The sequence below is a fragment of the Mesorhizobium sp. WSM3866 genome, assembly GCF_002294795.1.
Classification (GTDB): domain Bacteria; phylum Pseudomonadota; class Alphaproteobacteria; order Rhizobiales; family Rhizobiaceae; genus Mesorhizobium.
On record NZ_NSGC01000021.1, the window covers coordinates 1 to 56788 of the forward strand.

53 protein-coding genes, 1 other RNA gene and 1 pseudogene (1 of these 55 cut by a window edge) are annotated in these 56788 nt (G+C 63.7%); 17 read left to right on the forward strand and 38 right to left on the reverse strand.

All coding sequences use genetic code 11. The annotated features are described in order from the left end of the window. Positions 1-1526 (reverse strand): potassium transporter Kup (locus CK222_RS28750; RefSeq protein ID WP_095802657.1); only part of this gene is annotated, 1526 nt, incomplete at its 3' end. Between the two features lie 83 nt (positions 1527-1609). Next, entirely contained in the window at positions 1610-2350 is a 741-nt protein-coding gene (locus tag CK222_RS28755; RefSeq protein WP_095802658.1) for a pyridoxine 5'-phosphate synthase, read from the reverse strand. On the opposite strand from CK222_RS28755, the gene CK222_RS28760 reads away from it, so the two are divergent. Then, on the forward strand, positions 2328-2861 hold the full coding sequence (locus CK222_RS28760) for an STAS/SEC14 domain-containing protein (RefSeq protein WP_348628819.1): 534 nt from the start codon (positions 2328-2330) through the stop codon (positions 2859-2861). The two genes, CK222_RS28755 and CK222_RS28760, sit on opposite strands and share 23 nt — an antisense overlap. A 103-nt stretch (positions 2862-2964) precedes the next feature. Here CK222_RS28760 and CK222_RS28765 read toward each other — a convergent pair whose 3' ends face one another. The 11 genes from CK222_RS28765 to CK222_RS28815 form a co-directional block, all read right to left on the reverse strand. Next, entirely contained in the window at positions 2965-4092 is a 1128-nt protein-coding gene (locus CK222_RS28765) for an ATP-dependent RecD-like DNA helicase (RefSeq protein WP_095802690.1), read from the reverse strand. Positions 4093-4234: 142 nt separating this feature from the next. Then, complete coding sequence (locus tag CK222_RS28770) at positions 4235-4585, reverse strand: nitrile hydratase accessory protein (RefSeq protein ID WP_176477764.1); 351 nt, start codon at positions 4583-4585, stop codon at positions 4235-4237. Then, the gene (gene nthB, locus CK222_RS28775) at positions 4572-5231 is read right to left on the reverse strand and encodes a nitrile hydratase subunit beta (RefSeq protein ID WP_095802659.1); all 660 of its coding nucleotides are present in this window, start codon (positions 5229-5231) and stop codon (positions 4572-4574) included. The genes CK222_RS28770 and nthB overlap by 14 nt, the downstream gene beginning before the upstream one ends. Beyond that, the gene (gene nthA / locus CK222_RS28780; RefSeq protein ID WP_095802660.1) at positions 5228-5833 is read right to left on the reverse strand and encodes a nitrile hydratase subunit alpha; all 606 of its coding nucleotides are present in this window, start codon (positions 5831-5833) and stop codon (positions 5228-5230) included. Before nthA ends, nthB begins: the two co-directional genes overlap by 4 nt. Before the next feature lie 65 nt (positions 5834-5898). Then, positions 5899-9057: an efflux RND transporter permease subunit gene (locus tag CK222_RS28785; RefSeq protein ID WP_095802661.1), complete on the reverse strand. Its 3159-nt coding sequence runs from the start codon at positions 9055-9057 to the stop codon at positions 5899-5901. Then, positions 9054-10325, reverse strand: a complete 1272-nt coding sequence (locus CK222_RS28790) for an efflux RND transporter periplasmic adaptor subunit (protein WP_095802662.1) — start codon at positions 10323-10325, stop codon at positions 9054-9056. The genes CK222_RS28785 and CK222_RS28790 overlap by 4 nt, the downstream gene beginning before the upstream one ends. Before the next feature lie 192 nt (positions 10326-10517). Then, positions 10518-11114: a LysE family translocator gene (locus tag CK222_RS28795; protein WP_095802692.1), complete on the reverse strand. Its 597-nt coding sequence runs from the start codon at positions 11112-11114 to the stop codon at positions 10518-10520. 122 nt (positions 11115-11236) lie between these two features. Continuing rightward, entirely contained in the window at positions 11237-11809 is a 573-nt protein-coding gene (ilvN, locus tag CK222_RS28800; protein ID WP_040969991.1) for an acetolactate synthase small subunit, read from the reverse strand. A 76-nt stretch (positions 11810-11885) separates the two neighbouring features. Continuing rightward, positions 11886-13667: an acetolactate synthase 3 large subunit gene (locus CK222_RS28805; RefSeq protein WP_082953814.1), complete on the reverse strand. Its 1782-nt coding sequence runs from the start codon at positions 13665-13667 to the stop codon at positions 11886-11888. 383 nt (positions 13668-14050) lie between these two features. After that, on the reverse strand, positions 14051-14641 hold the full coding sequence (locus CK222_RS28810; RefSeq protein ID WP_095802663.1) for an HD domain-containing protein: 591 nt from the start codon (positions 14639-14641) through the stop codon (positions 14051-14053). Continuing rightward, positions 14638-15789 carry a gamma-butyrobetaine dioxygenase gene (locus CK222_RS28815; RefSeq protein WP_095802693.1) on the reverse strand — a complete coding sequence of 384 codons (1152 nt, stop codon included), beginning with the start codon at positions 15787-15789 and terminating at the stop codon, positions 14638-14640. Before CK222_RS28815 ends, CK222_RS28810 begins: the two co-directional genes overlap by 4 nt. A 134-nt stretch (positions 15790-15923) precedes the next feature. Between CK222_RS28815 and CK222_RS28820 the strand changes: the two genes are divergently transcribed. Beyond that, positions 15924-16784, forward strand: coding sequence for a LysR family transcriptional regulator (locus CK222_RS28820; RefSeq protein WP_176477765.1), 861 nt, complete (start codon positions 15924-15926; stop codon positions 16782-16784). Here CK222_RS28820 and CK222_RS28825 read toward each other — a convergent pair. Genes CK222_RS28825 through CK222_RS28835 form a run of 3 tightly spaced genes read right to left on the reverse strand, consistent with a single transcriptional unit; the run spans position 16776 to position 18232 of the window. Continuing rightward, a complete protein-coding gene (locus CK222_RS28825) occupies positions 16776-17315 on the reverse strand; it encodes a GNAT family N-acetyltransferase (RefSeq protein ID WP_095802665.1) in 540 nt (179 codons plus the stop codon). The two genes, CK222_RS28820 and CK222_RS28825, sit on opposite strands and share 9 nt — an antisense overlap. Positions 17316-17352: 37 nt before the next feature. Beyond that, positions 17353-17661, reverse strand: a complete 309-nt coding sequence (locus tag CK222_RS28830; protein ID WP_095802666.1) for a hypothetical protein — start codon at positions 17659-17661, stop codon at positions 17353-17355. Positions 17662-17665: 4 nt separating this feature from the next. Further along, positions 17666-18232, reverse strand: a complete 567-nt coding sequence (locus tag CK222_RS28835) for an XRE family transcriptional regulator (protein ID WP_095802667.1) — start codon at positions 18230-18232, stop codon at positions 17666-17668. A 152-nt stretch (positions 18233-18384) separates the two neighbouring features. On the opposite strand from CK222_RS28835, the gene CK222_RS28840 reads away from it, so the two are divergent. Beyond that, positions 18385-20214, forward strand: a complete 1830-nt coding sequence (locus CK222_RS28840; RefSeq protein ID WP_095802668.1) for an ATP-binding protein — start codon at positions 18385-18387, stop codon at positions 20212-20214. Positions 20215-20422: 208 nt separating this feature from the next. On the opposite strand, the gene CK222_RS28845 is transcribed toward CK222_RS28840, so the two are convergent. Both CK222_RS28845 and miaA read right to left on the reverse strand, forming a co-directional pair. Beyond that, on the reverse strand, positions 20423-21214 hold the full coding sequence (locus CK222_RS28845; protein ID WP_066990920.1) for a GGDEF domain-containing protein: 792 nt from the start codon (positions 21212-21214) through the stop codon (positions 20423-20425). A gap of 122 nt (positions 21215-21336) precedes the next feature. After that, positions 21337-22281, reverse strand: coding sequence for a tRNA (adenosine(37)-N6)-dimethylallyltransferase MiaA (miaA, locus tag CK222_RS28850; RefSeq protein ID WP_067323353.1), 945 nt, complete (start codon positions 22279-22281; stop codon positions 21337-21339). Between miaA and serB the strand changes: the two genes are divergently transcribed. Beyond that, entirely contained in the window at positions 22271-23158 is an 888-nt protein-coding gene (gene serB / locus CK222_RS28855; protein WP_095802669.1) for a phosphoserine phosphatase SerB, read from the forward strand. The genes miaA and serB overlap by 11 nt on opposite strands. Continuing rightward, a complete protein-coding gene (locus tag CK222_RS28860; RefSeq protein WP_095802670.1) occupies positions 23155-23727 on the forward strand; it encodes a GNAT family N-acetyltransferase in 573 nt (190 codons plus the stop codon). The genes serB and CK222_RS28860 overlap by 4 nt, the downstream gene beginning before the upstream one ends. Before the next feature lie 41 nt (positions 23728-23768). Here the strand turns inward: CK222_RS28860 and CK222_RS28865 are convergent, their stop codons facing one another. From CK222_RS28865 to CK222_RS28890, 6 genes are all read right to left on the reverse strand, one after another. Further along, positions 23769-25280: a DegQ family serine endoprotease gene (locus CK222_RS28865; RefSeq protein ID WP_067323217.1), complete on the reverse strand. Its 1512-nt coding sequence runs from the start codon at positions 25278-25280 to the stop codon at positions 23769-23771. A 143-nt stretch (positions 25281-25423) separates the two neighbouring features. Beyond that, positions 25424-25609 carry a DUF2065 family protein gene (locus CK222_RS28870; RefSeq protein ID WP_095802671.1) on the reverse strand — a complete coding sequence of 62 codons (186 nt, stop codon included), beginning with the start codon at positions 25607-25609 and terminating at the stop codon, positions 25424-25426. A 6-nt stretch (positions 25610-25615) separates the two neighbouring features. Continuing rightward, a complete protein-coding gene (locus CK222_RS28875) occupies positions 25616-26578 on the reverse strand; it encodes a protease modulator HflC (RefSeq protein ID WP_095779003.1) in 963 nt (320 codons plus the stop codon). Further along, positions 26578-27675 carry an FtsH protease activity modulator HflK gene (hflK, locus tag CK222_RS28880; protein WP_066990906.1) on the reverse strand — a complete coding sequence of 366 codons (1098 nt, stop codon included), beginning with the start codon at positions 27673-27675 and terminating at the stop codon, positions 26578-26580. The genes CK222_RS28875 and hflK overlap by 1 nt, the downstream gene beginning before the upstream one ends. A 246-nt stretch (positions 27676-27921) precedes the next feature. Then, positions 27922-28440 (reverse strand): dihydrofolate reductase, encoded by a 519-nt coding sequence (locus CK222_RS28885; RefSeq protein WP_095802672.1) that lies wholly within the window; start codon positions 28438-28440, stop codon positions 27922-27924. Further along, positions 28440-29453, reverse strand: coding sequence for a DUF4424 domain-containing protein (locus tag CK222_RS28890; RefSeq protein WP_095802673.1), 1014 nt, complete (start codon positions 29451-29453; stop codon positions 28440-28442). Before CK222_RS28890 ends, CK222_RS28885 begins: the two co-directional genes overlap by 1 nt. Positions 29454-29625: 172 nt before the next feature. Between CK222_RS28890 and cobF the strand changes: the two genes are divergently transcribed. Continuing rightward, complete coding sequence (gene cobF, locus CK222_RS28895; protein WP_095802674.1) at positions 29626-30399, forward strand: precorrin-6A synthase (deacetylating); 774 nt, start codon at positions 29626-29628, stop codon at positions 30397-30399. A 17-nt stretch (positions 30400-30416) separates the two neighbouring features. On the opposite strand, the gene CK222_RS28900 is transcribed toward cobF, so the two are convergent. From CK222_RS28900 to modA, 4 genes are all read right to left on the reverse strand, one after another. Further along, complete coding sequence (locus CK222_RS28900) at positions 30417-30758, reverse strand: winged helix-turn-helix domain-containing protein (RefSeq protein WP_066990897.1); 342 nt, start codon at positions 30756-30758, stop codon at positions 30417-30419. Positions 30759-30842: 84 nt separating this feature from the next. Then, complete coding sequence (gene modC / locus CK222_RS28905; protein ID WP_067323206.1) at positions 30843-31955, reverse strand: molybdenum ABC transporter ATP-binding protein; 1113 nt, start codon at positions 31953-31955, stop codon at positions 30843-30845. Beyond that, positions 31952-32656 carry a molybdate ABC transporter permease subunit gene (gene modB / locus CK222_RS28910; RefSeq protein WP_067323203.1) on the reverse strand — a complete coding sequence of 235 codons (705 nt, stop codon included), beginning with the start codon at positions 32654-32656 and terminating at the stop codon, positions 31952-31954. Before modB ends, modC begins: the two co-directional genes overlap by 4 nt. A gap of 19 nt (positions 32657-32675) precedes the next feature. Further along, entirely contained in the window at positions 32676-33470 is a 795-nt protein-coding gene (gene modA, locus CK222_RS28915) for a molybdate ABC transporter substrate-binding protein (protein WP_095802675.1), read from the reverse strand. A gap of 165 nt (positions 33471-33635) precedes the next feature. Between modA and CK222_RS28920 the strand changes: the two are divergent. Then, positions 33636-33834: pseudogene (locus CK222_RS28920) on the forward strand (TOBE domain-containing protein). Positions 33835-33867: 33 nt separating this feature from the next. On the opposite strand, the gene CK222_RS28925 reads toward CK222_RS28920, so the two are convergent. Both CK222_RS28925 and CK222_RS28930 read right to left on the reverse strand, forming a co-directional pair. After that, positions 33868-34662, reverse strand: a complete 795-nt coding sequence (locus tag CK222_RS28925; RefSeq protein ID WP_067323197.1) for a thymidylate synthase — start codon at positions 34660-34662, stop codon at positions 33868-33870. Positions 34663-34801: 139 nt separating this feature from the next. Further along, entirely contained in the window at positions 34802-35113 is a 312-nt protein-coding gene (locus tag CK222_RS28930) for a DUF2853 family protein (protein WP_066990883.1), read from the reverse strand. A 170-nt stretch (positions 35114-35283) separates the two neighbouring features. Here CK222_RS28930 and ssrA point away from each other — a divergent pair. Then, positions 35284-35644, forward strand: a transfer-messenger RNA (tmRNA) gene (ssrA, locus tag CK222_RS28935). A gap of 124 nt (positions 35645-35768) precedes the next feature. Here the strand turns inward: ssrA and CK222_RS28940 are convergent. Further along, positions 35769-36974 carry a multidrug effflux MFS transporter gene (locus tag CK222_RS28940; protein ID WP_095802676.1) on the reverse strand — a complete coding sequence of 402 codons (1206 nt, stop codon included), beginning with the start codon at positions 36972-36974 and terminating at the stop codon, positions 35769-35771. Between the two features lie 208 nt (positions 36975-37182). On the opposite strand from CK222_RS28940, the gene CK222_RS28945 reads away from it, so the two are divergent. The 4 genes from CK222_RS28945 to CK222_RS28960 all read left to right on the forward strand — a co-directional run bounded on the left by CK222_RS28945 (position 37183) and on the right by CK222_RS28960 (position 38962). Further along, entirely contained in the window at positions 37183-37866 is a 684-nt protein-coding gene (locus CK222_RS28945; RefSeq protein ID WP_095783789.1) for a TetR/AcrR family transcriptional regulator, read from the forward strand. 116 nt (positions 37867-37982) lie between these two features. After that, positions 37983-38519: an SspB family protein gene (locus CK222_RS28950; protein WP_066990875.1), complete on the forward strand. Its 537-nt coding sequence runs from the start codon at positions 37983-37985 to the stop codon at positions 38517-38519. Positions 38520-38528: 9 nt separating this feature from the next. Next, a complete protein-coding gene (locus CK222_RS28955; protein ID WP_095802677.1) occupies positions 38529-38726 on the forward strand; it encodes a DUF4169 family protein in 198 nt (65 codons plus the stop codon). A gap of 8 nt (positions 38727-38734) precedes the next feature. Further along, the gene (locus CK222_RS28960; RefSeq protein ID WP_095779013.1) at positions 38735-38962 is read left to right on the forward strand and encodes a ribbon-helix-helix domain-containing protein; all 228 of its coding nucleotides are present in this window, start codon (positions 38735-38737) and stop codon (positions 38960-38962) included. A gap of 6 nt (positions 38963-38968) precedes the next feature. On the opposite strand, the gene CK222_RS28965 is transcribed toward CK222_RS28960, so the two are convergent. After that, positions 38969-40771, reverse strand: coding sequence for a chloride channel protein (locus tag CK222_RS28965; protein ID WP_095802678.1), 1803 nt, complete (start codon positions 40769-40771; stop codon positions 38969-38971). A gap of 178 nt (positions 40772-40949) precedes the next feature. On the opposite strand from CK222_RS28965, the gene CK222_RS28970 reads away from it, so the two are divergent. Continuing rightward, complete coding sequence (locus CK222_RS28970; protein WP_066990862.1) at positions 40950-41381, forward strand: helix-turn-helix domain-containing protein; 432 nt, start codon at positions 40950-40952, stop codon at positions 41379-41381. 98 nt (positions 41382-41479) lie between these two features. Here the strand turns inward: CK222_RS28970 and CK222_RS28975 are convergent, their stop codons facing one another. Beyond that, positions 41480-45451, reverse strand: coding sequence for an AsmA-like C-terminal region-containing protein (locus CK222_RS28975; protein ID WP_095802679.1), 3972 nt, complete (start codon positions 45449-45451; stop codon positions 41480-41482). A gap of 88 nt (positions 45452-45539) precedes the next feature. Continuing rightward, entirely contained in the window at positions 45540-46952 is a 1413-nt protein-coding gene (locus CK222_RS28980) for an FAD-linked oxidase C-terminal domain-containing protein (protein WP_095802694.1), read from the reverse strand. A 156-nt stretch (positions 46953-47108) separates the two neighbouring features. Here CK222_RS28980 and CK222_RS28985 point away from each other — a divergent pair, with 156 nt between their 5' ends. Both CK222_RS28985 and CK222_RS28990 read left to right on the forward strand, forming a co-directional pair. Continuing rightward, a complete protein-coding gene (locus CK222_RS28985) occupies positions 47109-47594 on the forward strand; it encodes a thioesterase family protein (RefSeq protein WP_095779017.1) in 486 nt (161 codons plus the stop codon). Positions 47595-47739: 145 nt separating this feature from the next. After that, positions 47740-47955 (forward strand): hypothetical protein, encoded by a 216-nt coding sequence (locus CK222_RS28990; RefSeq protein ID WP_067323171.1) that lies wholly within the window; start codon positions 47740-47742, stop codon positions 47953-47955. Here the strand turns inward: CK222_RS28990 and CK222_RS28995 are convergent. Further along, positions 47941-48417 (reverse strand): Lrp/AsnC family transcriptional regulator, encoded by a 477-nt coding sequence (locus tag CK222_RS28995; RefSeq protein ID WP_067323168.1) that lies wholly within the window; start codon positions 48415-48417, stop codon positions 47941-47943. The genes CK222_RS28990 and CK222_RS28995 overlap by 15 nt on opposite strands. Positions 48418-48504: 87 nt before the next feature. Here CK222_RS28995 and CK222_RS29000 point away from each other — a divergent pair, with 87 nt between their 5' ends. Continuing rightward, positions 48505-49419, forward strand: coding sequence for a DMT family transporter (locus CK222_RS29000; RefSeq protein ID WP_095802680.1), 915 nt, complete (start codon positions 48505-48507; stop codon positions 49417-49419). A gap of 155 nt (positions 49420-49574) precedes the next feature. Here the strand turns inward: CK222_RS29000 and CK222_RS29005 are convergent, their stop codons facing one another. Continuing rightward, on the reverse strand, positions 49575-50477 hold the full coding sequence (locus CK222_RS29005; RefSeq protein ID WP_095802681.1) for a dienelactone hydrolase family protein: 903 nt from the start codon (positions 50475-50477) through the stop codon (positions 49575-49577). 343 nt (positions 50478-50820) lie between these two features. After that, positions 50821-53133 (reverse strand): glucose/quinate/shikimate family membrane-bound PQQ-dependent dehydrogenase, encoded by a 2313-nt coding sequence (locus CK222_RS29010; protein ID WP_095802682.1) that lies wholly within the window; start codon positions 53131-53133, stop codon positions 50821-50823. Positions 53134-53315: 182 nt separating this feature from the next. Between CK222_RS29010 and CK222_RS29015 the strand changes: the two genes are divergently transcribed. Next, positions 53316-56012, forward strand: a complete 2697-nt coding sequence (locus CK222_RS29015) for a UvrD-helicase domain-containing protein (protein ID WP_095802683.1) — start codon at positions 53316-53318, stop codon at positions 56010-56012. 42 nt (positions 56013-56054) lie between these two features. Here the strand turns inward: CK222_RS29015 and CK222_RS29020 are convergent, their stop codons facing one another. Then, positions 56055-56788 carry the 3' portion of an ABC transporter permease gene (locus CK222_RS29020; RefSeq protein ID WP_095802684.1) on the reverse strand. 319 nt of this gene lie beyond the right edge of the window, so only the last 734 of its 1053 coding nucleotides appear in the window; the start codon falls outside the window, past its right edge; its stop codon occupies positions 56055-56057.

The following is a 56788-nucleotide window of genomic DNA, read 5'->3' on the forward strand; positions in this document are numbered from 1 at the left end:
CTGTGCATGAGCGCGGTCGGCGCGCTCAGCGGATCGCTGGTCAGGAACACGGCGGTGCCGGACACCAGCTGCGGCTTCTTCTTGAGGAGGTTCATCGCCAGGAAGTCGAGCGGAATTTCGTTGCGGCGCGTCTTGTCGAATAGGTAGCGGGTGCCGCGAATCCAAGTCCACATGATCAGCCCCATGATCAAAGCGACAGTGATCGACACCCAACCGCCTTCGACCATCTTGACGACATTGGCCGAGAAGAAGCCGAGGTCGATGACGCCGAAGAGCAGCGCCAGCGCCAATGCGAGCGCCAGCTGCCATTTCCAGAGCCAGCGCATGACGACAAACAAGAGGATCGTCGTCATCAGCATCTCACCGGTCACCGAAATGCCATAGGCGGAGGCGAGCGCGCTCGAGCTGCCAAAGCCGACGACCAGAAGCATCACGCCGAGCGCGACCAGCAGATTGACCCTCGGCATATAGATCTGGCCGCTTTGCATCTCGGATGTGTGCTGCACCTCGATGCGCGGCAGAAGATTGAGCTGCACCGCCTGTCTGGTGAGCGAGAAGGCGCCGGAGATCACCGCCTGGCTGGCGATGACCGTCGCCGCCGTTGCCAGGGCGACCATCGGCATTAGCGCCCATTCGGGAAGCATCTGGAAGAACGGGTTGGTCGGCTTGCCGCCGTGCGAGAGCACGAAGGCGCCCTGCCCGAAATAGTTGAGGAGCAGGCAAGGGAAAACGATGGAAAACCAGGCCAGCACGATTGGCTTGCGGCCGAAATGGCCAAGGTCGACATAGAGCGCCTCGGCGCCGGTGACCGCGAGGAAAACCGCGCCGACGGTGACGAAGGCGCCCGTCGGCGTGGTGGCCAGGTAATAGACCGCATAGTAGGGGTTTATAGCCAACAGGACGGACCAATCGTCGACGATGTGATAGAGGCCGGCAACGCCGATCGCCACGAACCATGTCGCCGTGATGGGTCCAAACACTGCCGCCACCTTGCCCGTGCCGAAACGCTGCACGGCGAAAAGCACCGCCAGAATCACCAGCGTGATCGGAACGACATAGGCATCGAGCGCCGGCGTGATGACTTCCAGGCCTTCAACCGCCGAAAGCACGGAGATCGCCGGCGTGATGATCGAATCGCCGAAGAAGAGGGCCGCGCCGCAGAGGCCGATCACGAGGATCAGGCTGGAGCCCTGCGGATAGGCGCTCCGTGCCAGCGCCATCAGCGACAGCGTGCCGCCCTCGCCCTTATTGTCGGCCCTCAGCACGAAGGCGACATATTTGATCGTGACGATGATGGTGAGCGCCCAGACGATCAGCGACAGCACGCCGAGCACATCGTTGCGGGCAACCACTCCCCCTGAAGCATGGAGAGCCTCTCGAAAGGCGTAGATCGGGCTCGTGCCGATATCGCCGTAGACGACGCCGAGAGCGCCGAGCATGAGAACCTTGGTGCTGTGCTGCCGCTCGGTTTCGGCATGGCCCGAAGGTTCGAGGGATTCTGTTTCGCTGGCGTTGGCTAGCACCATGAACCCCACTTCATCAGATTCGCCACGCTCCGAGGCTGCCGCAAAGCGCGGAACACGCCGGAGCTACGCAAGGCATCCTCGCCCTACCATCCGCAGGCCTTCAAGAACCGCCCAACCGTGCCGGCCATGCCATACTCCAGCGCATCCGCTGTCAACCCATGTCCGATCGATACTTCGGCCAATGCGGGGATGCGTTTGATCAATGCCGGCAGATTGTTCACGGTCAAATCGTGGCCGGCATTGACCTGGAGCCCCGCCGCGAGTGCCGCGTCCGCGGTTTTTCCCAGTCTTTCCAATTCCCTGGCCGCCTTGGCGGAATCGGAATGGTAACCGCCATAGGGCCCGGTATAGAGTTCGATCCGGTCGGCGCCGGTATCGCGCGCGGCATTCACGCCGGCCGCATCGGCGTCGGAAAACAGCGACACGCGAAATCCGCCCTTCTTCAGCCGCTTGACGATCGGTGTCAGGAACGCGGCCTGCGCGACGAAGTTCCAGCCGTGGTCCGATGTCGCCTGCGCCGGATCGTCGGGCACCAGCGTCACCTGCTCCGGCTGGTTCTTCTCGACAAGCACCAGGAAATCCTCTGTCGGGTAGCCCTCGATGTTGAATTCCGTCTTGGGGAACTCATCGTCGATCAGCGCCCTGATCTCCGGCAAGTCGGAATGTCTCGTATGCCGCTCATCGGGGCGTGGATGAACAGTCAACCCATGCGCGCCGGCGGCAAGAGCGATGCGCCCCAGCCCTATGACGCTCGGCCACGGCAGGTCGCGGCGGTTGCGCAGCATGGCGACAGCGTTGAGGTTGACCGAAAGCTTTGCAGGCATGAATTCGCATCCAGCTTGGTTTTGGCGGGCATCTATAGCGCCTTTGCAGGGAACAGATAGTGGGTTTCCGGTGTTCCAGAGACTAGCTGATGGCCAACACAAGGATTTGCCAGTGAATTTCCTCGAGGCGGTGCCGGCGATACGCCGCATTGAAACCAACCGTGACGCACTTTTTGCCATCGACGTCGTCGGCGATGTTTCGCCGGCGGATGCGGAGAACCTTTTCGGGCTGCTGGAAGCTGCTTATGCTCTGCACCCGAGGATCGACGTGCTGGTGCGGCTGACTGACGAGGAGAGCGTCGACTGGGCCAACATCTCGCAAGAGACGCTGCAGCAAGGTGTGGCCGACGCGCTGGAGCATGTCGTCCGTTGCGCAGCTATCGGCGAACCGCGCTGGGCATCGCTTGTCGGCGACTTCTTTCCGAAGGTTCTGCCGTTCGAATTCCGGCATTTCACCAGTCAGGACGAAGCCGCGGCCTGGCAATGGCTCGATGCGAGGCCGGCAGAATAAGCGGACTGGAGCAATTCCATGAAAGGTGTGACGGCTTTCCGCTCGGATTGCGCCAAAACAACGAGCTAGAGGGGTTTACCGTTTCCTGACCCGGTGAACCGCTCTATCGCACGATCGTCAGCCGCTCGGCCGCACGCGTGATGGCCGTGTAGAGCCAGCGTTGCCGGGTCTCCTTGAAGGCCCAGCTCTCGTCGAACAGCACGACGTCATTCCACTGCGAGCCCTGCGCCTTGTGCGCGGTCAGCGCATAGCCGTAGTCGAAATCGTCGAATCGCTTCTTCTGCTGCCATGGAATCTCGGCATCCGGATCCTCGAACGCCGCCTTCAGCAGCTTGATCTTGGCAACGCCGCGATCGGGATCGTCCTCCTCCGGCGAGACGAGCAGGTTGATGCCAGGCTTCACCGTCTCGCGCGACGAGGTCATCACTTTCCAGAGCGATCCGTTGAGCAGCCCCTTGGCCGGATCGTTGCGCAGGCAGACCAGCTTGTCGCCGGCCTGCGGATAATCGGCGGAAAAGCCCTTCAGCTCGCGCAGGCGCTGGTTGTAGCGCCGCCGCGTGCGGTTGGTGCCGACCAGTACCTGATCGGCTTTCATCACCAGATCCTGCGTGACCCCTTCCCTGCCGATCACCTGCGCCGTGCCGTAGTCGCCATGCATGAACTCGCGGCCTTCGCGCACGTCGAGCGCCAGCCGGATGATCGGGTTGTCGCGCGCCTGGCGATGGATCTCGGTGAGCAGCACATCCGGCTCATGCTCGGTGAAGAAGCCGCCGCCGGAGATCGGCGGCAGCTGGGCCGGATCGCCGAGCACCAGGATCGGCGTGCCGAAGCTCATCAGGTCGCGGCCGAGTTGCTCGTCGACCATGGAGCACTCGTCGATGACGACCAGCTTGGCGCGCACGATCGGACTTTGCCGGTTGAGTGAAAAGGTCGGCGACATCGAGGTCTTGCCGGTCACCTGGTCCTCGACCGATTCCTCGCCCTTCGGACGATAGATCAGCGAATGGATGGTGCGGGCGTTGGTCGCTCCTTTGGAGCGCAGCACCTGGGCAGCCTTGCCGGTGAAGGCCGCGAACTGCACCTGCCCGTCGACATGCTCGGCGAAATAGCGCGCAAGCGTCGTCTTGCCGGTGCCGGCATAGCCGAACAGGCGGAAGATCTGCGGCCGCCCATCCTTCAGCCAGCGGCCGACCGCCTTCAAAGCCTCGTCCTGTTGGGGAGAGAATTCCATCAGTTCGACAGACCGGATTCGCGAGCGAAACACAAGGTTGCGTGCCATCACCGGCGTCGTCGGCGACGGTCTCATTCATTATCAGCTCGGCACGCTATCAGGCGCAAACAAGAACGTAAAGGGAACGCAGCTTGAGTCCGGGCTACCGGCGGGCTCCGGGATCATTCTCCAGCAGGATCGGCTTGCCGTGCGGCGTGGCGTGCGCGGCACGCTCCCAGGCGGCCGCGAGCGCATCGATCTCGTGCTTGCCGGCGACGCCCTTGGTCGCCAGCAATTTTTCCAGCGCCGACAGCCAGTGCTCGTAATAGTCGTGGCCGTCCCTCGCGGCGTCCGGCTTCTTCACTTCGGCGGACAGGACGTCCGCCCATTCGCTCCACGAAAACAGGCCGCTGTCGTGCAGCGCCACCGTCATGGCGAAAGCCTCCGCCTGCCACGGTTCGGCGAACACCGGATCGTCGAAACCCGTCGGCAGCGCGCCTTTATGCGGGCTCAAGGTAACTCTCCCAGGCGTCGATGGAGACGGTCAATGTCGGATCGGCGCCCTCGCCCCAGATCTCGGCGCCGTCGAAAACCACGGTATAGACCCATTGCGGGTTCTCGCCCTTGCCATGCGCGTTGCTGTCCGGGAACACGAAGCCGTCGCGAACGGCCTCGATCCTTCCGTTCTTGCCGCGCGCGTAGCGCGGCAGGCGCGTATGGCCGGTGGGACTGAAATTCTTCGTCCGCACGCGGTCGCCCGCTTGGAAGCGTGCCGGCGCAGCCACGGGACGGTCGCAAGGCCCACCTTTGGCGAGCACGGCAGGCACATCGGCAGCCTTCAGCACGCGTTTGGGTGTCGCCGCCGGATCGACAGCCTTGCCGGCGGCAAGGTCGCGTTCCGTCACGAAGCCATGGCGCTTCAGGAGTACCTCAAGCGCCTGGATCCAGATCTGGTAATAGCTCGACGAATAATAATCGGCGGGATGCAGCGATTCTCGCGCATGCCGGCTCTCGTCGATGTTCCAGGCACCCATGGCGCCGGCAGTGAGCGTGACGCCTAGTGCCCGCCGCTCCCAGGCAGCATGGAAGTAAGGCTCGTCCGTCTCGGGCGCGACCGGGCCGAAGCCCATCTGTCCGCCGAGATCCTGTGGCCCGTTCATGCCGGCTCCTTCGCCAGCGCCGTGCCGATCATCGAATCGCGGCTGACCAGGCCGGCGAGTTGCTCCTCGCTCCAGCCCTCGGTGCCTTTCGGCCGCATCGGCACCACCAGATAGCGAAGCTCGGCCGTCGAATCCCAGACGCGGATTTTCCTACCCGCGGGCAAGGTTAGCCCGAATTCTTCCAGCACGCCGCGCGGATCGATAACAGCCCGCGAACGATAGGGCGGCGCCTTGTACCAGACCGGCGGCAGGCCGAGCACGGACCACGGATAGCAGGAGCAGAGCGTGCAGACGACGAGGTTGTGCGTCTCCTGCGTGTTGAACACCGCCTGCATGTGCTCGCCCTGACGCCCGGTATAGCCGAGCGAGGCAATTGCCGCCGTCGCGTCGCGCTTCAGCCATTCGGCATAGGCCGGATCGTTCCAGGCCTTCGCCACCACCCTGGCGCCGTTGCGTGGGCCGATTTTCGTCTCGTAGGTATCGACGATGACGTCGATGGCCGCCGGATCGATCAGGCCCTTCTCGGTAAGGATCGTTTCCAATGCGCGCACGCGCGCCGCAAACGGATCGAGCTCGTTGTCGTGGTCGTGATCATGGGACATGGCGCAAGGTTACGATCGTGCGCACGCCCCCGCAAGCTCGGCAACTTGGGCCAGAGCCGGGCCGCCTATTCGGCGGCCAACTTTCTCGGTTCGGCATTTTCTCCGGGGTCAAAGAGCGAGGGCTGCTCGACCGGCTCGACCGCATGCAACGCCGGCCGGCTCTTCTTCGAGGAGAAGCTGAGTAGCCAGCCGGAGAAATGCTCGAAATAGACATAGATGACCGGCGTGACGAACAGGGTCAGCGCCTGGGATGCGAGCAGGCCGCCGACCACGGCAACGCCGAGCGGCTGGCGCAGCTCGGCGCTGGCGCCGGTGCCGAGCGCGATCGGGAACGTGCCCATCAAGGCCGCCAGCGTCGTCATCATGATCGGCCGGAAACGCATCAGGCAGGCCTTGTGGATGGAGTCCAGCGCAGACATGCCCTCGCGCCTCAACTCCAGCGCCACGTCGATCATCATGATGCCGTTTTTCTTGACGATGCCGATCAGCATCAGGATGCCGATCACGGCTATGACCGACAGGTCCATGCCGAAGAGCCGCAATGCAACCACCGCGCCCAGTACCGCCGATGGCAGGCCCGTCAGAATGGTCAGCGGATGAATGAAGCTCTCGTAGAGCATGCCGAGCACGATGTAGATCGTGAGGATCGCGCCCCCGATCAGCAGCCCTTGATTGGCAAGCGAATCCTGGAACGTCTTGGCCGTGCCGGCGAAGGTGGTGCCGATTGCCTGCGGCATGCCGATCTGGTCCTTGAGCTGGTTGATGCGGGTCACCGTGTCGCCGAGCGAGACACCCTGCGGCAGGTTGTAGGAGATCGTCACCGCCGGCAACTGGCCAAGCTGGTTGACCGTCAAGGCGCCGGCTGTGCGATCGACCCGGGCGAAGGCACCGAGAGGAACGAGGCTGCCGCTTCCCGTTCTCACCTGAATGGCCAGCATGCGCTCCGGCGACCACTCGATCTTCGGATCGAGCTCGGTGATGACTTCGTAACTGTCGGCCGAGCCGAAAATGGTTGAGACCTGATCGGTGCCGAAGCCGCCATAGAGGGCGGAGCGCAGCGTGTCCGTGTCGATGCCGAGCTGAGCGGCCTTGTCGCGATCGACGACCAGCGACGCCTGCAGCGCGTTGTTCTGCAAATCACTTGTGACGTCGGTGAAGAATTTATGATCGGCGGCCATGGCGTCGTTCAATTTCTGCGCCCAGGCGTCCGTCGCGCCGTTATCGAGGCCTTGGACGACCAACTGATAGGCGCTGGCCGAGGACCGCGAGCCGAGCCTGAGGTTCTGCACCGGTTGCATATAGGTTTCGATGCCGGCGACGCCGGACAGCTGCCGCCTCAAATCGGAAAGCACCTTCTCTATGTCGGGACGCTTGTCCTTGTCCTTCAGTTGCACGAACAACTGTCCCTGATTGAGCGCATTATTGCCGCTGCCCACCGACCAGGCGACGTGATCGACGTAAGGCGAATGCGAGAAGACGTCGGCGACCTGGCTCTGCAGCTTCGTCATCGCGTCGAAGGAGATGTCCTGGCGGGCGATGGTGGTTACCGAGATCTGGCCTATGTCTTCTTGCGGGAAGAAGCCCTTCGGCGAAACCTGGATCAGCCAGACGGAGGCCGCCGCGGTGCCGACGAAGACCAGGAACACCAGGAAGGTGTGGCGCAGGCAGAAGCTCAGGATCCAGTCATAGCCACGCGTGATGAGATCATGTCTGTGACCGTCGGCATGCGCCTCGCGATCGGCCTTGGTCACCGACAAAAGCCGCGAGCACAGCATCGGGGTCAGGGTCAGCGACACGAACATCGACGCCAGGATGGCGACCGTTACCACGACGGCGAATTCGTTGAAGATACGGCCGATGACGCCGCCCATCAGAAGCACGGGGATGAACACCGCCACCAGCGAAATCGAAATCGATATGATGGTGAAGCCGATCTCACGCGCGCCCTTGAGCGCGGCGTCGAAAGCCGACAGCCCGTCCTCCTCCATGTGGCGGAAGATGTTTTCGAGCATGACGATCGCGTCGTCGACGACGAGGCCGACGGCCAGCGTCAGACCCATCAGTGAGATGTTGTCGATCGAGAAGCCGAACAGGAACATCGCGCCGAGCGTCGCGATCAGCGAGATCGGCACGGCCACCGCCGGGATGATCGTTGCCGTGACGCGGCGCAGGAACACGAAGATCACCATCACCACCAACGCGATGGTCAGGAGCAGCGTGAACTGCACGTCGTCGACGGCCTGGCGGATCGAGGTGGATCGGTCGTTGAGCAGTTTGATGCTCGCGGCAGCCGGCATCTGGTCCTGGAAAGACGGCAGCATCGCCTTGACCTTGTCGACGACGTCGACCGTATTGGCGTCGGGCTGGCGCTGCACGGCCATGATAATGGCGCGCGTGCCGTCATACCAACTCGCCGTCGTCGTGGTTTCGACCGAGTCGATGACGCGCGTGACCTCGCCCAGCCGCACCGGATGGCCGTTCTTGGTGGCGATGATAATGTTTGAAAAATCGGCGGCGTTCATCAACTGAGTGTTGGCCGTGATCGTCAGCTGCTGCTTGTCGTTCTGCAGCACGCCGAGCGGGGTGTTGCTGTTGGCCGAGGCCACGGCCGTCTGCAACTGGTCGATCGAGATGCCGCGCGCGGCGAGCGCGGTCGGATCGATCTGGATGCGCACCGCATATTTTTGCTGTCCGTAGATCGAAACCTGCGCAACGCCATCGATGGTCGACAGCGAGGGCGAGATGACGTTTTCGGCGAAGGCGTCGAGGTCGGTGAGTGGAACGGTGTCGCTGACCAGCGACATCAGAAGAATCGGCGCATCGGCCGGATTGACCTTGCGATAGCTTGGCGGCGCCGTCATTTGCGGCGGCAGCGATTTTTGCGTGCGCGCAATGGCTGCCTGAACGTCCGCGGCAGCCGCGTCGATGTCGCGGTTGAGCACGAACTGGATGGCGATCGAGGTCTGGCCCAGCGAGTTGGTGGTCGAAATCGAATCGATGCCGGCAATGGTTGCGAACTGCTTGATCAGCGGCGTCGCGACCGAGGTCGCCATGGTCTCCGGCGAAGCGCCGGCCAGTTGGGCCGAGACATTCACCACCGGGAACTCCGCGCTGGGCAGCGCCGCAACCGGCAGGAACTTGTAAGCGAACAGTCCGCCCAGCACGAGGGCGAACGACATCAGCAGCGTGGCGACGGGCTTTCGTATGCAGAATTCGGAAATCATGGGCGAGCCTCGCCGGCCTTGTCGGCCTGAGCGACCTTAGGCGAATTTTGATCGCCGCTGCTGCTCGCTGTCTTGCCTTCGTGCACCGTCGCGCCGTCCTTTAGCCTTGTCTGGCCTTCGACCACCACTTTCTCGCCGCCCTTGAGGCCTTGGCTGATGGCGCTGTTATCGCCCTCCGTCAGCGCCACCTGCACGGGCCGCATCTCGACCGTGTTGTCCGGCTTGATCACATAGACGAAGGGACCTTTCTGGCTCGGCTGCACCGCGACCGTCGGCACCGAGGTCATCTGCGGCATCGTGCCGGCATCAAGGATGACATTCACATACTGCCCCGGCCAAAGCGAAAGATCGGAGTTCGGTATGCTCGCCCGCGTGGCGATGGTGCCGGAGGCGGTGTCGACGCTGGAATCGACGAAATCGAGCGTGCCCTTGCCGATCGGCGTGGGATCGCCGTCCTTGGTGAGCGTCACGTCGCCTTGCTGTGGGCTCGCCAGCGCCTTGTGCAATAAAGCAAGGTTGCTTTCCGGAAGAGTGAAATTAACCTGCAGCGGGTCCATCTGTGTGATGGTCACAAGCGGCGTCGTGGTGCTTGAGCCGTTGCTGGTAGTAACGAGATCCCCGACCGAGACGTTGACCGCTCCCAGCCTGCCTGAGATGGGCGCGCTGATGGTCGCGTAGCTTAACTGGACGGTATCGGCGTCGATCGTCGCCTTGTCGGCATCGATGGTGGCGGCCGCGGCCTTCTGCGCCGCCAGTGCCTGGTCGTAAGTCTGCTGCGTGCCAGCCTGCTTGGCGACAAGGTCCTTGGCGCGCTGAAGATCCGCCGTGGCGCTCACCAGCAGGGCCTGGTCCTTGACGAGCGTCGCCTGATCCTTGGCAAGCTGCGCCTTCAGTGCGCGGTCATCGAGCGAGAAGAGAAGGTCGCCGGCCTTGACCATTTGCCCGTCTTTCACCGCGATCGACACGATCTGGCTGGAGACACGGGCATTCACGCTGACCACCGACGGTGAGGAGACGAAGCCGATGGCGTAGCGACGGATCGGAAAATCGGCGGTCGTCGCAGTTGCCGAAACGATCGAGGCGGAACGCGCGCCGCCAGCGCCGCCCTTCTGGCTGCCCGATGCCTTGGTCGTGTCGGCGCCGGCTGTGTCGGCCTGCTGGCCGGAGATCAGCTGCTGCACCCTGCCCATCGTGGCGGGCGACAGATAAAGGCCGACACCTGCAAGGCAGGCCAGAGCGACGACTGTAAAGGCGATTTTTCCGCGCATCGACAACTGGCCCTCTATCCGACACGCCGAAACCGGTGGTCTATTCTCAGCTCATTTCACGGCCGTTGCCGCGAATTTCGCCGAATAGATAGGACAAGGCTTTGGCGGAAAAGAGCCAAAACGCGGGATTACGAAGATTTAATATGCACTGCACAATTGTTGTGCAGCCGGCTAACGTGCCGTGGCGATCCCTTAACGCAGCATCGGCCAGAGCGTCGCTGCGAGCAGCAGACCCATTCCTATGTTGAACCATTTCAGCCGCATGGGATCCGAAAGGAAGCCGCGCAGCGCGGTGCCGAACCCGGCCCACACCGAAACGCTGGGCAGGTTGACGATGGTGAAGGCGATTGAAATCAGCGCCACCGAGACGAACGGATGATCCGGATTGGTGTAGACGGCCATGGCAGTGATCGCCATCACCCACGCCTTCGGGTTGACCCATTGGAACGCGGCGGCATCGATGAAGCGCATCGGACGCGCCTTCGCCCCGTCCTTGCCACCCATCGAACGCGACATGGCGATCTTCCAGGCGAGATAGAGCAGATAGGCTGCGCCGGCGATTTTCAGCGCAGCATGCAGCGCCGGAAACGCTGTCAGCACCGCGCCGAGTCCGAAGCCGACGGCCAGCAGCAGAACCAGAAAACCGATGCTGATGCCCAGCATATGCGGAACCGTTCTGACTATGCCGAAATTGACGCCGGAGGCCAGCAGCATGAGATTGTTCGGCCCCGGCGTGATCGACGTCACGAAGGCATAGACCAGGAGTGCAAGGAACGCGTTGACGGACATCACATCCTCCCCGGATAGGTCAGCTATATTGTCCTTTTTCGGCAGGCGCGCAAAAGCCACGGACGGGCGACCGCCGGACCAGCGAGGAGAATTTGAAGCAGCCGGAGCGGTGGGTGGCGCGCCTACATGCCCTGCGGGCCGCGGTTCATGGCTGCGACACCGGTGCGGCAGATCTCGACCAGGCCGAGCGGCTTCATGATGGCAATGAACTGGTCGAGCTTGGAACCCTTGCCGGTGATCTCGAAGATGAAATGCTCGGTGTTGGCGTCGATGACCGACGCGCGGAAGGCATCGGCCAGCCGCAGCGCCTCGACGCGGGCGTCGCCGGCGCCGGCGACCTTGACGAGGGCAAGCTCGCGCTCCAGCGGCCGCTCCTGGCCGAGTTCGTGCGAGCGCACGGTGAGATCGACCACGCGGTGCACCGGCACGATCCGCTCGAGCTGGTGCTTGATCTGCTCCAGCACATGCGGCGTGCCGCGCGTCACGATGGTGATGCGCGACAAATGCTTCTCGTGCTCGGTCTCGGACACCGTGAGGCTTTCGATGTTATAACCGCGCCCCGAGAACAAGCCGATGACGCGGGCAAGCACGCCCGGTTCGTTGTCGACCAGCACGGAAAGCGTGTGCGTTTCCGGCTTTTCGGTTTCCTTGGCGATGAAGTAGGCGGAGCCGGTCGGCTGGAGCTGTGCGTTCATGACGTGAATCTCGATTTCAAACTTTGGCGCTAATTATCTGTTTCCACACGGCTTCCGCCGCAGACGCTGCCTGCCGCTACACCAGTTCCCTGCCCTTGGCGTCGATAGCGTTGGCCACCGCCTCGTCGGTCGCCTCGTCAGGCAGGAGCATCTCGTTATGCGCCTTGCCGGACGGGATCATCGGGAAGCAGTTGGCGAGAGTCGCCACGCGGCAGTCGAACAGCACCGGCTTCTTCACCGAGATCATCTCGCGGATCGCGTCGTCCAGCTCGTCCGGCTTGTCGCAGCGTATGCCATGGCCGCCATAGGCGTCCGCCAGCTTGACGAAATCCGGCATCGCCTCGGTGTAGGAATGCGACAGCCGGTTGCCGTGCAGCAGCTGCTGCCACTGGCGCACCATGCCCATATACTGGTTGTTCAGGATGAAGATCTTGATCGGCGCTTCGTACTGCACGGCCGAGCTCATCTCCTGCATCGTCATTTGCACCGAAGCGTCGCCGGCGATGTCGATGACCAGCGCATTCGGATGTGCGATCTGCACGCCGAGCGCCGCCGGCAGGCCATATCCCATCGTGCCCAGGCCGCCCGAGGTCATCCAGCGGTTAGGCTTGTCGAAGTGATAGTGCTGCGCCGCCCACATCTGGTGCTGGCCGACTTCGGTGGTGATGTAGGTGTCCATATCCTTGGTCAGCGCATAGAGCCGCTGGATCGCGTATTGCGGCATGATCACGTCGTTGTTCATCCTATAGGCGAGCGAGTCCCGCGCGCGCCATTTCGCGATCTGCTCCCACCATGGATAGAGCGCCTTCTTGTCGGCCTTGGCAGTCGCCCGCCACAGCCGCACCAGATCCTCCAGCACGCGGCCGACATCGCCCAGGATCGGCACGTCGGCATGGACATTCTTGTTGATCGAGGACGGATCGATGTCGATATGGATCTTCTTCGAGTTCGGCGAGAACGCGGTCAGCCGGCCGGTGATGCGGTCGTCGAAGCGCGCGCCGATGCAGATCATCACGTCGCAATCATGCATGGCCATGTTGGCTTCGTAGGTGCCATGCATGCCGAGCATGCCGATCCAGTTCTTGCCCGAAGCCGGATAGGCACCGAGGCCCATCAGCGTCGAGGTGATCGGGAAGCCGGTGAGGTCGACCAGCTCGCGCAGCAGATGGCTGGCTTCCGGACCTGAATTGATGACGCCGCCGCCGCTGTAGATGATCGGCCTCTTCGCGCCGGCCATCAATTCGACGGCGGCCTTCACCTTCTCCAGATCGCCCTGGACCTTCGGCTGATAGCTGGTGCGCGGCGCCGTTTGCGGCGGCACGTAGATGCCCTTGGCGAACTGCACATCCTTCGGAATGTCGACCACGACCGGGCCCGGCCGCCCGGTGGTCGCGACATGGAAGGCTTCATGGATGGTGGCGGCGAGCTCGTTGACGTCTTTCACCAGCCAATTGTGCTTGGTGCAGGGGCGCGTGATGCCGACGGTGTCGCATTCCTGGAAGGCGTCGGAGCCGATCAGCGAAGTCGGCACCTGACCGGTGAGACAGACCAGCGGAATGGAATCCATCAGCGCGTCCTGCAGCGGCGTCACCGCATTGGTGGCCCCGGGGCCGGACGTGACCAGCAGCACGCCGGCCTTGCCGGTCGAACGCGCATAACCTTCGGCGGCATGGCCGGCACCCTGCTCGTGCCTGACCAGAATGTGCTCGACCTCATCCTGCTGGAAGATCTCGTCATAGATCGGAAGGACCGCGCCGCCCGGATAGCCGAAGACATGCTTGACGCCGTTGTCCTTCAGCGCCTGCACCACCATTTCGGCGCCCGTCATTTCGCGCCGCTCGTTATGTCCGTTGCTCATCGGTCTGGTCCCGTACTGTTCGCCATCTGGCGATTTGCTGGTCGTTTAGTTGGGTTTTGGGCAATAAAAAAGGCCCCCGAGGGAGCCTGTGGGATGCGCATGGGAGGTTTTCGCCCGGCGGTTACACCGCCTTGCCCACGCGCCAGCCTACGAGAATGAGTGCTGTTTTCATGGGCGCGGACAATAAGGTCGGTTCCGCGCCGCTGTCAACGGGCAATCTGTCGGTCCCATTGTTCAGCGGCGCGGATTGTTCAGGCCGCCAGCACCACACCCCTTGCCTGGTTGCCGCCAACGCATTTTGCCGGGTATGTCGAGACTCATGATGTTGCCGAGAAACGGCGCACTATTGTAGGCAAGTGTGCCGGGTGGGGCGGCGCCGGTGATCACGTCGCGCTTTGGGCCGCGAACTTTTTCACCACCCGCTCCAGCAGCGGCACGTAGTCGCGAAAGGCGCGCGTCTTCATGTTGGCGACCTTGCCACCCTCGTCCCAGATGCGCACACGCACGGCTTCCTGATGGAATGGATTGCTGCGGAACTCCGCCACCTCCTCCGCGCTCATCGGCCCGCCCTGCAGCGACAGCGTATGGACCGAGGCCGGCGACAGCTTGCCGAAATAGCTCGGATCGGTGGCGCAGAGATAACGCTTGGCCGCAACATGCAGCCTGACGCATTCGACGATGACCGGCGGAAAGAACGGCGCCAGCACCTCGCCACCCGCCTCGTCGTGGTGCTTGTCCTCGACGTCGTCGGGCGAATAGGTGCCGAACTCGCTGGTGTAGTGGCCGATGTCGTGCAGCAGCGTCTCAGCCACAAGCTCCTCCGGCGCGCCATCCTGCTCGGCTAGCCACGCGCCCTGCAGCATATGCTCGGACATGGTGACCGGCTCGCCGAGATAGGATTCCGCGCCGCGACGCTCGAAAATGTCGGCGATGAACTCGACGATGTTGCCGGTGTTCAGTTCATTCGATTTCATTCGGCCGCCTCTCTGACATCGTGTTCGATTGCCGCCAGCGTGGACAGCAGGCCGTCCTTGTCGGCGTAGCAGCCCTGCAGCCAGCGCGTGCCGCTGCCGGAAAAGGCCTTGCGCGCATGCATGACGCGCGTGTTGTCGACGATGAACGACTGGCCAGCCTCGAGCTTGAAGGTCACCTCGAAGGCCGGATCCTCGATCAGTTCGGCGAACCGGCGATAGGCAGCGTAATATGCGTCCATTTCGGCGAACGGCACGTCGATGGTCGGCGCCAGCGAACGGTTGTTGAAGCGCACGCAGATGAGCTCGCCATCCGGTCCGAGCTCGATCATCGGGCGCTTGGACTGCAGCCGCACGCCCGATGAGCCGGCATATTCGAAGCGCGCCGGATAGGAGGAAAGCAACCGGAAGCCGTTCGAACTCTCCGCCTGCAGCGCGGCCGCCACCGCGAATCCGTCGACGACGCTGGATTCGCCGCCTTCCACCGTATTCTCGATGCAGGCCAGGATCTGCAGCGTCGGCACCGGGTCGCGGTAGGGATTGTCGGTATGCGCCTGCAGGCCAAGGTTGGTGTAGGCAAGATTGTTCGGATTGACCTCGGCGCGCACCTCGAACCAGCGCCCGTAATTGGTCTCCCTGATATATCCGAAGAGATCGGCCACATTGCATAATGCCCCGGATTCGGCCGGCAGACCATCCATGACGGCAAAGCCAAAGCTCCGCACCGCCGTCAGCCATTGCCGCAGAACATTCCTGTCGTGCCGCGCCTCACTATAGGCCGTGCGCGGCACCGAACTCTGCATCGTGGCCTTGGTCCACCGCCGAATGTCGCTGCCGGTCCAGCCGGGCTGCCGATTTTCTTCGCGGTCGTAAGTATGGGCGCGAAGCCAGCTTGCGGGAAAGCTGACGGTCTTGTCTTCAGGCACGAACGTGACCACCAGCGCCTCGCCCTTGATCGAGGCCTCTCCGATCCGTGTCTCGGCCGGAATGTCCAGGATGGTGATCAGCCGCTGGCCGTTGCCGGCGCTGCGCGTCCTGTAGTCCAGTGCGTTGTCGCGCAGCCACATGGCATGGAATCGGCTGCGTGTTCCGTCGTCCCAGGCAAGCGCGATCGTCCGTCCTTCGTCGACAAGGTTTGCTCTCGTCAGCACGTTTCTGAAACTCCCGTCTTCGGGCCGTCGCCGCGGTACCGATTGCATGCTGTCTTTGCCGAAGGCATAAATCAAGTTATTGTTTTTCAGCCAATGCTGCCAAAAACCTAATGACTGGAAAAGCTGCCGATCCCATGCCTCCGCTCGACTGGCTACGCAGTTTCGAAGCGGCTGCGCGCCTGTCGAATTTCACCGCCGCTGCCGCCGAGCTCGGGCTCACGCAAGCCGCCGTCAGCCAGCACATCCGCTTTCTGGAAGAGCGTCTCAAGACGCGACTGTTCGCGCGGCTGGCACGCGGCGTGGCGTTGTCGCCGCAGGGCGCCGCCTATCTTCCCCACATCCAGTCGGCGTTCGCGATCATCGGCAGCAGCACGAACGAGTTGTTCGAGCCACGCGTTTTGCAGACCGTCACCCTTCGCGTTCCGATTTCTTTCGCGCTGCTGGTGCTGGTCCCGGCTCTTCCTGATCTCGCAAAGGCGCTGCCGTGGATCAGGCTCGATCTGGTGACCATCCATCGGCCGACCGACTACGACGAGGCGGGCTCGACGCTCGACATCCGCTTCGGCAACGGTTCCTTTTCCAGGCGCGACGCCGACCGGTTGACAGTCGAGCGGCTCGTTCCGGTCGCGGCGCCGACCTTGGCCGGAAATGCCGAATGGACATCGCTGCCGCTGCTTTTGGTGGCGGGTGCGCGCGAGATGTGGGCGGAATGGTTCGCAGCCTCCGGCCTTGCCGGACACTCCCAACGCTCGCATCGCTTCGACAGTTTTGTCGCCGCGATGGAGGCGGCGAAGTCCGGCGCCGGAGCGCTGCTGGGCTCGCGGCCGCTCATCGACGCCGCGCTTAAGGACAATCTCCTTGTCAGGCTTTCCGATTTCGAGCTCTCGAGCCCATCGGGTCACTTCCTGACATGGCCATCGTCATCGCGGCTGTCCGGCGCCGAACAGGATTTTCGCCGCTGGCTTTTGTCGCGTCTCGCCAGCATTTCAGGATAGCGCTCGGGCCGGCTCCCCTATCCGCTTCCAATAGATGAGCGTGCCGGTGAGCCCACCATGGGGTTTCAACGCATAGTCCGGAATCTCGCCGGTCAGCGAGAAGCCGAGTTTTTCGTAAAGGCCGCCGGCCCCCTCTTCGCTTGCTGTGTCCAACACCAGCAGGGTGCGCCCTTTCTTGACCGCCAGTTCCTCGGCGGCCCGCATCAGGCCGCTGGCAATACCTTTGCCGCGATAGTCGAGGCGGGTCATCAGCTTGGCGATCTCGGCGCGGTGCGGTTGGTTGGGCGGGCAGTCGAGAAGCAGTGTGACGGTGCCGACAAGCGTCTCGCCATCCCATGCGCCCAGCAGCGCCCGTTCCCCGCGCGCCGCGGCAGCGAGCGATTTGCGCCAGAACTCATGGGCCGCGTCGGGAGACAAGGGATGCATGAAGCTTACCGATCCGCCGGCGGCGACTGTCTCGATCAGCAAGTCGGCGAGCATCCCGCTGGTTTTTGCGTCGTCGTTCAACGCCCTGATTTCAAGGGGGTTCATATCGGTGGTCTCCAGGTGATGAGGTGTCGGGCCACGCTCATGCGAAAGGACTGCTACGTCTTCGGCGGCGCGCCCTTCGGATTTCCGCAATACGCTCGGCTTCGTCCTCGCTGAGGTGCCGCCCGCGCTCCAGGATCTCGAGCGTGTATTCCTCATAGGTGAGCCCAAGCCGCTCGGCCTTTTCCAGCCGCATCAGCATGACGGCGTGGCTCGGCGCCTTCCAGGCTTTGTCGTGGGCGGTGCGCCAGGCAAGAAAGATGTAGGGGTCCCCCTTGCCCCAGGGCGGACCTTCGTAGTCGTCGAGAGGCGGCCCGCCATTGTGGGACCGTTCAGGCCGGCGTGCCATGCGATCAGCCCCGGACCAGCGCCACCAGATACTCGGCGGCTTCCGGTCCCGGAGCGTGGAAGGTGCAGTCCGACGGGGCTCCGAGCGCCAGGCAGTCGCCCGGCTCCAGCCTGTGCACGACATTGCCTTCGGTGAAGTCCAGGCGGCCGCCGATCAGCCAGATCTGCTGCTTGATGAAGGCATAGGACGCTGCCGGGAATTCGACCTTGGCGCCTGCCGGCAGGCTGACCCGGATCAGCTCGAGCGGCATTTGCGTTGCAGGCGACAGATGGCGTCGCACATAGCCGGTCGCCGGATCCTGCCAGACCGGCTGCTCGTCCTTGCGGGACACGCTGCCGCCCTGCATTTCGGCGCGGGCAATCAGCGTCGAGAGCGTCATGCCGAAAGCCGACGCGATGCGCACGAGGAGCGCCGCGGTCGGACTTGTCATGCCGCGCTCCATGGCGCTCAGCATCGCCTTGGAAACGTCGGAACGCTCGGCCAACTCGGCCAGCGACCATCCCCGCAAATCACGCTCGGAGCGTATCCGCCTGCCGATCGTGGACGTGATGTCGTTCGATATATCAGTCATTCATCCAATATATCGAAATTCCGGGATGAAGGAAGAGGCTGGTCGATCGCATTTTCGCGAGTGGTTTAACGGGACCTACACCATCCGACCTCACGCGGCTTTAACCCCGATTGGGATAGCTTTGACCCCGAGGGGAATGGGACAGGTAACCGATGTTTGTTGAACGCGAAGCCTCCATTGGGGAGCCGACCTCGCAGGAGCGCCGCGACGCCCAGCAGAGCGACAAGCGCATCCTGGGCAACGTCGTGCAATGCGACGGTGCGCGCGCTACCATCAGCGCCTATGCCGAAGATGCCGAAGGCACGGTGACCGGCCTGTGGACCGTCGGCAAGATGATTTCCATCAACCTTGGCGCGACGCGAACCGTTGGCCTTGTCTATGCGATCGGCAAGTCTGACCGCGCCTGGAGCAATGAGGGTCAGAACGCAATCGAGGTCAGCATCGAGCTGATCGGCGAGGTGCGCGACGGCACCGAGCCCGGCGCCAAACCGGTCTTCGACCGCGGCATCACCACCTATCCGCATATCGGCGCGGTTGCCCACCGTATCCGCAGCCGCGACCTGCAGGCCGTCTACGATCTCGCCGGCCGCCATTCGATCACCATCGGCACACTGTCCCAGGACGAGGCGATCGCCGCCAACATCGCTGTCGACGACACGTTGGCGCGCCATTTCGCCATTGTCGGCACGACCGGCGTCGGCAAATCCACGGCTGTCTCGCTGCTGTTGCGCAAATCGATCGAGGCGCGGCCCGATCTGCGCGTGCTGATCCTCGACCCGCACAACGAGTTTGCCGCCTCGCTTCCGGAATACTGCGTGAAGGTTGATTCCAAGACGCTCGACCTGCCGTTCTGGATGTTCAGACTGGAAGAATTCGCCGAAGTTCTGTTTCGCGGTCGCGAGACCGTTCCGGAGGAAGTCGACGTCCTGCGCGACCTCATCCCGGCCGCCAAGAACCTCTATCGCAACCCGAGCTCCGGCTCGTATATCAGGCGCGGCAGCGATGCGCTGACGGCGGACACGCCGGTGCCTTACCGCATCGCCGATCTGCTCAAGCAGATCGACGAGCGCATGGGTCTGCTCGAAAGCAAGAACGATCGGCCGACACTGAAGTCGTTGAGGACGCGCATCGAATCGGCCGCTTCCGACCCGCGCTACCGTTTCATGTTCAATTCGCGGCTGATCGAGGACACCATCCACGAGACGATCGGCAACATCTTCCGCGTACCGAACCATGGACGTCCGGTGACCTGCTTCGAGATGGCGGGCATGCCGTCCGAAGTCGTCAATTCGGTCTGCTCGGTGCTGGCGCGCCTCGCCTTCGACCTTGCGCTCTGGAGCGAGGGCCGGCTGCGGCTGCTCCTGCTTTGCGAGGAAGCGCACCGCTACATGCCTGCCGATCCGCGTCTCGGCTTCGCGCCGACCAGGCACGCTTTGTCGCGCATCGCCAAGGAAGGCCGCAAATATGGCTGCTATCTCGGCGTTGTGACCCAGCGTCCAGGCGAGCTCGATCCGACCATCCTGTCGCAATGCTCGACTTTCTTCGCCATGCGGCTCGCCAACGAGCAGGACCAGGCGATCATCCGCTCGGCGATCGCCGATTCCTCGGCCTCGACGCTGGCGTTCCTGTCCTCCATGGGCCAGCGCGAAGCCATTGCCTTCGGCGAAGGCGTGGCGACGACCATGCGGCTCAAATTCGAGAAACTGTCCCAGGAATTCATTCCCGGCACAGCGAAGCGGGAGCAGGCCTTGCCCGCGGATTCCGGCGACGATGTCGATCTCGCCGGAATTGTCGAGCGTCTGCGCAACGTGCCGAAACCGCAGCAGTCGATAGCGTTCGCCGAAGCCGTCGATACCGGGCGCCAGGCTGGCGACCCCGACTACCGCAAGCCATCGGCGCCGCGCGTGCAACCGGACGACGATTTCGACATGCGTTACGGCCTGAGGCCCTCGACCTTCGGCATGCGCCAGCAGAACGACTAATCGTTCTGCATCTTCGCGCCGACTGAGTCCCGGGCTGAGTCGACTGAAGTCGCTTTCGAGAACCGGAGCGGACATATAGTCCGTGAGCACGCGCATGACCCCGAAAATCGAGAACGCTTTTCGGAAAGGATCATAGGAGACGCGCGGCGCGGTAGAAGCGCAGAACACGGCTCCAGGCGGCCAGCGTCAAGAATTTGATCATGGAATTTCAGGCGCAGACGCGGTTGCGGCCCTGCTTCTTCGCCTCGTAGAGCTGCCGGTCGGCGCGGCGATAGAAGTCCTCGGCACTCTCCTTGCGGTCCCAGACGGCGAGGCCGACGCTGGTGGTGACCTTCAGCCGCACATTGCCCGACATGATCGACAGGTTGGCGATCGCCTTGCGGATGCGCTCGGCGAACCGCGCGAGCAGTTCCGCATCCATGTTGGGCGTGACCACGGCGAACTCCTCGCCGCCCAGCCTCGCCACCACATCGTGATAGCGGGTCATGCCCCGTACGCACTGCGCGACGGACCGCAGAACCTCGTCGCCGACATCGTGGCCATGCGTGTCGTTGACCTGCTTGAAATGATCGAGATCGAGGATCATCAGGCCCACCGGCTTGTCGATGCGGCCGAACTCGTCGAGATATTCCCGCAACGCGTCATCGAAGTAGCGGCGGTTCTGCATTCCGGTCAGGCCGTCGGTGAGCGCTGCGTGCTCGAGCGTTTGCGAACGGGCGCTCAGCGACACCGTCATGGCGCGCAACTTGCCCTCTTCCCTCACCTGGCCGCGGATCAGCGGGTAGATGAAGAAGGTTCCAAAGAACAAGGCAGCAGCCAGCAGCGCACCGGTCACGAACAGCAATTTGTTGAGATAGGCGATTCTGTCGAGACGCGATGCGGTGTCGAGAGCGGTCGCGATATCCTGCAATTGGCCATAGGCGTGAAAGGTCACCAGGCCGGCGGCCAGGATCACAAAGATAAAGACGAAAAACGCCGATTCCGCCTTGTGAAAACGCATAACGCCCCGCGGTACTGCGACCGTCGCCGTTATGGCATGCCAGGCCTTACGGACGGTTAACCCGGACAACCGTGACGGGAAGCTGCGCTCACAATTCCAAGCCCTGATCAAATCGCATTCTATCAGTCCGCGATTGACCATTTCTCGCCCGGGCGTAACCTTTGCCACTCCGGCCCCAGTTGGTGTTTGAACCAGGTCGTCTGCCGCTTGGCATATTGGCGCGTCGCGATCTTGGCTCGCTCAATCGCTTGGGGAAAGCCCATGTGTCCGGCCATCGCGGCCTGCAGCTCGCGCACGCCGATCGCCTTCATCGCCGGCAGGTTCGGATCGAGGTCGAGTGCCATCAACTGCCTGACCTCGTCGAGCGCGCCCTTGTCGAGCATTTGATCGAAACGCGCCCGGATACGCGCCACCAGTTCGCCGCGATCCGGCTCGATCACCAGGAAGCGTGCGCTGTCGCGGTCGATGAGCGGCTGGCCGCGTGCCGCTTGCCATTCAAGGATCGACCGTCCCGACGCGTCGAGCACCTCCAGTGCCCGCACAATGCGCTGGCCATCGGTCGGCCGGAGCTGCATGGCGACAGCCGAATCCTGATGCATCAGTACACGGTGCAGCCGTTCTGCCCCTTGTTCCTTGAGTTCGTAGCGCCAGCGCTCACGCACCGAAGGCGGAATGTCGGGCATGTCCGAGATGCCTTCGGCTAAAGCTCGGAAATAGAGCCCGGTGCCGCCGACGAAGACAGCCGGCCGGCCGGAGAAAATACCTTCCGCGATCAGCCCGGTGACGTCGCGCAGCCAGGCGCCGGTCGAGTAGGCTGTCGAAGGATGCACGTGACCGTACAGATAATGCGGCACGCGCGCCGTTTCGGCCGCGCTCGGACGCGCCGTCAGCACGTCCAGAACCGAATAGCCCTGCATGGAATCGGTGTTGACGATCACGCCGCCCTTGCGCTCGGCGATGTCCAGCGCCAGCGCCGACTTGCCGCTGGCGGTCGGCCCCGCTATCAGGATGGCGTTTTTCACGCGGCCTTTGCCCGCCTGCCTGCCGGAATTTTCGATGCCTCTGATCGCCACGCTTGTGTCCAATCCCAAAGACCGCCGAGTGTCGGTCCCGCTTGCGAATATCGCCTCGCGAGCGGCAGGCGCAAGCGCCGTTCATTGGCTGGCCGAGGATGTCGCCTGCGATCTGGTTTTGCCGGAGACTCCCGACATCGGCGAATTGACGGCCAATCTGCGCGCGGCATTGGCCTCCGAGCCGGTCGACATCATCGTCCAGCCGGCTGAAGGCAGGAGGAAGAGGATCCTGCTTGCCGATATGGATTCGACCATGATCAATCAGGAATGCATCGACGAGCTTGCTGACGAGATCGGCGTCAAAGACCGTGTCGCTGCGATCACCGCGCGATCGATGAATGGCGAGATCGCATTCGAGCCGGCCTTGCGCGAACGCGTCGCCTTGCTGAAGGGCCTCGACACGGCGGTGGTCGACCGCATCCTCGCCAACCGGCTGACGCTGGCCGCCGGCGGCCGCGCGCTGGTGCAGACCATGCGTGCCAACGGCGCCTGGACGGCGCTGGTCTCAGGCGGCTTCGACGTCTTCACCAACCGCATCGCCGCAATGCTGGGCTTCCAGGAAAACCGCGCCAACCGGCTGATCGAGGACGGCGGCAGATTCACCGGCACGGTGGCCGCGCCTATTCTCGGCCGCGCCGCCAAGGCCGAGGCGCTGCTCGACATCGCGGCAAGGCTGGGCGTGACGACGCAGGATGCCGTTGCCGTGGGCGACGGCGCCAATGACCTCGACATGATCCGCCTGGCCGGCACTGGCGTCGCTCTTCACGCCAAGCCGGCGGTGGCTGAGCAGGCAAGGATCCGCATCGACCACGGCGATCTGACGGCGCTGCTCTACCTCCAGGGCTATCGCCAGGACGAGTTCGTGCAATGAAGCCGATCCGCACCGAGCGCCTCATCTTGCGCAATTGGGAAGAGCGCGACCGCGCGCTCTTCCATCGCATCAACTCGGACGAGCGCGTGATGGAATTTTTTCCGTTCCGCCGCGACCGGGCCGCGGCGGACGCAAAGATGGACGAGCTCCGCGCCTGGATTGATGAGGATGGCTACGGTTTCGCCGCCGCCGAGATTGCCGCCACCGGCGAGTGCATCGGCTTCGTCGGCCTCCTCCAAACCGATCATGTGCCTTCCCTGCCGGCCGGCACGATCGAGATCGGCTGGCGGCTGGCACCGGAATACTGGCGCAAGGGCTATGTCACCGAGGCATCCGAAGCCTGGCTCTCCTTCGGTTTCGAAACGCTGGAGCTGGACGAAATCGTCTCCTTTGCCGTCGTGGAAAACCATCGTTCGATCGCCGTCATGAAGCGGCTCGGCATGCGCGCCGACCCGGGCGCCGATTTCGACCATCCCGCCGTGCCGGACAGCCACCCTCATCTTAAGCGGCATGCGCTGTACCGGCTGTCGCGCGACGACTGGCAGGCGCGAAAAAGGGCGGCCCGCTAGCCGCCCATTCTTGCGAATCAACCCGTTCGGGCTCTCCGGAATCAGTCCATCCGGATCGTGACGAAGCGCAACTCGCCGGATTTCGAGGCGAGCATCAGCAGCGCGTTCTTGCGGCCCTGCTCTTTCAGCGCGCCGATCCGGTCCATGACATCCTTTGGCGTGCCGACCGATTCCTGCGCGATCTCGGTGATCACCTCGCCGGGCTGGATGCCGCGTTCGGCGGCGGCCGAATCCTTGGCGACGTCGGTGATGACCACGCCCGACACATCGGCCGCGATGCCGAATTTCTGTCTGGTCTGCTCGTTGAGCTCGCCAACGGTCATGCCGAGCACCGAAGCCGTCGACACAGGAGCCGCCTTGTCGCCCTTGTCCTCGCCGGTACTGCCGTTCTCGCCGCTGGCCAGCTTCTCGCCGTCCTCGAGCCGGCCGAGCGTCACCTTCACTGTCTGCTCGACGCCCTTGCGCACGATGACGACGTCGACGGCCTTGCCGACCGGGCTTTCGGCGACGACGCGCGGCAGGTCGCGCATTTCGTGGATGTCCTTGCCGTCGAATTTGATGATGACGTCGCCGGCTTGAACCGTGCCGTTGTCGACCGGTCCGCCCTTGATGACACCGGCCACCAGCGCGCCCTTGGCCGTCGCCATGCCGAGGCTTTCGGCGATGTCGTCCGTCACTGGCTGGATGCGCACGCCAAGCCAGCCGCGCCGCGTTTCGCCGAACTGGCGAAGCTGGTCGACGACACCCGCGGCGAGTTGCGAGGGAATGGAAAAGCCGATGCCGATCGAGCCGCCGGACGGCGAGATGATCGCCGTGTTGATACCGATGACCTCGCCACTGCTGTTGAACAGCGGACCGCCGGAATTGCCGCGATTGATGGCGGCGTCGGTCTGGATGAAGTCGTCATAGGGGCCGGAATTGATGTCGCGGTTGCGCGCCGAGACGATGCCGACCGTGACCGTGCCTCCAAGACCGAACGGATTGCCGATCGCCATCACCCAGTCGCCGACGCGCATCTTGGTGGAATCGCCGAACTTCACCGCCGTCAATTTGTGGCCCTTCGGATCGACCTTCAGCAACGCGACGTCGGTCTTTGTATCGGTGCCGACAAGCGTCGCCTTCAGCGTCACGCCGTCGGAGAAATTGACCTCGATGTCGTCGGCATCGGCGATGACGTGATTGTTGGTCACCACGATGCCCTGCTCGGCATCGATGACGAAGCCGGAGCCAAGCGACTGCACCTTCTGCCCACCGCCCTTGTCGCCGCCGCGGTTCTTGAAGAAGTCATCGAAAAAATCCTGGAAGGGCGAGCCTTCCGGAAGCTGCGGCATCGGCACCGCACCGGGGCCTTCCGTGCCTTTGACGGTTTGCGAGGTCGAGATGTTGACCACCGCGCCGAGCAGGCGTTCGGCAAGGTCGGCGACGGAAGGCGGCGCGTCGGAAGCGATCGTGGGCGTGACGAAGGACGGGACGGCAACTATGCCGACGACGAATGCGGTGGCGCCGGCGAAAAACCTGCGCCGCGCCGCGCGCAACAGGGTGTCGGATATCATCGTGGCCTCCCGGCGTTTTGAAAAAGAAAGGCGCTTCCGCAAAGGCGCCCGTCAATTCATGTTGGCAAGAAATAAGGCACGTTTGCGGCTATAGCTATCGGCGGAAGATAAATCGTCAATCGCCTCGGCACCAAGGAATTTCATCAGCCGCGAACCAGCCAGACGATGGCGACGCCGAGGGCGATTGCAGCCAATCCGGCGATCCGCAGCACATTCTCCGGCAACGACAGCACCTCCGCCGCCAGTCTCCTGGCCAGAGCCGGAAACCCGCCATAGACCAGGCCCTCGATGACGAGGACCAGGCCGATGGCCGCGAGGAAATCCTGCACCGTCCGCTACTGGGCGCTGCCGGGTTGCGTGGCCGGGGCTGCCGGCGTCGCGGGCGCGGGCTGCGATGCCGCCGGCTGTCCGGGCTCGGGCTTGCTTTCCGGATCGCGGAAGAAACGGAAGAACTCGGAGTCGGGCGACAGCACCATGGTGGTTCCGGTGCTGTCCAAGGCTGTGCCGTAAGCATTCATCGAGCGATAGAAATCGAAGAAGCCCGGGTCCCGCTTATAGGCTTCAGCAAAGGTGGCGCTGCGCTGCGCCTCGCCCTCGCCGCGCAGGATCTCCGATTCTTTCTGCGCCTCGGCGATGATCTCGACGACCTCGCGGTCGGCCCTGGCTTTGATACGCTGCGCCGCCTCGTTGCCGCGGGCTCTCAGCCGCTCGGCTTCCGCCAGGCGTTCGGCTTTCATGCGATCGTAGGTCTGCTGCGATACTTCGGCGGTCAGATCCGTCCGGCGGATGCGCACATCTTCGATGTCGAGGCCGAGCGACGTCGCGTCCGGACGCAGTTGGTCACGCACCTCGCGCATCATGACGCCGCGTTCTTCGGAAAGTGCCGCCTCGAAATCGCGCAGACCATAGACGCGGCGCAGCGCCGCATCGAGACGCGTCTTCAGCCGGGCTTCGGCGAGTTCCACCTGCCCCGATACCGCCGCGCGGAACGTGCGCGGATCCGAAATGCGGTAGGCGATGAAGGCATCGACCTCGTAGAACTTGCCGCCGGAGACCTGAACGCGGATATTGTCGAGGTCGAAGCGCATGACTTTTTTCTCGATCGTCTGAACGCTGTCGGCATCGAAGAAGGCGAATGGCGCCTTGAAATAGATGCCCGGCTCGGTCTTGACGTCGATGATCTCGCCGAACCTCAGCACGATTGCCTGCTCGCCCGCCTTGACGACGAACACCGACGAATAGAGCAGAAACAGAAGGACGGCCGCGATGACCGCGATGATGGGAAGACGGTTGGCCATCACTGGTTACCTCCCAGCGCAGGCGCGGGCGGCGCCTTGGGCTGCAGTGCCGGCAGCGGCAGATAAGGAAGCACACCCTGCCCGTTGCCCTGCTCGACGACGACCTTGTTCGAGTCCTTCAGGATCCTCTCCATTGTTTCCAGGTAAAGGCGCTTGCGCGTCACGTCGGGCGCCTTGGCGTATTCGTTGTAAACGGAGATGAAGCGCTGCGCCTCACCTTCGGCTTCCTGCACGACCCGGTTCTTGTAGGCGGCGGCATCTTCGCGGATCTGGGCCGCCTCGCCGCGCGCCTGGCCGAGCTTCTGGTTGGAATATTGATTGGCCTGCTCGACGAACTTGTCCTCGTCCTGCTCGGCGCGCTGCACCTCGTCGAAAGCATCGGCGACCTCGCGCGGCGGGGCGGCGTCCTCGATGGAGATTGCGTTGACTTGCAGACCCGTCTTGTAACCGTCGAGCGTGTTTTGGATGATCTCACGCACCGATGTGGCAATACCCTGGCGATCGTCGCGGAAAATATCCTGCGCGGGGCGCCGGCCGACGACCTCGCGCATGGCGCTTTCTGCCACCTGCGTCAGCATGCCGTCGGGATCTGAGACGTCGAAAAGATAGGCCCTTGGATCGGAAACCTGGTAGGCGACCGAGAACTGCACATTGACGATGTTCTGGTCGCCGGAGAGCATCAGCCCGGAGCCGCTGCTCGCCCCGCCGCCGATGCTGACGAGCTGCTCGGAAATCTTTGCCGTTTCGACCGTTTCGATCGGCCACCAGTGGAAATGCAGGCCTGGCTGCGAGAGCTCGGCCTTCGGCTTGCCGAAGCGCAATTCGACCGCGACCTCGTCAGGTTGCACGGTATAGATGGCCTTGAAAGCCCAAAGCACGACAAGCGCGAGCGCGATCAGCCCGAGGACGGCCGGGCTGGCGCCGCCGCCTCCCGGAAGAGCGCGCCGCAGCCTGTCCTGGCCACGGCGAATAATGTCCTCGAGATCGGGAGGCGAACCGGGCGGGCCGCTTGGGCCTTTCGGTCCCTGCCCCCAGGGCCCCTGATTGCCGCCGCCGCCCCATGGGCCGCCGCCACCGCTCTTGTCGTTCCAGGGCATGAATGTCCTTTCGCTTCGGTTCCCTCAGGCCTTGCGGCGCGATCCTAGCGCATGACCTCGAAAACCGATATCGGTTTTCCGAAAGGAATCATGCGCCAAATCAAAGTTTTACGGCGACCTTCTTGCGCGTCCGGTTGGAAGCGTGGCGCTGTACCCTCGTTCTTCTATAGGGACGCCGTGACGCGCTTTCAACGCGATCCGCTGCGCGCGCCTGCGATTTGAGCCGTCAGCGACCCTTTGTCCTCGTCAGTGACCGTCGCCGCGGCGCTCGTAAACGGTATAGCGTGTCGCGTGGCTGTCCTTTTCGCCCGCCGGAAAATCCTCGGATCGGACGATCCGCCAGATCGCGGGGTCGATCGGCGGAAAATGAGCGTCGCCATCGACCGCGGCCAGCACATGGGTGACGTGGAGACGATCGGCCAGCGGCAGGGCCTGGGCATAGATCTCGCCGCCGCCGACGACGCAGATCTCCTCGGCACCTGCCGTGCAGCGGCCGCGCACGTTGGCCAGCGTGATCGCCTCGTCGAGCGAATGGGCGACTTCGGTGCCCTCGGATCGCCAGTCTCTGGCTCGCGTCACCACGATGTTGAGCCTGCCGGGCAGCGGCCGGCCGATACCCTCATAGGTCTTGCGGCCCATGATGATCGGCTTGCCCATCGTGTCGGCCTTGAAGCGTTTCAGGTCGCTGGAAAGCCGCCACGGCAGCCCGCCTTCGCGTCCGATCACGCCGTTCTCGGCAATGGCGACGTAGATCGCGATGTCCATCAGCCGCCGTTCCCACTATTGTCCGACGGCTCAAGCAGCAAGATGCCAATATCGTGCTCCGGATAAAAATCCTTGGCCGTCATCTCGAACGTCGTCGGACCGACCTTGCGGACATTGTCGCCGCAGAAGGAGACCAGATTCTTTGGGCTGCCCTTGTCGATGGTAAGCTTGAAGTTGCCGATACTGCCGGACGCCCAGTTGCCGCCGGTGGTCAGGACATAGGCGATGCGGCTCTCGAAATATTTGGGATAGCCGTCGGGATTTTCGTTCGCTGCCTTGCGCACAGCGTTCTCGAACGCGCCGTCCATGCAGTAGCGGGTCTTGTAAGTGTCGTACTGCCCCTGGAACTTGCCGTCGTAATAGAAGCTGACCGATGACGTGCCGCCGACGCTCGGCTTGTAGCGGTGCGAGACATGGACTTGCTTGTTGGCCGGGAAGGTGGAGCGCCACCAATAGGTCGAGCGCAATTGCCAGAACGGCGCGTAGGCGGTTTGCATGCCCGAACCGTTATCGGCGGTGTCTTCGATGACGATGCCGCGATCTTCCCAATCCTCCGCGACGTCCTTGGGCAGCTTTGCCAGCGCCGCCTTGGCGGCGTCGCCGAACGGATAGAGCGGCACGTCGTGCGCCTTGAGTTCGTCGGTGATGTCGATGCCCATCGCGAACGCCTTTTGTTCGAGCTGCGGGTTGGCGTCGACGCCGTCGACCGTCACCTCGAAGCCGAGGAAATTGTCGCTCTGCGCTTCCGGGATCGCCGGAACCTCATTCGGGTCGCCTTCGATGTCCGGCATTGGGAAGGCGACGATCGCGCTGACGTCCTTGTCGGTATTGTTGCGGAAAGCGTAGTCGACGGTCACCTTTTCCGGCGAGATGAAGAGATCCTCGCTTTCCATGGCAACCGCATCGCTGCGCGACAGGATCAGCCCGCCGGTGCCAAGCTCGGCAACGGAATCGTTGGCGAAGGCAGGTGCAACCGAGAATGCCAGCGCTGCGGTCAGGATAGTGCGTAACATGGCTCCCCTCTCGACGGCATGACCGAGATCATGCGGATGCGCTTCTAGAGCAATTCCAGGAGAAGTAGCTAGAGGTGTTCAGCGTTTCTGCCAACAGATCGAGTTTTGCGTTCCCGCATGCCTGCCTGTCCCCGTCTGGACACCGGCCGCCCGATCGGGCAGGAGGACGCCTATGCGCAAGCTTCTCGTCATCGGCATCGGCACCGGCAATCCCGACCACCTGACCGTACAGGCCATCAACGGCCTGAACCGGGCCGACGTGCTGTTCGTTCCCGACAAAGGCGCGAGGAAGAACGACCTCGCGGAACTCCGTCGGCAGATCTGCGACCGCTTCGTCACAAACCCGAAGTCGCGCCGCGTCGAATTCGACGTCCCGGTTCGGGCCGAGCCGACATCGTCCTATCGCGTGACCGTCGACGACTGGCACGAGGCGATCGCCGAAATCTATGAAGGGCTGATCGGCAACGAGCTTGCCGAGGACGGCTGCGGCGCATTCCTGATCTGGGGCGACCCCTCGCTCTACGACAGCGCGCTGCGCATACTGGAGCGCGTGCGCCTGAGGGGCAATGTCGGTTTCGAGCTGGAGGTCATTCCGGGCATCACCGCGATCCAGGCGCTGGCCGCCTCCCATGCCACTGCGCTCAACCGCATCGGCGATCCGATCCTGGTCACCACCGGCCGCCGGCTGACTGAGGAAGGCCTGCCCGCGAATGCCGGAAGCACCGTTGTCATGCTGGACGGCAAGTGCGCCTTCAACACACTGGTCGACCAAGATGTTTTCATTCAGTGGGGCGCTTATCTCGGCACGGCGGACGAGATCATCCTTTCCGGCCGCCTCGGCGATGTCGGCGCCGAAATCGAGAAGGTCCGAGAGGAAGCTCGGCGCAAAAAGGGCTGGATCATGGACACCTATTTGCTCCGCAAGCCCGGGGAGCCGGAGGAATAGGCCCCTTACAGGCCCAATCAACCGGCGTCGATCTCGGCCTGCAACGCCTGCATATGGACGGCCGCCGCTGAAGCCGCCGCGCGCTCGATCGCTCTGAAACGGCTGACGACGGCGAGACCCACGGCGGTCAATTGCGCGCCGCCGCCTTTTCGGCCGCCGGTCTGCGCCGCCACCAGCGGCTTGCCGAACACCCGGTTCATGTCCTCGACCAGGTCCCAGGCATGCTTGTAGGACATCTCCATGCCGCGCGCCGCGGCCGAAATCGAGCCGAAAGCGGCGATCTGCTCCAACAATTCGATCTTGCCCGGACCAATTCGTCCGTCAGGGTCGAGATTTATCCGCAGGCTCAGCGATGGCATCCTTTGTCCTCTGCGATCATGTCGAGATTACCCTCTCCGCCGCCACATCGCTATTCCAAACCAACATAGCGATATTGCCCTTCGTCAACCATCGGCCTCCACCGGCAGCCCAGCACCTGTCGTCGCGCTGTCAAAGCTCACCGTCTTGATCACCGCGAAGACCTCGCGGCCGAGCGCGAGCCGAAGGCTCTGCTTCGACTGTTTGGTGACGCGCGCCAGCACCGTTGCTCCGTTGCAGTCGATGGCGATCTCCACCGTAGGCCCGACGCCCGGCCTGACTGCGGCGATTTTGCCCGGCAGTATGTTGAGCGCGCTAAGACCCGACGGCTGTTCGGTCGCGATCATGACATCGCGGGCGCGGATGCGGAGCCGCACCAGAGCTCCCGCCGGGCGTGAAACGCGCGGCACGCGGATCTCGCCGGCCGGCGAGCCGAGCACAGTCATGCCGAAAGCCTCGTCGTGACGCAAAACCCTGGTGTCGAGCACCGCGCCGCCCTCGCCGCGCTCCTCCGCCGGCAAGAGGTCGAGCCGCTGCATGATCGCCTCGGTCGGGCCGAAAGCCGCGATCTTGCCTTGGGACAGCACCGCCACGTCGGTCGCCAGCCGCGCCACCTCGGCGACGGAATGGCTGACATAGGCGATCGGGATCTTCGTCTCATCGCGCAGCCGCTCGATATAGGGCAGGATTTCGGCCTTTCGCGCCTCGTCGAGCGAGGCGAGAGGCTCGTCCATCAAAAGCAGTTTCGGGCTGGCAAGGAGCGCGCGGCCGATCGCCACGCGCTGCTTTTCACCACCCGACAATTTCGCCGGCCGCCGGTCGAGCAGGGGACCGATGCCAAGAAGTTCGACCACCGCATCCATACTGGCGTAGCGCTCGGCAACCGGCGTGAACCAGCGGCCATAGCGCAGATTGCCGGCGACGCTCAAATGCGGGAAGAGCCGCGCATCCTGGAACACCATGCCGATCCGTCGCTTGTGCATCGGCACGAAGATGCCGGCGGCGGTGTCGACCAGCACGCGCCCGTCCACCGCGATCCGCCCTTTCCGCGGCCGGATCAGCCCGGCGATCACATTGATCAGCGTCGACTTGCCTGAGCCCGAAGGCCCGAACAGCGCCGTCAGCCGGCCGGCGCTTTCGAAACTCGCCTCGATGGCGAAATCGCCGAGACGATGACTGACGTCCACCGAGAGCGTCATTCGATGTCCATCCGCTGGCCGATCCGGCGCGCCAGAACCTCGGAGGCCACCAGCGCCACCATCGAGATGACGATCGAAATCAGCGTCAGGCGCAGCGCTCCGGGATCGCCGCCCGGCACCTGCGTGAAGGTGTAGATCGCCGAGGGCAGCGTCTGCGTCTCGTTGGGAATGTTGGAGACGAAAGTAATGGTCGCGCCGAACTCGCCCATCGCCTTGGCGAAGGACAGGATCGCGCCGGCGATCAGGCCGGGCAGGATCAGCGGCAGCGTGATTGTGGCAAACACCCAGATCGGGTTGGCGCCGAGCGTGCCGGCGGCCGCCTCCATCTTGCGGTCGACCGCCTCGATCGACAGCCGGATCGCCCGCACCATCAGCGGAAACCCCATCACCCCGCAGGCAAGTGCTGCCCCCGTCCAGCGGAAGGAAAAAACGATGCCGAAATGCTCGGCGAGGAAGGCGCCGGCGGGCCCGCGCCGGCCGAAGGTGAGCAGCAGCAGATAACCGGTCACCACCGGCGGCAGGATCAACGGCAAATGCACCAGCCCGTTGAGCAAGGTCTTGCCCCAGAACCGCCCCCGGGCCAGGACCAGCGCGATCAGGATGCCGGGCGGCAGGCTGGCGATCATCGCCACAGTCGCCACCTTGATCGACAGCCGGACCGCATTCCATTCGTCGGGAGTGAGGTCCAGCAGCCAGTTCATTTGCGGTGTTAGGTCTTTCTCAGTTGCTCGGCGCGAGCACCGTAAAACCCTGTTCCTTGAAGAGCGCGGCGGCCTTGGCTGACTCGACGCATTTCAGGAAGGCAGCCGTATCCTTGTCCTTCGAATCCGCGGTCTGGGCAATCGGGTAGATGATCGGCGGGTGCGAATCCTCGGGGAAGGTGCCGACGACCTTGACGCCCTTTTCGGCATGGGCGTCGGTGGCGTAGACGATGCCGAGCGCGGCCTCGCCCGTCGACACCAGCTTGAGCGCGGCGCGGACATTCTCGGCCTGCGCGACCTTGCCTTCGACGGAGGACCAGACGCCCAGCCATTCCAGCGCCGCCTTGCCGTATTTGCCGGCGGGCACCGCCTTGAAATCCCCCATGGCGAGCCGACCGTCGCGGATGAGCCCGGCGAGATCGAAGCCCTTCTCGACCTTCGCCTCGACCTTGGAATCTTGCGGCGCCACGAGCACGATCTGGTTGCCGAGCAGCTTCACCTCGGTGTCGGGCCTGGTCAGCTTCTTGTCAGACAGATACTTCATCCAGTCGAGGTCTGCCGAGACGAAGACATCGGCTGGCGCGCCGCCCTCGATCTGCTTGGCCAGCGCCGAGCTTGCCGCATAGGAAATCGTGGCCGCTTCGCCGACCTCGGGCTCGCAGGCCTTGTTGACCACATCGAGCGCGTCCTTGAGGCTGGCCGCGGCGAACACGATCACCTTGTCGTCGGCGTGGGCTGCCGGCACAGCCGCCATCAACGCTGCCGTCAGTCCGCCAATGGCCATCGCCTTCAATCCAAAACCCTTGCCCGTCATGAAACCTCGCCCTCTTCTGAAAATCCGTTCGGTTCGAGCCCTGATTCGATATATCCGGATGAACATAACAAGAAAAGGACTTTTAGGCTCCGCGCCGTTGTACGTCAGGATCCCACCAGCACACGGTGAAGTCCGTTCGATACAGCGAGGCATAGGCAGATGTAGATCAGCGCCGGCAATGTCCTAAAGGCCAAGGTCACGGAAATCGTCGAGGGATCGACCACCTCGCATGCCAGGATAGCTATCGGCGGCGGCGTCCTCGACACGGCTTCGATCCCCAACGAAGCGGTTGCCGATCTGCGACTGGGCAAGTAGGGCCTATGAAGTGATCAAGGCCTCCGACGTCATCGTCGGGACTGGCTGACGGCTTGAGCGCTGGCAGCGCTCAAAGCGGGCCTTATACCGCGATCGGCGCCTTGATATTGGCGTCCGCAAAATAGTTCTCGAGGCGGAAATCCTCGAAGCGGAAGGCAAAAAGATCCTTCACATCCGGGTTGATCCACATCGTCGGCAGCGACTTCGGCGTGCGCCGCATCTGCTCGCGCGCCTGCTCGAAATGGTTCGAGTAAAGATGCGCATCGCCGAGCGTGTGGACGAAATCGCCAGGCTTCAGGCCGGTGACCTGCGCCACCATCAGGGTCAGCAGGGCGTAGGATGCGATGTTGAATGGCACGCCCAGGAAAATGTCGGCCGAGCGCTGGTAGAGGTGGCAGGAGAGCCGGCCTTCCGAAACGTAGAACTGGAACAGGCAATGGCAGGGCGGCAGCGCCATCGCCTCCACTTGGGCCGGATTCCAGGCTGAGACGATCAGCCGGCGCGAATTGGGATTCTTGCGTACCTCCTTGAGAAGGGCGGCGATCTGGTCGATCTCGCCGCCGTGCCCATCCGGCCATGAGCGCCACTGCTTGCCGTAGACAGGGCCGAGATCGCCGTTCTCGTCGGCCCATTCGTCCCAGATGGTGACGCCGTTGTCGTTGAGATATTTGATGTTGGTGTCGCCGGCCAGGAACCACAGCAACTCGTGGATGATCGACTTCAGATGCAGCTTCTTGGTGGTGGTAACCGGGAAGCCGCGCGAAAGGTCGAAGCGCATTTGGTAGCCGAACACCGACCGCGTGCCGGTACCGGTGCGGTCGCCGCGATCGGCGCCGTTCTCCAGCACATGCTTCAACAGGTCGAGATATTGGCGCATCGGCTCGGCCTCGATTCGGATGACAAGCGATCATAGCCGACTGGCGGTGGGTCGAATACCCAAAGCCTACAGATGTCGATCCGGCGCGAAAAATCCACGGCGCCGGCACGTTGCCATGCCGGCTGCCGATCGCCTTGCCTCACAGAGAACCCAGTTTGCCCAGGTCCTTCGCCACCAGATAGTAGAAGGTCACGCGGCTCTTGGTGTTGTCGGCGGCCATCGCCTTGCACGCCTTCTCGATCGAGGCGTCGGCCTTCTTGGCGTCGGCAATCCCAAGCTTCTTGGTCACCCAGTTGTCCCGGACGCGCTCGAGCTCCTTCGGGTCCGCACAGGAGACCAGGGAGGAATCGCGGTTCCTGAGCGCGATGCCCAAGTGCTTGACGATCTTCTCGACCGCATCGGCGCTGGCGCCGGCATCGTATTTCTTCACATCCGCAAGATAGTCGGCCATGAAACTTCCCCTCGTCGGCGCCACGGATCCGATCGATGAGGCTTGTGGCGCGCCGCGCAACTTGTGCGCTAGGTCAGGATATTCCTCATCGCCGGCGGAGCTTCGATTGAGTAGACGCGCAAGTCAACCCTCGGCTGTCGAGTTTGGCGCAGGGGACAAGCCTCGACTTGGCCCTTTCATTTTCCGTAACCGCTCCCTATATTCGCTTCGTCGGCTTGACCGACTATGGCGATAAACAGGCGATGAAATAAGCCGTTCGGACCCGGGGGCGGTACCCGGCGCCTCCACCAAAAACCGCTCTTCCAAAGGGAGCGGCTTTTGCTGGGGGCGAAATAGGATCGACGAAGGTGTAAAGATCGTACTTTTGCCCGGCATTGTACCACCGTCATCGGGCTAAACTTATAGTTGCCAACGACAACTATGCGGAAGCTCGTCTCGCTGCTTAATGCAGTGCGAACGCTTCAAATCAAGCCCTAGAGGTTCGCACTTCTAGGCGGGGTTCGGAGGTACCTGGCAACAGAAACCTCCACCTTCCCCCTCGCCTTCTTTCCAAGTCAATTGAACGGCCAAGCATGCTTGGCGCGCATGCTTGCGGTCCTGCCTGGGCTGAAAAAGGCCGGGCAATCCCGGCCTCTTCCGATTTTCTATCCGCGTCTTACTCGGCAGGCGCTTCGACCGCTTCGCGCGCACGGCCGAGCGTCAGCTTGGCCAGCATGAAGGAAATCACCGCGCAGAGCGTGATGCCGGCCACCATCGGCAGCGGCGTGCCGTCGAAGAAGAGGCCCGCCACGCCCATGGCCAGCGCGCCGATGGCGAAGTGCAGCGTGCCCATCAGCGCCGATGCCGTGCCGGCGATCTCGCCATGCTCTTCCATCGCCAGCACGGAGGTGGTCGGAATGACCAGGCCAAGGAAGCCGTAGCCGACAAAGAGCAGCGCCGCCATCACGTCGAGCCGGTCGACACCGGATGCCATGATCGCGAACAGCGCCACCATCACCGTGGCATAGCCGGTCACCGCGACCCACACGACCCGCTTCAAGCCGAAGCGATCCGCCAGCATCCCGGTCAGCTGCGACATGCCGATGAAGGCGACCGCGTTGATCGAGAAGAACACGCTGTAGACCGACGGCGACAGGCCGTAGTGGTCGATCAGGATGAAGGACGAACTCGACAGATAGACGAAGAAGCTCGCAATGCCGAAGCCGGCGATCGCCGTCAGGCCAAGGAAGTTGCGGTCGCTCATCAGGTAGCGGTAACCGGCAAGTGCCGTGCCGAAGGACGAGTTGGCGCGCTCCTCCGCCGAACGCGTCTCTTTCAGCGAGGTCGCGAGCAGGATGGTGGCTAAAGCGGCGGCGCCCGTCACAGTCCAGAACACGGCACGCCAGCCGAAGCTCTCGATGATCTGGCTGCCCGTGAGCGGCGCGAGGATAGGCGACACCGAGAACACCAGCATCAGCAGCGACATCAGCTTGGCGGCCTCGTTGCCGGTGTGCAGGTCGCGCACGATGGCGCGCGGCACTGCCATGCCCGCGCTGGCGCCGAGCCCTTGCAGGAAGCGGAAGGCGATCAGCCACTCGATATTGGGCGCCATAGCCGAGCCGACGCCGCCAACCATGAACAGCGCGAGTCCGACATAAAGCGGCAGCTTGCGCCCGACCATGTCTGAGATCGGTCCGACGACGATCTGGCCGAAGCCCATCGACAGGAAGAAGATCAAGAGGCTCATCTGCACGGCGGCGGTGCCAGCTTTCAAATCCTCACCGATCGAAGGCAGCGCTGGAAGGTACATATCGATGGCGAAGGGGCCGATTGCGGACAACAAGCCGAGCACGACCGCGATGCGGAGGAATTTGGGACTCATGATAAGGGCTTCTTTCGGATCTGGTTGTCGCCGTGGTCCGGCGTCTACCCGAGGACGTTCCATCCCGTGGAACCCCGACATCCGGGATGTGAAATCATCGTCGCTTCAAAGCGCGATTCTGTCGTTCCCGGGAGCGGGCTTCGCTTTATTGTGTCTACAAATTTAGACAGCCTTGTCCAATTCGTCAATCATCGCTATATGGTTTTTTATGAAGGTCGGCGTTTCTCCTGACACTTTCCCGCCACGCAGCCACGAGGCCAAGCGCATATCGGTGGTTGATGCTGCCGCTTCGGTCTTCTGCCGCGAAGGCTATGCCGGCGCCAATATCGACCTGATCGCGGCCGAGGCCGGCGTTTCGCGCCAGACCGTCTACAATCACCATGGCGATAAGGAAAAGCTGTTCATGGCCATTGTGCGCGACCTGACGGAGCGCTGCAATGCCGGCATCTTCGCCACCATTGCCACCTTTCCCGACCAGCCCGCCGATCTCGAAGCCGATCTTGTCGCCTTCGCGGTGCGCATGAACCGCAACTGTATCTGCAACCGCGACGGCCGCTTCCTGCGCAAGCTGATCCAGGCCGAGGGCGAGCGCTATCCCGAGCTTTTTGCCGAGTGGCGCGAACAGGGACCGGGCCGCACCTGGTCGGCGCTTGCCGCCCGCTTCGCGCGGCTGGCCTATGCCGGGCACCTCTCGATCGACGATCCGGACGTGGCGGCGCGGCAGTTCCTCGCACTAGTCAACGCCGAGTTGCAGACAACCTTCATGCTCGGCGGCATACCGACGGAGGAAGAGGTGTTGCGCTCAGCGACCAATGGCGTGCGCACCTTCCTGGCCGCCTTCGGCAGGAAGAAAGCGGCAGCCGCCCGGCAGGCCGCCCTCGCCCACGCCTGAGCGATCAAATCGCCGCCAGCCCTCTTGGCCTTAGCTTTCGGCGCCTATATGCGGTTTACGCCGCGCCCAAGCTTGATTACAGCTATGCGGACGATTCAACGGAACCCGACCGTCACATGGCCGACGACCACATCCGCTACGACATTCTGGCCCAGGAGGCATTGCGCGGTGTCATGCGCAAGGTCCTGGCCGAAGTCGCGCGCACGGGCCTTCCGGGCAACCATCATTTCTTCATCACCTTCCTGACCGGCGCGCCGGGCGTGCGCATCTCCTCGCGGCTACGCGAGCGTTATCCGGAGCAGATGACCATCGTCATCCAGTTCCAGTACTGGGACCTGAAGGTGACCGACACCGGTTTCGAGGTGGGACTCTCCTTTTCCGACGTGCCCGAAAAGCTCGAAATCCCCTTTTCCGCCGTGCGCGGTTTCTATGACCCATCAGTGAATTTCGAACTCGAATTCGACGTCAAGGCGGACAACGCCGCGGAAGACGACGACGCCGCGCCGGCCCCGGAGCTGCCGATCGCGGTCGTGACCGAAAAGAAACCGGAATCGAAGAAAAAGGCCACCGAGGCCGAGAAGAAGCCGGCTGCCGCCGATACCGGCGGCAAGGGTGCCGAAGTGGTTTCGCTCGACGCCTTTCGCAAGAAGTGAGCCGGGGAAATGGGCGAGGTCGTCAATCTCCGCCAGGCCCGCAAGCAGAAAGCGCGCATCGAGAAGGAACGCCTGGCCAGGGAAAACCGGGCATTGCACGGCCGTTCCAAAGCCGAGCGCGAGCGTGACCGGCTGACGTCCGACATGACGGAAAAATTCATGGACGGCCATCGCCGCGAAAAGCCCGGCGATCCGGACCGGCGCTGAGCGCCCGGATGGCCGCTGTCGAAAAACGCTCGGTGACGATCCGCGGCCACCGCACCAGTTTTTCCCTGGAGCAACCCTTCTACGACGATTTGGTGGCGATCGCGACGCAGCGCTCGCTGTCGCTCGCGGCCCTCGTTGCCGAGATCGACGAAACGCGGACCCGTGACGCCAACCTCTCCTCCGCGCTCAGACTCTACGTGCTCGCCTGGGCAAAGCGCGGCGGCAAGGCATCTTGACCGGCCTCAGACCGGATCGCCGAGGCTTTCCTGCGCCTTGCGCTTGGCGCCGAAGCTGAGCAGGGCCGAACGGTCGCGTTCCTCGGCCTGCTTTTTCGACCGCACCCGCATCAGGTCCTTCCAGCCGATATAGCCGACCAGCCGTGCATCCTCGCGCGAGACGACCGGCAGATGCGAGACGTTGGCCAGGAGCAGCTTGTCTGACAGTCCTTCTAGATATTCGTCGGGATAGGCGAGCGTGACCTTGCTGCCGGCCAAAAGTTCGCCGAGCGTCGTCTTGCGGTGCTTGCCGGCGCGGCGCCAACGCAGGATCGCCGGCGGATCGATGAGGCCGAGCACATGGCCTTTCTCGTCGATCACAGGAAAGCTCGGATGGCGCGTGTCCGGGGCGGTCAGGAATGCCGCCGCGCCGTGCAGCGTCATCGTCGCCGGCACGCTCTCGACCTTGGTCGTCATCACCTCGCGCACCCTGGTCAGCGCGAAGGGATCGACGCGGTATTCGCGAACGAGGTGGTGTCCGCGCCGCGCCACCTTTTCGGTCAGGATCGATCGCTTCATCAACAGCACGGTGACGGCATGGGCGGTGGCGCAGGCTGCGATCAGCGGCACCAGCATGTGGGTGTTGCCGGTGAGTTCGACCGCGAAGAAGGTCGCGGTCAGCGGCGCGCGCATGGTGCCGCCCATGGTCGCGGCCATCGCCAGCAGCGGCCAGAAGCCGGGCGTCGCCTCGGGCAGGATGCCGGCAAGCACCGCGCCCATCGCGCCGCCCATGATCAAGAGCGGCGCCAGCACGCCGCCCGACGTTCCCGAACCCAGCGCCACCGACCAGATAATGGCCTTGACGACCAAAAGCGTCAGCGCTGCCGCCGCCAGCACATGGCCATCCAACATGTTGGCGATGTTGTCGTAGCCGACACCGAGCGCCTGCGGCTCGATCAGTCCACCGATACCGACCACCAGGCCGCCGATCATCGGCCACCACATCCAGTGTATCGGCAGCTTCTGGAAGGCGTCCTCGCAGACATAGACCATTTGCGTCAGCAAGCCGGAGAGCAGGCCGGCGGCAATCCCGACCAGCACCCAGCCACCCAATCCGGCGATCGACGCTTCCATGCTGCCCGAGAACGGGAAGATCGGTCCGGGCAGGTGCAGCAAGGTGCGTTCGACCTCGGCGATGATGGCGGCGACGGCGACCGGGATGAAGCTGCGCGGCGTCCATTCGAACAGCAGCAGCTCGACGGCAAGCATGATTGCCGCGATCGGCGTGCCGAACACGGTCGTCATGCCGGCCGCCGCGCCCGCAACCAGCAGCGTCTTGCGTTCATTGTCGCTGACCGGCAGCATCTGCGCGATCAGCGAGCCGATCGCCCCGCCGGTCATGATGATCGGCCCTTCGGCGCCGAACGGTCCGCCTGAGCCGATCGAGATCGCCGACGACAATGGCTTCAATACCGCCACTTTGGCGTCGAGCCGCGAGCGGCCGAGCAGGATTGCTTCGATGGCTTCCGGAATGCCGTGGCCGCGGATCTTTTCGCTGCCGAAGCGCGCCATCAGCCCGATGACCAGCGCGCCGATTACTGGAACCAGCACGGCGGCATAGCCGAGCGGCGTGTCCTCGAGCCTGAGCTCGGCCAGTGTGAACTGGCCGAAATAGGCGATGTTGGTGGCGAGCCTTATCAGCTTCAACAGCGCGATGCCGGCAAACAGCCCGGCGGTCGCCACAACGACTGCGATGGCGGCGATGATGAGCACCCGCGGATCGGTGGTGAAGTCGCGGAGATGGCCGTTTCCGGCATGAGCGGATTTCATTTGGGAGCCTGAGCTTTCTGGCGGCGCGGTACCGTCCGGTTGTCGGGCGGCTACATATCGTAACACGATATAATTCTTCAAGGCCGTTTTTGGTGGTTGCTCCGCGTCATTTTGGTCATGGATGCGCCAGGCTTTCATTAGAGTTGAGCTTTGGCCGGAAAGGGCGATAAGTCGTGGCATGACGCATCCGAAGAAACCACGTCCCGCCATCAGCCAGGCCGACTATCAGCGGCTTTCGGAGTTCCGCTACCTGATCCGCCGCTTCCTCGAATTCAGCCAGTTGCAGGCGAATGAGGCGGGCTTGACCCCGCGCCAGCACCAGGCGCTGCTGGCGATCAAGGGCTATCCCGGCGGCGGGCCGGTGGCAGTGGGCGATCTGGCGGAGCGGTTGCGCATCCGCCACCACAGCGCCGTCGAACTGGTGAATCGGCTGAGCGAGGCCGGCTTGGTCGCGCGGGATCAAGACAAGGCCGACCACCGCCGCGTCCTGCTGCAACTCACCCCGCTCGCCGACGACCGTCTCGCCGAATTGTCGGCCGCCCACCTCGACGAGCTTGCCCGCATCGAACCTATGCTCAAGCGCCTGCTTTCGCGGCAGGAGCCGGTTTGAGCGCTACATCCAGCGCTGTCCTTCGCGACGTCTTGGGTGTTTTGTTCGCCCGCGATTCCGGGCGGAACCGCTATGCAGTTTTCCTGGAATAACGAGTTTCAACCGCCGTCCAGCGACTTCAAGAGGTTGTCGATCGTGAACGGATTGGACTTGGGCTTCGGCGGCTCTGGAACGGAACCGTCGTTGACGCCGGGAAGCGACCGGTCGACTTTTGGCGCCTGCTCAGCCGCCCTGCGTTCAGCTTCCAGCCTCGCCTGCTCGGCACGCTTGCGATCCGCCTCGGCCTGGGCTTTCGCGGCTGCGGCCTGTTGTTCGGCCTTTGCCTTGGCGTCGGCATTCGCCGCTGCTTGCGCATCAGCCTCCGCCTTGGCACGCGCCTCGGCCTCGGCCTCGGCCTGAGCCTTGGCATCGGCTTCCGCTTTTGCCCTTGCCTCTTCTTCCGCTTTGGCTTGCGCCTCGGCTTCTGCCTTCGCTTGCGCTTCCGCTTCGGCATTCGCCCTGGCTTCAGCCTCGGCTTTCTGCCGCGCCTCTTCCTCTTGCCGGCGCAGTTCCTCGGCCGCCCGGTCGCGCTCCGTCTGCAGCGCAGCGTAGTAGCGCACCTCGCGCCGCAGCCTCTGCTTCTCGAGCAGCGCCGCCTGCATCGCCTCGACGCGCTGCTGCTCCTTCTCCAGCGCGCGCTGGGTCAGGAACTGCGCCAGCGGCGCGCTGTCGAACTGGAGCGACGTCGCCCCGATCTGGCCTGCAAGGCTGAAGTTCACAGCCGGTTCGGAGCCGACAAGCGCCTCGTCGCCCGGTCGATAGGTGATCGCTCCCTTGGCGGCCAGCGTGCTCGCATCGAGGTCGGCGGTAACTTCCGCCGACAGCGTCGCCGCCGGATTGTCGAGGCTGATCGGCGGCGCCCGCAGCGTGCCATTGGCAACGGTGAAGGGGATATCGGTGTTGCCGGCCGCGAAACTTCCCTGTCCGGCGATCTCAGGCGCGAAGCCGGCGGTCTTGGCGGCATCGATGTCGCGTCCGATTGCATCGGCCTTGGCGATGACGGGGGCAAAAGCATCGGGATTGATGCCGGCGATGGTCAGTCCCTTCAGCGCGGCCGTGCCGGACCCTGACAGGGCGGCGATCATCGCATCGACAGACTTGCCGCTGGTCGACAGCGCGGCCGAAATGTCGCCGCTGCCGCTGATTCCGGCGCCAGGCAGCACTGCGGCAAGATCACTGCCCGCCAGCTTCAACTGACCCGATAACAGGCCGGTGCCCTCCGTGTTCTTGAGCTCGAACAGGCCGGTCAGCGTGCCCTCATAGAGCTTGGCTTTGAGGTCCGAGACGCGGATGCCTTCCCGGTCGAGCTTCAGCGACAGCGTCGCGTCATGCGCAGTCGCGAACGGTCCGGCGGCAAGGGCCGCCGTGTTGAGGTCGAGATCGGCGCTGAACGGCAGGGTCGATTTCCGGCTGAACGGCGTCGTCGGCCAGCCACCGTCCTTCCCGGCGAGGAAGGACTGGTCGCCGAACAGCGACACCGCCAACGGATCGAGGTCGAGCTCATCAAGCGCCAGCGCGCCGGCAAGATGCGGCAGTCCGTCTTTCATGTCGGCGTTGACGTCGCCGGACACAGTCGCCTTGTTGATGGCGCCGCTGAGCCCGCTCAGCACCAGAAGCCCATTGCCGAAGTCGGCATCGCTGGCGAGCGAAGCCGACGTCCCGGTGCCCATGCCGGGCAGCCCGACGCCGGTCGTCATCAGCCATGGCTCGATATCGACGGCGTCGAGATTGACCTTGCCCTTGGCGGTGGCGCCTTGCTCTGTCTCGGCGATCGTCCCGTCAAAGCTCGCCCTGAAATCGTCGGCCGTCAGGTTGAAGCTGGTTGCCAGACCGCCGCCCAGCGAGCCTTTGGCCGTGATATCGGTGGTGGCCTGTCCAAGCATGCCGAGCGGCAGCGCCGGCAGGCCGTAGAGTGCAAGCAGCGTGGCGGCGTTCTCGTTCCTGGCATTGAAGGTGATCGATACCGGCGCATCGGGAAGCCGATCCCGCGTCCCCCTGCCCGAAAGCGAAGCCGAGAAAGCGGAACCGCCGGCCTTGCCTTGCGCGGAGAGCGCGAGTCCGGTGGTGCCGTCGCCATTGTCGGCGGCACTTGTCACCAGGTCGATCCGGGCGTCCTGGAACAGCTCCGGATAGGCAGCAACACGGGCAGCAAGGCCTTTCAGAACCTCATTGTCCGGATAATGCTGGGCTGCGACATCTATGAGCGGCTTGAGATCGACGGCCACCACGGATGCGTCGAGCTTGCCGGTCGGGCTTTCCGGAAAATCCTTGATGCGCCCGGTGGCGCTGATCGAAGCGCCGGCGAGCCCTCCGACCGAGAGCCGGTCGATCTCGAGCAGGCCCTTGCGCAGCCTCAACGCCGTATCCACTCTGTCGGCAGTCAGCCCGGCGGCGCTGACCGGGCCCGCCTTGATCTGGAAATCGAGGTCGCGGTCGGAGAAGCGGTTGGCGCCCTTGTCGCTGACGAAGATCGAGGCGAAGGCCGCCAGCCCATCGACGTCGAGCTCGCCGCCCTCCAGCTGCATCAGCACCGAGGGCCTGGCGCCATCGGGCTGGCTGGAATCGATGCGGCCGGAAAATTTCGCCTTGCCGAGGATCAGCTCGAGATCGCTGAACGACTGCCGGTTCTCGCTGAGATCGACCTTGGCCTTGAAGCCCGCCGCCGGCAGACGGCGGATCGCGTCGTCGACATCCTTCGACAGCCAGGCGGCGAAACCGGACGGCTGTCCGACGGCAAGCAGCAGGGATCCGGTGAACCCGAAATGGTTCTCGACGTTCAACATGCCGTCGGCTTCGAGCGTCGCCCGGCCCGGCAGTGTCGCGGCAAGCGACTTCACCGACCAGCCGCCTTCGGCCGGCTCCGCCGAGAGCCGCACGTCGCGAACCGTGGTATCTCCCGCCACCACCGCCGGCAGCCTGACCTCGACCGTGCCCGGTATGGTCGGCTTCGGCATGTGCTGAAGCGTCTGCTCGAAAGCCGCGATGCGCTGGTCGAGCGTCAATCCGGCACCTGCGGATGCGCCCACCGCCTCGTCGAACTGCACCTGCGCGCCGCTCGCTTCGATCGAAAAACGCGGTTTCAGGCCGAGATCGACCGAGGCCTTGCCGTCGGCGGTATAGGGGTTGTCGAGCGGTCCGGTCTCGAAGCGGAATTCATCGACACCGAGCTTCTGATGGTCGAGCGCGAATTTGCCGTTCAGCCGGAAGCCGGGATCGGGCTTGCCGGCGCTGACCTTCACGGGCTCGCCGTCAGTGCCGCGCAATTCGGCCGAGCTCCTGTCGGCCCCATTCTTGTCAGAGGCCGAAACCTTGAACTGACCGGAATAGACCGCCGCGCCTTTGACGATGCCGGCATTGCCGTCTGTCTCGATGATGAGCGGATAGGCATCCGGGTCGGCTTTGAGTCTGACCCGCATCTGGCCGTCGGCTTCCGTTCTGCCGGTTGAGGCCGAGACTTCCGTGCGCAGTCCGTCGAAGCGCAGCGAGCCGTCCATCCGCCACGGGCCGGCGAGCGACTTTGCCGAAACGGTCGAGTTGATCTCGGAGATGAAATGGCTGCGCCCGCCGGCGGCATGGCGCAATTCGATCTGCCCTTCGGTCACCGTCAGCTTCTCGATCGCGATCTGTCCGGGATCGAAGGGCGTCGACGGCCGGATCGCCCAGTCGACCGTGCCGTCGCCGGCAACATCGATGGTCGCCTTCGGATGCACCAGCCGCATGTCGAAGATCAGCAGTTCGCCGCGCAGGAACGGCGCCAGCTCCGCGTCCATGGAGAAGGTCTCCATCGTCATCGCCGGCTGTCCGCCAGGGCCGCCTGCGACCTCGACATTGGAGAAGGTCACCGAAGGGAATGGCAAGAGCCGCGCGGTCGCGTCGCCTTTCACGGTCACCTTGCGACCGAGGATGGTGCTCGCCTCGCGCTCGAAATCGGCGCGGTAGCCGGTCCAGTCGACGAAATACGGCACCACCAGCGCCGCGCAAAGCACCAGCACGAACAGGCCACCGAAGATCACGAACAGGCGAGCGAGCATCGGCTCCAAAGCCTAGGGTTAAAGTCAGCCGCACTCTACCCGCATCCGCGCGGCGATAAAGAGGCAATTCGGCTGCAACCCTCGGCGTCTAGGCTCTCGGCAAGATCTTGCCGGGGTTCATGATGTTCAGCGGGTCGAGCGCCTGCTTGATGGTGCGCATGACGTCAACGCCATGGCCGAGTTCATGGCGCAGGAAGCCGACCTTGCCCTGGCCGATGCCGTGCTCGCCGGTGCAGGTGCCTTCCATGGCGATCGCCCGCATGTTGAGCCGCGCGACGAATTTTTCAGCGAGTGCGATCTCCTGCGGGCTGTCGACATCCATCAGCACCAGCACATGGAAATTGCCGTCGCCGGCGTGGCCGACGATCGGCGCGATCAGGCCCATTTCGGCAATGTCGGCTTCGGTCTCGGTGACGCATTCGGCAAGCCGTGAGATCGGCACGCAGACATCGGTCGAAAGCCCCTTGGCGCCGGGGCGCAGCGTCAGCGACGACCAGTAGGCGTCGTGCCGCGCCTTCCAGAGCTTCGTCCGCTCCTCGGCGACGCTGGTCCACAGGAATGGTCCGCCGCCATTCTCCTCGGCGATCATGCCGAAAGTCTCGGCCTGTTCGGCGACACCGGCGTCGCTGCCGTGAAATTCGACGAAAAGGCACGGGCTCTCGGGGTAGTCGAGCTTCGAATAATTCTTCATCGCCCGCATCTGCAGCGCGTTGACCAGTTCGATGCGCGCCACCGGGATGCCCATCTGAATGGTCGCTATCACTGCGTTGCATGCGGCCTCCAAGGTCGGGAACGGGCAGACGCCGCCGGAGATCGCCTGCGGAATGCCCTGCAGCCTGAGCGTCAGTGCTGTGATGATGCCGAGCGTGCCTTCCGAGCCGACCAAGAGCCGCGTCAAGTCGTAGCCGGCCGAGCTTTTCTTTGCCCGCTTGCCGGTCGTCACTGCCTCGCCGTCGGCCATCACCGCCGTCAGCGACAGCACGTTTTCGCGCATCGTGCCGTAGCGCACGGCATTGGTGCCGGACGCCCGTGTTGCCGCCATGCCGCCCAGCGAGGCATTGGCGCCGGGGTCGATCGGGAAGAACAGGCCGGTGTCGCGCAAATGGCGGTTGAGATCCTCGCGTGTCACTCCGGGCTCGACCGTGCAGTCGAGATCCTGCGGATTGACCGAGAGGATGCGGTTCATGCGAGAGGTGTCGATGGATATGCCTCCGCCCGGCGCATTGGTGTGGCCCTCGAGCGAGGAGCCGACGCCGAAGGCAATGACCGGCACACGATGCGCGGCGCAGGTGCGCACGATCTCCTGCACCTCCGGCGTGCTTTCGGCGAAGACGACGCCATCCGGCGCCTGGGTCGGGATGTAGGTGGTGGTGTGCGCATGCTGGTCGCGGATCGCCTCGCCGGTCTGAAAACGCTCGCCGAACCGCTGCTTGAGGATGCCGAGCGCGGCGGCGATGCCTTCCTCGTTGCGCTCGACGGGGTTGAGGTCGCTCAAAGCCATGAATTCCTCCGCGAATGGACCAGCGGCCACTCTTGTAATGCAGCTATGGATGATGCCTAAAGCAATTCCAGGAAAAGAGTGAAGCTCCGGAATTGCGCCAGAGCGAAGAGAACCTCACCAGCCAGGCCCTGTCCAGCGACGATCAAGGAAAACCAAATGACGATGCCCGCGCCGATCATTTCCAGCCCGATGGCGATCGAGAAGGACTGGATTGACTATAACGGCCATCTCAACATGGCCTATTATAACGTGCTGTTCGACCGCTGCTCGGACGAAGCGTTCGAGCTGATGGGCATGGGACCGAACTATGCCAAGGACCGCCGCCTCACCATCTACACCGCGGAAGTCCATGTCTGCTACGTGCAGGAGCTTCACCTCGACCACAAGGTGAAGGTCTCGTTCCAGCTCATCGACCACGACGAGAAGCGGCTGAGGGCCTATCAGGAGATTCGCCACGTCGATGGCTGGCTGGCCGCGACGTCCGAGCAGCTTGCGCTGCATGTCGACATGGCCGGGCCGAGGGTCGCTCCCTTCCCGGCCGATGTGATGGCACAGGTTGAAGCCATGCGCGCCGCCCACGCCGCGTTGCCGATGCCGGAGCGTGCCGGCCGTTCGATCGGCATCAAACGCAAGAGCGCTTGAAAACCCGCACACCCGCGTTAACCTTACCAAGGTTTTAACGTGAACAAGCCGATTGAGTCTGTTGAACGACTCAGTGGCGCGTTCGAAAACCGCCGCACCGGGTTTACGCGCGGGCGGCAGGCGGAATGCGGTGCGAGGACAGTGCATGAAAACCGACATCAAGGTCGAAGTGGAGCGGTTGGCGGCCGATCCGCGCATCACCGACTATGATTTCTGGCGATCGTTGAAGAACGTCAACAACGAGATCTTCCACATCGCCAACAACAACGAGCCCATCCCCTTCGACATGATCCGCTGGCGCGCGATTCTCAAGCAGGCGCGCATCAGACGCGGTCACACTGAGCCTTCAGCGCTCCCTTAAACTGCCAAGCGGCGAGCGCGCCTCGACCGGCGACGACTGTATGATGGCGGTGTTGGTCATCGCATAGGGAATAATTTTGTCGATCACCCGCTCCAACTCGGCCACCGAGCCGACATGCGCGAGCGCGATGAAGCAATCCTCGCCGGTCACTCGGTCGCATTGGGCGATTTCCGGCAGGTCGCGAATGATCCCGGCCACCACGGCAAGCTGCCCCGGGACCGGCCTGATTCGCAGCCATGCCGACAGCTTCATGCCGAGCGCCGTCGGATTGATCTTCACCGTATAGGCTTCGATCACGCCATTCTCCTGCAGCTTGCGAATGCGTTCGGCCACGCTCGGCGCCGAGAGCCCGACGGCGCGCGCCAGTTCAGCCGTGCTGGTGCGCGCATCCTTTTCCAGGAGTCGCAGGATTTTCAGGTCCGCCGCATCCAGCTCGCCATTTTCATTTCGAAGGCGTTTCAAATAATTCTCTTTTCTTCAGAAGGTGAACGGTGATCGGAGCCGTGCATCATCCATATAAGTCGCGAAGTTCGCCTGCGATATGACCCTATGAATTCTGAAGCGCAAGTTCATCCGACAAACCGGGCCGGCAGCGACACCGACGCTGCACGCCCTGCCCTCGCCGGACTGGCCGATGCGGTGCCGCCGCATGTCTGGTTCTGCGTCAGCGCGATCTTCCACTATCTTGGGCCGGCCTTCGCCGTGCTGCTGTTCGCTCAGGTCGGCGTGCTCGGCATGGCCTGGCTGCGCATCGCCACGGCCGCGCTCGTCTTCGCGCCGCTTACCAGGCCATGGGCGGTTTTCACGCGCGCCGACCGCTCGGCCCGCCTGCTGCTGTTGGCCTTCGGCGCCTGCCTGGCGGTGATGAACTGCGCCTTCTATCTGGCTCTAGACCGCCTGCCGATCTCGCTAGTCGCCGCGATCGAATTTGTCGGCACCATAGGCGTCGCGATGGTCGGCCTCAGAACCCCGCGCAATTTCGCGGCGCTCGCCATCACTGTCGCCGGCACGTTGCTGCTCATCGATGTCAAGTGGTCGAGCGATCCCGTCGGCCTGTTCTGGGCTTTTCTCAACGGCGCGCTGTTCATCGGCTATATCGTTTTGGGCCACCGCATCGCCCGAACTGGCCTCGGCATCGCCGGCCTCGGCACCGCCATGGCGATCGCCTTGCTCGTCGTGCTGCCGGTCGGCTTCAGCGAGGCGCTGCCAGCCTTCTCGGCGCCGCAACTGCTGATCGCCGGTATCGGCGTCGGCCTCTGCTCCTCCGTCATCCCCTACATTTGCGATCAGCTCGCCATGGCGCGGCTGGCGCGCGCGAGCTTCGCGCTCATGCTATCGCTCTTGCCGCTCACCGCGACCCTGATCGGCGTGGTCGTGCTCAGGCAGGTTCCGAGCCTCACCGATTGCCTCGGCATCGCGCTGGTTGTGGCGGGCGTCGCCATGCACAAGCCGGCGCCGGAGTGATCCGCCGCCGTCGAGGTGTGTTGAGCTTCAGGTCAGGCCGAGCCGAGAATGGTGGATTCCGAGAACCGGAGCGGAGCGTACTTTGAAGTACGTGAGCACCGGAAGCGCAGGGAGCCGCCGTTCGCAGGCCGGGCTCACCTGAATATCAACACACCTCAGGCCAGTTTCTCCTTAAGGAAGGCGACCGTCCTCCCCCAGGCGAGATCGGCCGCCTTCTTATCGTAGCGCGCGGCCGAGGTGTCGTTGTTGAAGGCGTGGTTGGCGCCGTCATAGACATAGACGGTGTATTCGATATGCGCGGCGTCGAGCGCCTTCTTGTAGGCGTCGATGCCGGCATTGATGCGCTCGTCCAGCCCAGCATAATGCAGCAGCAGCGCCGCCTTGATCTTCGGCACATCCTCGGCCTTCGGCTGCATGCCGTAATAGGCGACGCCGGCGCTGAGGTCCGGCGCATTGACGGCGAGCGTGTTCACCGTGCCGCCGCCCCAGCAGAAGCCGACCGCCCCGACCTTGCCGTTGCTGTCTTGGTAAGCCTTGAGATAGGCGACCGTGGCTACGCCGTCGGCCGCGACTTGGGCAGCATCGAGCTTGCTGAACATGTCGCGCGCCTTGTCCTCGTCGGCTGGCGTGCCGCCGAGCGGCGACAGGAAGTCCGGCGCCAGCGCGACGAAGCCTTCCAGCGCCACGCGCCGGGCGACGTCGCGGATATGCCCATTGAGCCCCCGGTTCTCATGGACGATGATCACCGTGCCGAGTTTGCCGGAGTGATTCGCCGGCTTGACCAGATAGCCCTTCATCTCGCCGCGGCTGCCGGGATAGGTGATGTCCTCGCCCTTCACCCTCGGATCGTTCTCGGCGACGATCGCCGCCTTGGCCAAATTCGCAGCCAGCATCGGCGCGATCGCGGCGGCCGCGGCGCCCGATCCAGCGAGCCGAGTCAATTGCTCCATGAAGCGCCGCCGGTCGAGCGTCAGATGCGTATATTCGTCATAGGCATCGATCATCGCCTGAGTGATGATGGGCTGTGTGACGACAGGCTTGGCGACAGGTTCGGTCATGGCTCTCCTCGACGACTGTTTGACGCGCAAGATAGGGTTAGAACGCGCACGGTCCAGTCATCCGCCGGCGACAGCGGCCCTCGGACCCAATTTCGACCAATGACGATTGCCGATGGCTTCTGCATCCATCACATTTTGGTCATTTCCGAAAACGTTGATGATGCTGTCTCGGTGGGACGGGAAACTGCGGAGCGGCCCGCCCGGTCCGAACGGCAAAAAGGGGAATGCCGGGAACGTGATGGCCGCCGGCGCTGCGGCTGGCTGAGGCGGCGCTTGCTGTCGCCGCTGCAGGCGCTTGGCCACGTGCTCGGCGAAAAAGGCCGGCGCGATTGGATGTCCTCGTCTACTTGGGCAGCGTGTAAGCCATCACATAATCGCCCGGCTTGGTACCGACCGAGCCGTGGCCGCCGGCGACGATGACCACGAACTGGCGGCCGTCGGCGACGGTGTAGGTCATCGGTGTCGACTGGCCGCCGGCCGGCAGCCTCGCGCGCCAGAGCTGCTTGCCCGTCGTAAGGTCATATGCGCGCAGATAGTCGTCGACGGCGGCCCCGAGGAAGGCGACGCCACCGGCCGTGATCATCGGCCCGCCGATGCCTGGAACGCCGACCTTGAGCGGCAGGGGCAGCGGCGTCATGTCGTAGACGGTGCCGTTGCGATGCTTGTAGGCGATCTGGCCGGTCCTCAGGTCGACGCCGGCGACATAGCCCCAGGGCGGCGCCTGACAGGGAATGCCGAGCGGCGACAGGAATGGCCCCATCACCACCGCGTAAGGCGCGCCCTCATTGCGGTTGAGCCCCTGCTCGCTGCCCTTGGTGTCGCCGGGCGGCGGCACGTCCGCGCGCGGAATGAGCTTCGACGTGAAAGCGAGATAGGTCGGCATGCCGAACATCACCTGCCGCAGCGGGTCGACCGCGACGCCGCCCCAGTTGAACACGCCGAAATTGCCGGGATAGACCAGCGTGCCCTGCAGCGAGGGCGGCGTGTAGCGTCCCTCGTAACGCAGTCTCTTCAGTTCGATCCGACACGCCAGCTGATCGAACATGGTGATGCCCCACATGTCGGCGCCGGTCAGCGGCTTCGGGTTGAACGACAGGCCGGAGGACGGCTGCGTCGGCGAGGTATGGTCGCCTTCGATCGCTCCGCCCGGTGCCGGCACTTCCTTCACCGGAATGATCGGTTCGCCAGTGCGCCGATCGAGCACATAGAGATCGCCCTGCTTGGTCGGCCCTACCAGTGCCGGCACCACGCCGCTCCCCGTCGTGATGTCGACCAGCGTCGGCTGCGCCGGCACGTCCATGTCCCACAGATCGTGATGCACGGTCTGGCGCACCCAGCGCAACTGTCCGGTGTTGAGGTCGAGCGCGGTGATCGAGGAGGAGAATTTTTCGACATCGGCGCTGCGGCCCATGCCGAGCTGGTCGGGCGTCTGGTTGCCGAGCGGCAGGTAGAGCAGGCCAAGCTTCTCGTCGGCGCTCGCCGTTGACCACATGTTGGGCGAGTTATTGGTGTATTGCTGCCCCGCCGGCAGCGGCGTCGTCTGATCCGGTTTGCCGGAATCCCAATTCCACAACAGCGCGCCGGTGCCCGCGTCATAGGCGCGGATGACGCCCGACGGCTCCTCGGTCGAATAATTGTCGTTGACCGCGCCCCCAACGATGATCTTGCCGGCGAGGATGAGCGGCGCCGAGGTCGAATAGTAATAGCCCGACTTCGGAAAGGGCATGTTGGCCATCAGGTTCAGCGTGCCGCCTTCGGCGAAGGACGGACAAACTTGCCCGTTCGCGGCATCGAGAGCGATCAGCCGGGCGTCCGAAGTCGGCAGGTAGATGCGTGCCGCGCAGGGCTGGCCCGCCGCGATCTTCGCATCGGCGTAATAGGAAACTCCGCGGCAGGTCTGGTGCTGGCGGTTGGGATCGAGCTTGATCTTCGGGTCGTAGCGCCATTTCTCCTTGCCGGTCGCGGCATCGATGGCGATGGCGAAATTGTGGGGCGTGCAGATGTAGAGCGCATCACCGACCTTGAGTGGCGTTACCTGATAGGTCGTCTCGCCGATGTCGTCCGGACCCTTCATGTCGCCGGTGCGGTAGGTCCAGGCCGGCTGCAGCTTGGCGACATTATCCGGCGTGATCTGAGCGAGCGGCGAGTAACGCTGGCCGAACGGCGTGCGGCCGTAGAAATGCCATTCGCCCGCCGGCATGTCGCCGCCGAGATTGGCCGTCGGCGTCACCTTATCGGTGTTGAGCGTGCCGCCGATGTCCTTCGGATCGGCGGTCATCGAATAGCCGGCCACCGCAAGCGATGCGAGCACCGCCAGGATGAGCGGAGCGCGTCCGTCCGGACCGGTGAATCCCCGCCTGGCCCATGGCGTCAGCAGCCAGAGCGCGATGAGAACGATGATGCCGCCGCGCGGGCCGAGCTGCCACCAATCAAAGCCGGTTTCCCACACCGCCCAGCACAGCGAGGCGAGCACGATCGCGGCATAGAGCCAGAGCCCTGTCGATCTGCGGCGGAAAATGAGCCAGGCGGTGATCAGGAAGGCCAGTCCGGCAATCAGGTAGTACCAGCTGCCACCCAACGTCACCAGCCAGATGCCGCCGCCGCCGAGGACCAGGCCGATAAGCAAAAGGACGAGGGAGGTGATGGTGACAGCCAAGACGATACTCCTTCGACTGTTGCGCGCTTGCGGCGCCTCTGAGGCAACGGCTTGCCGTCCCTGCCCTGTTGGCAGCTTTCTCTCGCAAGTTGCGCCTGTCAAGGCGGCCCCGAACAGGAACAACTAGAACAAAACGGAGACACTTCTGGCCTTTCGCTGCCGAATCACTACATTCGGGGGCGATGTCCGGCTTTTCGGAAGACATGCCCTTTTTTGACGAACCGAATGCGCGGCCCGCCGCCCCATCCGGCCTTGCCGCGCGCGCCATGGCCGCACGCAACGCGCAGAACCGTGCGCCCGATTATCTGAACGGCCTCAATCCCGAACAGCGGCTCGCTGTTGAAACGACCGAAGGCCCGGTTCTGGTGCTGGCCGGCGCCGGCACCGGCAAGACGCGGGTGCTCACCACGCGAATCGCCCACATCCTTGCCACCGGCAGGGCCTTCCCCTCGCAGATTCTCGCCGTCACCTTCACCAACAAGGCCGCGCGCGAGATGAAGCAGCGCATCGGCTTGCTGATCGGCGAGCAGAATGTCGAGGGCATGCCCTGGCTCGGCACCTTCCACTCGATCGGCGTAAAGCTGCTGCGCCGGCATGCCGAGCTTGCCGGATTGAAATCCGATTTCACCATCCTCGATACCGATGACGTGGTGCGGCTGATCAAGCAGCTGATCCAGGCCGAAAATCTGGACGACAAGCGCTGGCCGGCCAAGACCTTCGCGCAGATGATCGACAACTGGAAGAACAAAGGCCTTGGCCCCGACGAGATTCCGGAAGGCGACGCGCGCAGCTTCGGCAACGGCAAGGGGCGCCAGCTCTACAAGGCCTATCAGGAACGGCTGCAGACGCTGAATTCCTGCGACTTCGGCGATCTCCTCTATCACCCGATCCGCATCTTCCGCGCCTATCCGGACGTGCTGAAGGACTATCACCGCAAGTTCAAATACATCCTGGTCGACGAGTACCAGGACACCAATACCGCGCAATACATGTGGCTGCGCTTGTTGGCGCAGAGGCCGCAATCCTCCCCCCTTGAGGGGGAGGTGTCCGCGAAGCGGACGGAGGGGGTCGCCGCGGAAGGCGCCGCCCAGTCATCAGGCGCCGGAGCGTCGAGCACTGCCGCGAGGACCCCTCCCGACCGGGCTTCACCCAGCCACCCGCCCCTCAAGGGGGAGGGAAACCGGCGTCAATCCACTGTCAACATTTGCTGCGTCGGCGACGACGACCAGTCGATCTATGGCTGGCGCGGCGCCGAGGTCGACAATATCCTGCGCTTCGACAAGGATTTTCCGGGCGCCACCATCATCAGGCTGGAGCGCAACTACCGCTCCACCGCGCATATACTGGGTGCGGCTTCGCATCTTATCGCCCACAATGAGGGCCGCTTCGGCAAGACGCTGTTCACCGACCGCAACGACCCCGAGGACGATAAGGTGCATGTCCATGCCGCCTGGGATTCGGAGGAAGAGGCGCGCGCCATCGGCGAGGCGATCGAGGCCTACCAGCGGCAAAAGCACAACCTAAACGATATGGCGATCCTGGTGCGCGCGTCCTTCCAGATGCGCGCCTTCGAAGACCGCTTCATCACGCTCGGCTTGAGCTACCGAGTCATCGGCGGCCCGCGCTTTTACGAACGCTTGGAAATCCGCGACGCGCTGGCCTTCTTCCGCGTCGTCGCCAACAGCGGCGACGACCTTGCCTTCGAGCGCATTGTCAACGTGCCGAAGCGCGGGCTCGGCGAAGCCACCATCCGCCAGATCCACGACACCGCGCGCGCCATGCAAATCCCGATGCTTGAGGCCGCGGCGACACTCGCCGAAAGCGACGAGTTGAAGCCGAAGCCGCGCGCCGCGCTGCGCGAGGTCGCGGCCAATTTCGAGCGCTGGCAGAAGGCGCTGGAGACCACGCCGCACACCGAGCTCGCCGAGACCATCCTCGAGGAGAGCGGCTACACCGACATGTGGAAGAACGACCGTTCGGCGGAAGCGCCCGGGCGGCTGGAGAACCTTAAGGAACTGATCCGCTCCATGGAGGAGTATGAATCCCTGCGTTCGTTCCTCGAGCATGTCGCGCTGGTCATGGAGGCAGAGCAGGGCGAATCGCTCGATGCGGTCTCGATCATGACGCTGCATTCGGCGAAAGGGCTTGAATTCGAGACCGTATTCTTGCCCGGCTGGGAGGAAGGTCTGTTCCCGCATCAGCGCGCGCTGGACGAAGGCGGCCGCTCCGGCCTCGAGGAAGAACGCCGCCTCGCCTATGTCGGCCTGACGCGCGCGAAAAAGAACCTGCACGTCTGGTTCGTCTCAAACCGCCAGATCCACGGCCTGTGGCAATCGACCATTCCGTCGCGTTTCGTCAATGAATTGCCGGAAGCCCATGTCGATGTCGCCGATGGCGGCAATTCCTATGGCGGCTATGGCAATCCCTATGGCGGCGGCTCCTTCGCCTCAGGCCGCGGCGGCGGCCGGCAGAATCCCTACGGCGCCTCGCGCTTCGACAATATCGGCGCGGAAAAATCCGGCAGCTTCTCCAACACCTATGCGACGCCCGGCTGGCAGCGCGCGCAGGCGAACCGCACCGAAGCGACCGACCGCAACTGGGGCACACGCTCCGGCCACCAGGTCGAACGCATCGGCTATGGCGAGACTGACAGCGGCTATGGCGCCGGCCGCACCTCGGTGAAAGGCCGCACCATCGAAGGCGAGCTGGTCGCCAAATCGGTCGCCGACACACCTTCGCCATTCAAGCTCGGCGACCGCGTCTTCCACCAGAAATTCGGCAACGGCAATATCGCCGCCATCGACGGCAACAAGCTGACCATCGACTTTGACAAGGCCGGCCAGAAACGTGTGCTGGACGGGTTTGTCACTAGCGTTTGAGCGGCGGCCGCCAACGGATTACCGTCCGAAAACCGCAGCCTCTCAGCGATACCGCGCCTGGTTCCATTTGTGGCCGAGCAGCGACAGGATGATGATCAGCCCGTTGAAGAACTGCACGTAGAAGCCGCTGAGGCCCGCGGCGACGACGCCGGTCTGGATGAACGACACGGTGACCGCGCCGATCGCGCCGCCGACCACTGTACCGATACCGCCCCAGGTCGGCGTGCCGCCGACGAACACCGATGCCAGCACCGGCAGCAGATAGCCGTCGCCCGCCGTCGGCCACCAGGTGAAGTTGATCATCACCGAGAACGTGCCGGCGATCGCCGCCCCGATGCCGGTGAAGACGAACACCTTGACCCGGACGCGCTGGACGTCGATGCCCATTTGCTTGGCGCTGTCCGGATTGTCGCCGACCACCTTGACCTGCGCGCCGAAACGGTGGCGGTTGTAGAGCAGCGCCGACAGCACGACGAAGGCGATGGCCCAGAAGATCTGCACCGGGATGCCCCAGAGCTGGCTGGAAAAAATCTTGTAGGCCCAGCTGTCGGCCAGATTGGTCAGCGCCGTCGACTTGCCCTCGTTGATGATCTGGATCAGCCCGCGCAGCAGGAAGTTCATGCCGAGCGTGGCAATCAGCGACGACAGGCCGCCATAGACCACCAGCGATCCGACCAGGAAGCCGAGCAGCGTGCCGGTGAGAAGCGCCGCGGCGATGCCGAGGAACGGATCGTAGCCGGCCTGCACGACGATCGCGAAGGCCCATGAGGCGAAAC

Bases quoted from the DNA above. Each gene is read 5' to 3' on its own strand.
- CK222_RS28890 (WP_095802673.1), bottom strand. From the start codon at position 29,453: ATGTTACGCACTATCCTGACCGCAGCGCTGGCATTCTCGGTTGCACCT.
- CK222_RS28790 (WP_095802662.1), bottom strand. From the start codon at position 10,325: ATGCGCGGAAAAATCGCCTTTACAGTCGTCGCTCTGGCCTGCCTTGCA.
- nthA (WP_095802660.1), bottom strand. From the start codon at position 5,833: ATGTCCCATGATCACGACCACGACAACGAGCTCGATCCGTTTGCGGCG.
- CK222_RS28945 (WP_095783789.1), top strand. From the start codon at position 37,183: ATGAAGGTCGGCGTTTCTCCTGACACTTTCCCGCCACGCAGCCACGAG.
- CK222_RS29000 (WP_095802680.1), top strand. From the start codon at position 48,505: ATGAATTCTGAAGCGCAAGTTCATCCGACAAACCGGGCCGGCAGCGAC.
- CK222_RS28865 (WP_067323217.1), bottom strand. From the start codon at position 25,280: ATGATATCCGACACCCTGTTGCGCGCGGCGCGGCGCAGGTTTTTCGCC.
- CK222_RS28755 (WP_095802658.1), bottom strand. From the start codon at position 2,350: ATGCCTGCAAAGCTTTCGGTCAACCTCAACGCTGTCGCCATGCTGCGC.
- CK222_RS28860 (WP_095802670.1), top strand. From the start codon at position 23,155: ATGAAGCCGATCCGCACCGAGCGCCTCATCTTGCGCAATTGGGAAGAG.
- modA (WP_095802675.1), bottom strand. From the start codon at position 33,470: ATGACGGGCAAGGGTTTTGGATTGAAGGCGATGGCCATTGGCGGACTG.
- CK222_RS28825 (WP_095802665.1), bottom strand. From the start codon at position 17,315: ATGAACCCCCTTGAAATCAGGGCGTTGAACGACGACGCAAAAACCAGC.
- CK222_RS28830 (WP_095802666.1), bottom strand. From the start codon at position 17,661: ATGGCACGCCGGCCTGAACGGTCCCACAATGGCGGGCCGCCTCTCGAC.
- CK222_RS28960 (WP_095779013.1), top strand. From the start codon at position 38,735: ATGGCCGCTGTCGAAAAACGCTCGGTGACGATCCGCGGCCACCGCACC.
- CK222_RS29015 (WP_095802683.1), top strand. From the start codon at position 53,316: ATGTCCGGCTTTTCGGAAGACATGCCCTTTTTTGACGAACCGAATGCG.
- cobF (WP_095802674.1), top strand. From the start codon at position 29,626: ATGCGCAAGCTTCTCGTCATCGGCATCGGCACCGGCAATCCCGACCAC.
- ilvN (WP_040969991.1), bottom strand. From the start codon at position 11,809: ATGAACGCACAGCTCCAGCCGACCGGCTCCGCCTACTTCATCGCCAAG.
- CK222_RS29005 (WP_095802681.1), bottom strand. From the start codon at position 50,477: ATGACCGAACCTGTCGCCAAGCCTGTCGTCACACAGCCCATCATCACT.
- CK222_RS28835 (WP_095802667.1), bottom strand. From the start codon at position 18,232: ATGACTGATATATCGAACGACATCACGTCCACGATCGGCAGGCGGATA.
- CK222_RS28820 (WP_176477765.1), top strand. From the start codon at position 15,924: ATGCCTCCGCTCGACTGGCTACGCAGTTTCGAAGCGGCTGCGCGCCTG.
- modC (WP_067323206.1), bottom strand. From the start codon at position 31,955: ATGACGCTCTCGGTGGACGTCAGTCATCGTCTCGGCGATTTCGCCATC.
- CK222_RS28970 (WP_066990862.1), top strand. From the start codon at position 40,950: ATGACGCATCCGAAGAAACCACGTCCCGCCATCAGCCAGGCCGACTAT.
- serB (WP_095802669.1), top strand. From the start codon at position 22,271: ATGCCTCTGATCGCCACGCTTGTGTCCAATCCCAAAGACCGCCGAGTG.
- CK222_RS28940 (WP_095802676.1), bottom strand. From the start codon at position 36,974: ATGAGTCCCAAATTCCTCCGCATCGCGGTCGTGCTCGGCTTGTTGTCC.
- hflK (WP_066990906.1), bottom strand. From the start codon at position 27,675: ATGCCCTGGAACGACAAGAGCGGTGGCGGCGGCCCATGGGGCGGCGGC.
- CK222_RS28805 (WP_082953814.1), bottom strand. From the start codon at position 13,667: ATGAGCAACGGACATAACGAGCGGCGCGAAATGACGGGCGCCGAAATG.
- CK222_RS28990 (WP_067323171.1), top strand. From the start codon at position 47,740: ATGAAAACCGACATCAAGGTCGAAGTGGAGCGGTTGGCGGCCGATCCG.
- CK222_RS28885 (WP_095802672.1), bottom strand. From the start codon at position 28,440: ATGGACATCGCGATCTACGTCGCCATTGCCGAGAACGGCGTGATCGGA.
- CK222_RS28980 (WP_095802694.1), bottom strand. From the start codon at position 46,952: ATGGCTTTGAGCGACCTCAACCCCGTCGAGCGCAACGAGGAAGGCATC.
- CK222_RS28810 (WP_095802663.1), bottom strand. From the start codon at position 14,641: ATGAAATCGAATGAACTGAACACCGGCAACATCGTCGAGTTCATCGCC.
- CK222_RS28925 (WP_067323197.1), bottom strand. From the start codon at position 34,662: ATGCGCCAATATCTCGACCTGTTGAAGCATGTGCTGGAGAACGGCGCC.
- CK222_RS28875 (WP_095779003.1), bottom strand. From the start codon at position 26,578: ATGGCCAACCGTCTTCCCATCATCGCGGTCATCGCGGCCGTCCTTCTG.
- CK222_RS28930 (WP_066990883.1), bottom strand. From the start codon at position 35,113: ATGGCCGACTATCTTGCGGATGTGAAGAAATACGATGCCGGCGCCAGC.
- CK222_RS28975 (WP_095802679.1), bottom strand. From the start codon at position 45,451: ATGCTCGCTCGCCTGTTCGTGATCTTCGGTGGCCTGTTCGTGCTGGTG.
- CK222_RS28785 (WP_095802661.1), bottom strand. From the start codon at position 9,057: ATGATTTCCGAATTCTGCATACGAAAGCCCGTCGCCACGCTGCTGATG.
- CK222_RS28795 (WP_095802692.1), bottom strand. From the start codon at position 11,114: ATGTCCGTCAACGCGTTCCTTGCACTCCTGGTCTATGCCTTCGTGACG.
- modB (WP_067323203.1), bottom strand. From the start codon at position 32,656: ATGAACTGGCTGCTGGACCTCACTCCCGACGAATGGAATGCGGTCCGG.
- CK222_RS28950 (WP_066990875.1), top strand. From the start codon at position 37,983: ATGGCCGACGACCACATCCGCTACGACATTCTGGCCCAGGAGGCATTG.
- CK222_RS28845 (WP_066990920.1), bottom strand. From the start codon at position 21,214: ATGCGTTTTCACAAGGCGGAATCGGCGTTTTTCGTCTTTATCTTTGTG.
- CK222_RS28900 (WP_066990897.1), bottom strand. From the start codon at position 30,758: ATGCCATCGCTGAGCCTGCGGATAAATCTCGACCCTGACGGACGAATT.
- CK222_RS28985 (WP_095779017.1), top strand. From the start codon at position 47,109: ATGACGATGCCCGCGCCGATCATTTCCAGCCCGATGGCGATCGAGAAG.
- CK222_RS28955 (WP_095802677.1), top strand. From the start codon at position 38,529: ATGGGCGAGGTCGTCAATCTCCGCCAGGCCCGCAAGCAGAAAGCGCGC.
- CK222_RS28765 (WP_095802690.1), bottom strand. From the start codon at position 4,092: ATGGAATTCTCTCCCCAACAGGACGAGGCTTTGAAGGCGGTCGGCCGC.
- CK222_RS28840 (WP_095802668.1), top strand. From the start codon at position 18,385: ATGTTTGTTGAACGCGAAGCCTCCATTGGGGAGCCGACCTCGCAGGAG.
- CK222_RS28965 (WP_095802678.1), bottom strand. From the start codon at position 40,771: ATGAAATCCGCTCATGCCGGAAACGGCCATCTCCGCGACTTCACCACC.
- nthB (WP_095802659.1), bottom strand. From the start codon at position 5,231: ATGAACGGGCCACAGGATCTCGGCGGACAGATGGGCTTCGGCCCGGTC.